Origin of the sequence: Streptomyces sp. WZ-12 (genome assembly GCF_028898845.1) — a bacterium.
Classification (GTDB): domain Bacteria; phylum Actinomycetota; class Actinomycetes; order Streptomycetales; family Streptomycetaceae; genus Streptomyces.
Genome location: NZ_CP118574.1, coordinates 7,141,725 through 7,197,291, shown reverse-complemented (window position 1 = coordinate 7,197,291; position 55,567 = coordinate 7,141,725). Strand labels below are relative to the sequence as shown.

Annotated in this window: 62 protein-coding genes (2 of these 62 only partly in view); 2 read left to right on the top strand and 60 right to left on the bottom strand. The window is 62.8% G+C overall.

All coding sequences use genetic code 11. The features are described from left to right. From PV796_RS31355 to PV796_RS31080, 56 genes are all read right to left on the bottom strand, one after another. A protein-coding gene (locus PV796_RS31355) for a peptidoglycan-binding protein (RefSeq protein ID WP_274916949.1) crosses the window boundary here: on the bottom strand, nt 1–84 show its 5' end (the start). Its footprint begins 1,014 nt before the window's first position; the window shows 84 of its 1,098 coding nt (coding positions 1–84); its start codon is at nt 82–84; the stop codon falls past the left edge of the window. An 18-nt stretch (nt 85–102) separates the two neighbouring features. Continuing rightward, the gene (locus PV796_RS31350; RefSeq protein WP_274916948.1) at nt 103–315 is read right to left on the bottom strand and encodes a hypothetical protein; all 213 of its coding nucleotides are present in this window, start codon (nt 313–315) and stop codon (nt 103–105) included. Further along, entirely contained in the window at nt 316–513 is a 198-nt protein-coding gene (locus tag PV796_RS31345) for a hypothetical protein (protein ID WP_274916947.1), read from the bottom strand. It lies immediately after the preceding gene. After that, nucleotides 506–712, bottom strand: coding sequence for a hypothetical protein (locus tag PV796_RS31340; protein ID WP_274916946.1), 207 nt, complete (start codon nt 710–712; stop codon nt 506–508). Before PV796_RS31340 ends, PV796_RS31345 begins: the two co-directional genes overlap by 8 nt. Nucleotides 713–716: 4 nt before the next feature. Next, nucleotides 717–1,202: a hypothetical protein gene (locus PV796_RS31335; RefSeq protein WP_274916945.1), complete on the bottom strand. Its 486-nt coding sequence runs from the start codon at nt 1,200–1,202 to the stop codon at nt 717–719. 542 nt (nt 1,203–1,744) lie between these two features. Further along, on the bottom strand, nt 1,745–2,044 hold the full coding sequence (locus PV796_RS31330) for a hypothetical protein (protein ID WP_274916944.1): 300 nt from the start codon (nt 2,042–2,044) through the stop codon (nt 1,745–1,747). A 71-nt stretch (nt 2,045–2,115) separates the two neighbouring features. After that, the gene (locus PV796_RS31325; protein ID WP_274916942.1) at nt 2,116–2,439 is read right to left on the bottom strand and encodes a stage V sporulation protein S; all 324 of its coding nucleotides are present in this window, start codon (nt 2,437–2,439) and stop codon (nt 2,116–2,118) included. Between the two features lie 81 nt (nt 2,440–2,520). Next, nucleotides 2,521–3,105, bottom strand: a complete 585-nt coding sequence (locus tag PV796_RS31320; protein ID WP_274916941.1) for a hypothetical protein — start codon at nt 3,103–3,105, stop codon at nt 2,521–2,523. Further along, complete coding sequence (locus tag PV796_RS31315) at nt 3,102–3,548, bottom strand: hypothetical protein (protein ID WP_274916940.1); 447 nt, start codon at nt 3,546–3,548, stop codon at nt 3,102–3,104. Before PV796_RS31315 ends, PV796_RS31320 begins: the two co-directional genes overlap by 4 nt. Nucleotides 3,549–4,161: 613 nt before the next feature. Next, on the bottom strand, nt 4,162–5,301 hold the full coding sequence (locus PV796_RS31310) for a hypothetical protein (RefSeq protein WP_274916939.1): 1,140 nt from the start codon (nt 5,299–5,301) through the stop codon (nt 4,162–4,164). Further along, the gene (locus tag PV796_RS31305; RefSeq protein WP_274916937.1) at nt 5,234–5,641 is read right to left on the bottom strand and encodes a WhiB family transcriptional regulator; all 408 of its coding nucleotides are present in this window, start codon (nt 5,639–5,641) and stop codon (nt 5,234–5,236) included. Before PV796_RS31305 ends, PV796_RS31310 begins: the two co-directional genes overlap by 68 nt. Further along, nucleotides 5,641–5,946: a hypothetical protein gene (locus PV796_RS31300; protein ID WP_274916935.1), complete on the bottom strand. Its 306-nt coding sequence runs from the start codon at nt 5,944–5,946 to the stop codon at nt 5,641–5,643. Before PV796_RS31300 ends, PV796_RS31305 begins: the two co-directional genes overlap by 1 nt. Then, the gene (locus PV796_RS31295; protein ID WP_274916933.1) at nt 5,943–6,101 is read right to left on the bottom strand and encodes a hypothetical protein; all 159 of its coding nucleotides are present in this window, start codon (nt 6,099–6,101) and stop codon (nt 5,943–5,945) included. Before PV796_RS31295 ends, PV796_RS31300 begins: the two co-directional genes overlap by 4 nt. Beyond that, on the bottom strand, nt 6,098–7,156 hold the full coding sequence (locus PV796_RS31290) for an ATPase domain-containing protein (RefSeq protein ID WP_274916932.1): 1,059 nt from the start codon (nt 7,154–7,156) through the stop codon (nt 6,098–6,100). The genes PV796_RS31295 and PV796_RS31290 overlap by 4 nt, the downstream gene beginning before the upstream one ends. A 183-nt stretch (nt 7,157–7,339) precedes the next feature. Beyond that, entirely contained in the window at nt 7,340–7,516 is a 177-nt protein-coding gene (locus tag PV796_RS31285) for a hypothetical protein (RefSeq protein WP_274916931.1), read from the bottom strand. Nucleotides 7,517–7,527: 11 nt separating this feature from the next. Further along, nucleotides 7,528–9,489, bottom strand: a complete 1,962-nt coding sequence (locus tag PV796_RS31280; protein ID WP_274916930.1) for a hypothetical protein — start codon at nt 9,487–9,489, stop codon at nt 7,528–7,530. A gap of 349 nt (nt 9,490–9,838) precedes the next feature. After that, nucleotides 9,839–10,240, bottom strand: coding sequence for a hypothetical protein (locus PV796_RS31275; protein ID WP_274916929.1), 402 nt, complete (start codon nt 10,238–10,240; stop codon nt 9,839–9,841). Beyond that, the gene (locus tag PV796_RS31270) at nt 10,237–12,186 is read right to left on the bottom strand and encodes a DNA polymerase (RefSeq protein ID WP_274916928.1); all 1,950 of its coding nucleotides are present in this window, start codon (nt 12,184–12,186) and stop codon (nt 10,237–10,239) included. Before PV796_RS31270 ends, PV796_RS31275 begins: the two co-directional genes overlap by 4 nt. A gap of 81 nt (nt 12,187–12,267) precedes the next feature. Continuing rightward, nucleotides 12,268–13,125, bottom strand: a complete 858-nt coding sequence (locus PV796_RS31265; RefSeq protein ID WP_274916926.1) for a hypothetical protein — start codon at nt 13,123–13,125, stop codon at nt 12,268–12,270. Nucleotide 13,126: 1 nt separating this feature from the next. Continuing rightward, entirely contained in the window at nt 13,127–13,378 is a 252-nt protein-coding gene (locus tag PV796_RS31260) for a hypothetical protein (protein ID WP_274916925.1), read from the bottom strand. Further along, nucleotides 13,375–13,872: a MerR family transcriptional regulator gene (locus PV796_RS31255; protein WP_274916924.1), complete on the bottom strand. Its 498-nt coding sequence runs from the start codon at nt 13,870–13,872 to the stop codon at nt 13,375–13,377. The genes PV796_RS31260 and PV796_RS31255 overlap by 4 nt, the downstream gene beginning before the upstream one ends. Next, nucleotides 13,873–14,337 (bottom strand): hypothetical protein, encoded by a 465-nt coding sequence (locus PV796_RS31250; protein WP_274916922.1) that lies wholly within the window; start codon nt 14,335–14,337, stop codon nt 13,873–13,875. Nucleotides 14,338–14,597: 260 nt separating this feature from the next. Continuing rightward, entirely contained in the window at nt 14,598–16,208 is a 1,611-nt protein-coding gene (locus PV796_RS31245; RefSeq protein WP_274916920.1) for a DEAD/DEAH box helicase, read from the bottom strand. 33 nt (nt 16,209–16,241) lie between these two features. Further along, complete coding sequence (locus tag PV796_RS31240) at nt 16,242–16,952, bottom strand: toprim domain-containing protein (protein WP_274916919.1); 711 nt, start codon at nt 16,950–16,952, stop codon at nt 16,242–16,244. A gap of 214 nt (nt 16,953–17,166) precedes the next feature. Continuing rightward, nucleotides 17,167–18,444, bottom strand: a complete 1,278-nt coding sequence (locus PV796_RS31235; protein WP_274916917.1) for a DnaB-like helicase C-terminal domain-containing protein — start codon at nt 18,442–18,444, stop codon at nt 17,167–17,169. Beyond that, nucleotides 18,431–19,102, bottom strand: coding sequence for a hypothetical protein (locus tag PV796_RS31230; RefSeq protein WP_274916915.1), 672 nt, complete (start codon nt 19,100–19,102; stop codon nt 18,431–18,433). Before PV796_RS31230 ends, PV796_RS31235 begins: the two co-directional genes overlap by 14 nt. Beyond that, nucleotides 19,099–19,614 carry a hypothetical protein gene (locus tag PV796_RS31225; protein ID WP_274916914.1) on the bottom strand — a complete coding sequence of 172 codons (516 nt, stop codon included), beginning with the start codon at nt 19,612–19,614 and terminating at the stop codon, nt 19,099–19,101. Before PV796_RS31225 ends, PV796_RS31230 begins: the two co-directional genes overlap by 4 nt. Nucleotides 19,615–20,154: 540 nt before the next feature. Then, nucleotides 20,155–21,096 carry a hypothetical protein gene (locus PV796_RS31220; protein WP_274916912.1) on the bottom strand — a complete coding sequence of 314 codons (942 nt, stop codon included), beginning with the start codon at nt 21,094–21,096 and terminating at the stop codon, nt 20,155–20,157. A gap of 67 nt (nt 21,097–21,163) precedes the next feature. After that, a complete protein-coding gene (locus PV796_RS31215; RefSeq protein WP_274916910.1) occupies nt 21,164–25,570 on the bottom strand; it encodes a fibronectin type III domain-containing protein in 4,407 nt (1,468 codons plus the stop codon). After that, nucleotides 25,567–28,308, bottom strand: a complete 2,742-nt coding sequence (locus PV796_RS31210; protein ID WP_274916909.1) for a carbohydrate-binding protein — start codon at nt 28,306–28,308, stop codon at nt 25,567–25,569. The genes PV796_RS31215 and PV796_RS31210 overlap by 4 nt, the downstream gene beginning before the upstream one ends. A 24-nt stretch (nt 28,309–28,332) precedes the next feature. After that, complete coding sequence (locus PV796_RS31205; protein WP_274916907.1) at nt 28,333–29,151, bottom strand: hypothetical protein; 819 nt, start codon at nt 29,149–29,151, stop codon at nt 28,333–28,335. Further along, nucleotides 29,151–30,659 (bottom strand): baseplate J/gp47 family protein, encoded by a 1,509-nt coding sequence (locus PV796_RS31200; protein WP_274916906.1) that lies wholly within the window; start codon nt 30,657–30,659, stop codon nt 29,151–29,153. Before PV796_RS31200 ends, PV796_RS31205 begins: the two co-directional genes overlap by 1 nt. Nucleotides 30,660–30,720: 61 nt before the next feature. Then, nucleotides 30,721–31,125, bottom strand: a complete 405-nt coding sequence (locus PV796_RS31195; RefSeq protein WP_274916905.1) for a GPW/gp25 family protein — start codon at nt 31,123–31,125, stop codon at nt 30,721–30,723. A gap of 14 nt (nt 31,126–31,139) precedes the next feature. Beyond that, on the bottom strand, nt 31,140–31,361 hold the full coding sequence (locus PV796_RS31190) for a phage baseplate assembly protein V (RefSeq protein WP_274916904.1): 222 nt from the start codon (nt 31,359–31,361) through the stop codon (nt 31,140–31,142). Continuing rightward, nucleotides 31,361–32,530: a hypothetical protein gene (locus PV796_RS31185; protein ID WP_274916903.1), complete on the bottom strand. Its 1,170-nt coding sequence runs from the start codon at nt 32,528–32,530 to the stop codon at nt 31,361–31,363. Before PV796_RS31185 ends, PV796_RS31190 begins: the two co-directional genes overlap by 1 nt. Before the next feature lies 1 nt (nt 32,531). After that, nucleotides 32,532–32,708, bottom strand: coding sequence for a tail protein X (locus tag PV796_RS31180; protein ID WP_274919314.1), 177 nt, complete (start codon nt 32,706–32,708; stop codon nt 32,532–32,534). 114 nt (nt 32,709–32,822) lie between these two features. After that, complete coding sequence (locus PV796_RS31175; RefSeq protein WP_274916902.1) at nt 32,823–33,545, bottom strand: hypothetical protein; 723 nt, start codon at nt 33,543–33,545, stop codon at nt 32,823–32,825. A 2-nt stretch (nt 33,546–33,547) separates the two neighbouring features. Next, nucleotides 33,548–36,610: an NlpC/P60 family protein gene (locus tag PV796_RS31170; RefSeq protein ID WP_274916901.1), complete on the bottom strand. Its 3,063-nt coding sequence runs from the start codon at nt 36,608–36,610 to the stop codon at nt 33,548–33,550. A gap of 146 nt (nt 36,611–36,756) precedes the next feature. After that, nucleotides 36,757–37,608 carry a T4 family baseplate hub assembly chaperone gene (locus PV796_RS31165; RefSeq protein WP_274916900.1) on the bottom strand — a complete coding sequence of 284 codons (852 nt, stop codon included), beginning with the start codon at nt 37,606–37,608 and terminating at the stop codon, nt 36,757–36,759. Between the two features lie 33 nt (nt 37,609–37,641). Next, nucleotides 37,642–38,223, bottom strand: a complete 582-nt coding sequence (locus PV796_RS31160) for a phage tail protein (protein ID WP_274916898.1) — start codon at nt 38,221–38,223, stop codon at nt 37,642–37,644. Between the two features lie 14 nt (nt 38,224–38,237). Further along, a complete protein-coding gene (locus PV796_RS31155; protein ID WP_274916895.1) occupies nt 38,238–39,833 on the bottom strand; it encodes a phage tail sheath subtilisin-like domain-containing protein in 1,596 nt (531 codons plus the stop codon). Between the two features lie 10 nt (nt 39,834–39,843). Next, complete coding sequence (locus PV796_RS31150; protein ID WP_274916894.1) at nt 39,844–40,455, bottom strand: hypothetical protein; 612 nt, start codon at nt 40,453–40,455, stop codon at nt 39,844–39,846. 66 nt (nt 40,456–40,521) lie between these two features. Next, on the bottom strand, nt 40,522–41,061 hold the full coding sequence (locus PV796_RS31145; protein WP_274916893.1) for a hypothetical protein: 540 nt from the start codon (nt 41,059–41,061) through the stop codon (nt 40,522–40,524). Continuing rightward, nucleotides 41,058–41,876 carry a hypothetical protein gene (locus tag PV796_RS31140; RefSeq protein ID WP_274916892.1) on the bottom strand — a complete coding sequence of 273 codons (819 nt, stop codon included), beginning with the start codon at nt 41,874–41,876 and terminating at the stop codon, nt 41,058–41,060. The genes PV796_RS31145 and PV796_RS31140 overlap by 4 nt, the downstream gene beginning before the upstream one ends. Continuing rightward, the gene (locus tag PV796_RS31135) at nt 41,876–43,084 is read right to left on the bottom strand and encodes a hypothetical protein (RefSeq protein ID WP_274916891.1); all 1,209 of its coding nucleotides are present in this window, start codon (nt 43,082–43,084) and stop codon (nt 41,876–41,878) included. The genes PV796_RS31140 and PV796_RS31135 overlap by 1 nt, the downstream gene beginning before the upstream one ends. Next, a complete protein-coding gene (locus PV796_RS31130) occupies nt 43,084–43,683 on the bottom strand; it encodes a phage tail fiber protein (protein ID WP_274916890.1) in 600 nt (199 codons plus the stop codon). The genes PV796_RS31135 and PV796_RS31130 overlap by 1 nt, the downstream gene beginning before the upstream one ends. Then, nucleotides 43,683–44,015, bottom strand: coding sequence for a hypothetical protein (locus PV796_RS31125; RefSeq protein ID WP_274916889.1), 333 nt, complete (start codon nt 44,013–44,015; stop codon nt 43,683–43,685). Before PV796_RS31125 ends, PV796_RS31130 begins: the two co-directional genes overlap by 1 nt. Continuing rightward, nucleotides 44,015–44,368: a hypothetical protein gene (locus PV796_RS31120; RefSeq protein WP_274916888.1), complete on the bottom strand. Its 354-nt coding sequence runs from the start codon at nt 44,366–44,368 to the stop codon at nt 44,015–44,017. Before PV796_RS31120 ends, PV796_RS31125 begins: the two co-directional genes overlap by 1 nt. Before the next feature lie 213 nt (nt 44,369–44,581). Next, a complete protein-coding gene (locus tag PV796_RS31115; protein ID WP_274916887.1) occupies nt 44,582–44,761 on the bottom strand; it encodes a hypothetical protein in 180 nt (59 codons plus the stop codon). Next, complete coding sequence (galE, locus tag PV796_RS31110; RefSeq protein WP_274916886.1) at nt 44,758–45,765, bottom strand: UDP-glucose 4-epimerase GalE; 1,008 nt, start codon at nt 45,763–45,765, stop codon at nt 44,758–44,760. The genes PV796_RS31115 and galE overlap by 4 nt, the downstream gene beginning before the upstream one ends. A gap of 20 nt (nt 45,766–45,785) precedes the next feature. Next, nucleotides 45,786–46,643 carry a formylglycine-generating enzyme family protein gene (locus tag PV796_RS31105; RefSeq protein WP_274916885.1) on the bottom strand — a complete coding sequence of 286 codons (858 nt, stop codon included), beginning with the start codon at nt 46,641–46,643 and terminating at the stop codon, nt 45,786–45,788. 17 nt (nt 46,644–46,660) lie between these two features. Continuing rightward, nucleotides 46,661–46,930, bottom strand: coding sequence for a MoaD/ThiS family protein (locus tag PV796_RS31100; protein ID WP_274916884.1), 270 nt, complete (start codon nt 46,928–46,930; stop codon nt 46,661–46,663). A 190-nt stretch (nt 46,931–47,120) separates the two neighbouring features. Next, entirely contained in the window at nt 47,121–47,993 is an 873-nt protein-coding gene (locus tag PV796_RS31095) for an STM4013/SEN3800 family hydrolase (protein ID WP_274916883.1), read from the bottom strand. Nucleotides 47,994–48,036: 43 nt separating this feature from the next. Next, nucleotides 48,037–48,786, bottom strand: coding sequence for a nucleotidyltransferase family protein (locus PV796_RS31090; RefSeq protein WP_274916882.1), 750 nt, complete (start codon nt 48,784–48,786; stop codon nt 48,037–48,039). 738 nt (nt 48,787–49,524) lie between these two features. Further along, the gene (locus PV796_RS31085; protein ID WP_274916881.1) at nt 49,525–49,890 is read right to left on the bottom strand and encodes a hypothetical protein; all 366 of its coding nucleotides are present in this window, start codon (nt 49,888–49,890) and stop codon (nt 49,525–49,527) included. Next, on the bottom strand, nt 49,887–50,327 hold the full coding sequence (locus PV796_RS31080; protein ID WP_274916880.1) for an ATP-binding protein: 441 nt from the start codon (nt 50,325–50,327) through the stop codon (nt 49,887–49,889). Before PV796_RS31080 ends, PV796_RS31085 begins: the two co-directional genes overlap by 4 nt. A 209-nt stretch (nt 50,328–50,536) precedes the next feature. Between PV796_RS31080 and PV796_RS31075 the strand changes: the two genes are divergently transcribed. Both PV796_RS31075 and PV796_RS31070 read left to right on the top strand, forming a co-directional pair. Beyond that, nucleotides 50,537–51,427, top strand: a complete 891-nt coding sequence (locus PV796_RS31075) for a helix-turn-helix domain-containing protein (protein WP_274916879.1) — start codon at nt 50,537–50,539, stop codon at nt 51,425–51,427. After that, nucleotides 51,424–51,648: a DUF397 domain-containing protein gene (locus PV796_RS31070; protein ID WP_274916878.1), complete on the top strand. Its 225-nt coding sequence runs from the start codon at nt 51,424–51,426 to the stop codon at nt 51,646–51,648. The genes PV796_RS31075 and PV796_RS31070 overlap by 4 nt, the downstream gene beginning before the upstream one ends. Before the next feature lie 71 nt (nt 51,649–51,719). Here PV796_RS31070 and PV796_RS31065 read toward each other — a convergent pair whose 3' ends face one another. The 4 genes from PV796_RS31065 to PV796_RS31050 form a co-directional block, all read right to left on the bottom strand. Then, the gene (locus tag PV796_RS31065; RefSeq protein ID WP_274916877.1) at nt 51,720–52,940 is read right to left on the bottom strand and encodes an IS30 family transposase; all 1,221 of its coding nucleotides are present in this window, start codon (nt 52,938–52,940) and stop codon (nt 51,720–51,722) included. 76 nt (nt 52,941–53,016) lie between these two features. After that, nucleotides 53,017–54,009, bottom strand: coding sequence for a N4-gp56 family major capsid protein (locus tag PV796_RS31060; RefSeq protein WP_274916876.1), 993 nt, complete (start codon nt 54,007–54,009; stop codon nt 53,017–53,019). A 187-nt stretch (nt 54,010–54,196) separates the two neighbouring features. Further along, the gene (locus PV796_RS31055; protein ID WP_274916875.1) at nt 54,197–54,976 is read right to left on the bottom strand and encodes a hypothetical protein; all 780 of its coding nucleotides are present in this window, start codon (nt 54,974–54,976) and stop codon (nt 54,197–54,199) included. 15 nt (nt 54,977–54,991) lie between these two features. Further along, nucleotides 54,992–55,567 carry the 3' portion of a phage portal protein gene (locus tag PV796_RS31050; RefSeq protein WP_274916874.1) on the bottom strand. The gene runs 1,140 nt beyond the window's last position, so 576 of the gene's 1,716 nt are visible here — the last part of the coding sequence; the start codon falls outside the window, past its right edge — the gene reads right to left on this strand; its stop codon occupies nt 54,992–54,994.

The following is a 55,567-nucleotide window of genomic DNA, read 5'->3' as shown; positions in this document are numbered from 1 at the left end:
GGCAGGCCGCCCAGGCGAGTCCATGTCGCCGCCGATACGGCCGTTTCCCAGGTCCTCGGCCTCGGGTATCCAACGTGTGCTCATGTGCGCGTTTCCTCAATGTCAGGGTGGGGGCTTGTCGGGGCTGTACAGGGCGGTGGCGGCGGTGTCGGAGATACCGGGGGAGCCGAAGTGCGTGTAGTCGAGAGAGGCGCGTGACTGAGACGTGGTGTCTTCGACGTAGCCGCCTCGATGGGGGTTGGTCTTGCGCACAGTGCCGTCCGTCAGCCCGTAGTTGAGTTCGTCCACCAGCGGGCCGCGTGGGATGTAAGTCATCTACTTCTCCGTCTTCGGCATCCGGGGGGTCGGCGTGGTGCGCTTCTGGTTGCCGAGCTTGGACTTCGAGCGGTCGTTGAAGACGGTGTCCAGTCGGCCTCTGGCCAGGAGAGCGAGATCGTCAGAGACGGTCCACTTCACGTTGTCGCCCCGGCCGGATCTGCGCCGGTCAAACATCGACATGGGCTTATCAGCCATGGCGTGACTCCTTCTCGGCGAGGGGATAGGCCGCGTCGGGGTTGAATGCGTCGTCGATCGTGGGGCTTGCCTTGGAGGGCATGCGGCTAGGGCGCGGGGCGGCCCACGGTCCGGGCGACAGGGTGGTGGTGTAGGCGTTGAGCAGGTCGCTCAGCTGGTGCTCGCGCAGCGCTTCCCAGGGGCGGGGGGTGTATGTCACGACGTCACTTCCATGAGGGCAGCAGCTTTCGCAACGCCTGGTGCCTGAGAGGGTCGATATCCTCGGTATCTGCCGGGGCGGTGGGCTTGGCCGGGTTGTGCAGCGGCTGCCCCTCGGGATTGCCTTGTGCCGTCCAACGGCGGCCCTGCTGTTGGTACTTGATGCCGGTCGTCGGATTGAAATCCGCAGGCCACTGGTAGTCGCTTGGCACCAGGCGGCTTCCTTTGTGCACACCGCGCTGGTAGGGCCTGGTGTTGTTTCGCTCGACGGTGCGTACTGACTCGTTGCTGAGGCGGTCCGCGCGGCGGGTGTTGCTCGCTTGGATGTAGCCGTCGGGGTATTCGGCTTCTGGGAGACGGCCTGTCTTCATGCCGGAGCGGGCGATGGCGATGTCTCTGGCTCCGGTGATGCTGGTGCTGCCGCCTCCGCCGTAAACGGGGGTGCCGCTGCTGGGAAGTTGGTAGGGCGTTGAGTACAGGATGTCGGTCACGGTCGGCCGCCCTGTCGGGCTTGGGCGTTGGTGACTGGGTTGCTACCGGTGTAGGTCGTCTGGCCGCCATGGGTTCTCTGTGTGGGGCCGGTAGTTGCTGAGGCTGTGGGCTGGGGGGTTGTGGCTTGGCCAGGTTGGCTACCGAGGACTCCGCCAATGATGTTGCCTGCCGGGGATGTTCGACCCATTGGCTGTGCATCGCCGTTCACGATGTTGCCGACTTCGGTTGTGATCTTTCCGAATTGCGTGTGGTTGAGCAGGCCGGCTCTGTATGACGTCGTGTTGAGCATGTGGCTCCTCGTCAGCGGTTGTACACGGGGTTGGAGTCGTCGCCGCCAAGTGCTGACTGGGGGCCGCCAGTGCTCGCGTTGGAGTTCCCTGCGGTGTTGGCGCCCATGACCATCCCCGAGGTGAATTGGGCTGGCTGGAGGAGTCGCGCGGCAGTTCCACTGGCAGCTGCTCCAGCTGCTCGGCCAGCTGCGGCACGTCCGATGGCGGGCGCAGCAATACGCGTGGCGGCGCCGAGGAGAAGGGGAAGCATCTCACCGCCCAGAGGTGTCGAATCGGAACTTCGACGGGATGGTGTGGACACCCCGGGCGGTCTCCTCGGCCACGGGGGTATTGCGCACAGCTCGGTACACCTTGATGCCTCCGATGCCGTTGCGATCGATCTTGGGAGTGCGATGGCCGGCGGCGTGCTCGGGGTAGGGGGAGCCACCCTTCGCATTGCCGGTTCGGGGGACTCGAATGCCTGCCTGGGGCTGGACGAAGGTCGTGTGGGAGTGGGCCATGGACTTGCCCACGGTCGGGAACTGCCCGGACGAGATGATGTGCTCACTCATGTGGCCTCCTGGCCGTGGACGCGGTCGCTCCTGGATGGGGTTGTGCCGCTTCTTGGTGTGTGACTGGTGGTTCACCGGGCGATGTCGGTGATGCGGAACTGGAGTCCGGTCTTCTTCTGTCCTTGGATGTCGCTGTCGAAGAAGGAAATGCTCACTGCAAGGTGGTGTCCCTTGGGGGCTGCGTGTCCTTGAGCGATGGGAACTGCCTTCGCTGCTTGGTTGACGGCGGAGGCCCCAATTGCTCTGAGGGTTACGCGCTTTCCTTCGTAGATGCAGCGTGCCAGCATGGAGCCGAGGCTCGTGGCTGATGTGGAGGACTTCACCAGGAGGGTGAGCTCTTCGGGCTCATGGTTTTTCATCTTGACCGCTTCTGTGGGTATGTCTATCAAGGACATTTCCGAGGGTAGGAGGCGGCTTGGACTTAGTGGTAATAGAAGAGTCCTCCCGCTGGCCAGCGGGAGGACTCTGTCTCTTCGTTAAGCGGTCTTGCCGAGCGGGCCATTGGTGGACTGTGGCTTCATGTGCTGCAAGGCGTTGAGCTGTTCTTCGGTTCCCTGGCCTGTATGCCAGACGGCGGCGGCTCGGGCTAGGGCGTAGGCGTCAGCAAGGTTGTCGTCGTAGACGGATGCGCCCCAGCGCTTGCGTACGGCGTCCATCATCTCCTGCTTGGTGGCTGTTCCCTTTCCTGTGGTGAACTTCTTGAGGGTGGGTGGCGAGATAATCAGCGGGTGGCGCCAGGGTCGTTGGCCAGCGATCTCAGATATGGTCAGTTTGACAATGCCGCCAAGCTCTCCTAGGGCTTCGCGTTGGAACTTCGCCCCGTGGGCGTAGCCCTCCATCGCGATGAGGGATATGCCTCCGTGTGCGCAGTAGACCTCGGACAGGAGGAGTTGGAGGTCCTGGTAAATGTGGGCCAGTCTGTCTGATTGGGAGGTGTATCGTTTCGCCTCCCATTTACGGGACTTGGGCACGTAGATCTCGCTGGGGTGGCAGTAGATCACGAGGGCGAATCCGGAGTATGACTGGTCGATGCCCACGTAGGGGTAGTTGGCACTGCTCATGCGGCGAAGTCGCCGGAGACGACGGCTGCGTTGGCCAGGTAGGGCGATACCCGCTGGGTGTGGCCGTAGCATTTCGTACAGACCAGTCGGACGATCGATGGCCGCCCTTGTACCCCGAGTATCTGGATGGGGAGCCACTTGTGGGTGCCGTAGTCCGTACATGTCTGGGGCAACCGGACCACGGTGTCGCCGGGAGTGTTCTGAGGCGCGTGGGCAACGAGTCGGTAGCAATCGGCGGCGAAGCGGCGCCGCAAGATGGTGGTGTGCTGGCCGCGCCGGTCGAGGTCAGTGCGGCCGGCATCAACGAGCGCCTGGACGTCCTGGCGATTGGTGACCACAACTGCGTGTACGTTCTCATCGTCGAAAGCCGCGACGCGTAGGGTGCGTCCAGCTCGGCGCAGGTCCTTGCAGGTCCAGAGCTGTCCGATGGCAAGCGAGGTCATAGTGAGTGGCTCCTTAGGCCAGGGCAACCGGGTTGCAGGCGAGGCAGTAGGTTTCCCCGTCGCAGTACGTGCGGGCTTCGTCTTCACCGATCTCGTAGAGACAGGAGTCACACGTGGTACAGGAGGAGTTGCCGGCTTCCGCGCGGTCGTTCATTAGTTGCTCATCTTTCGGTAATGCCGCGTAAGGGTGGACAGTCGCAGTCGGAATCCGCGTCGAGTAGAGGCTGCGAGGTTGTAGCTGTAGGCGTGTACGAGGTCCTCGTCGAGGTGCTTCACAACGGCTATCCGATTCCCGTTGCTGCGCGTATCGAGGTACATCTGGCCGGGTCGCGGCTCCACAGGGAGCTCCTTTCAGGCTGTCCATCGCTGTGCACGGTTCTCTCGATCTCCTCGGCCGACTCTGCGAGTTAGCTCTCGTGATACGACAGCCGCTTTGGCATTGAGCCCGTTGTAGAGCGATTCAAGGATCTTGCGAGTGGCGTAGGCAGTGTTGTAGGTGTCGGTGGCGGCGAGGACGGATTCGTCAGCTGCGGCTGCGGCCTTCTGCGCCGTAACGCTCTTTTCTCCCCTGGCTCTTACTGCGGCAAGAGCCTTTTGTCTGTCGAGGCTGGTCTCAGCTTCGCGCTCGTCGACTGCTGCACACGCCAGCCGTGTTCCGGCGAACTCGGACCAGTTCGTCAGCTGAACGAAGAGACTCATCAGGCTGTCGTCGGTGAGTTCGGTCAGCACGGCTGGCAGTTCGGGGGGTTCCGCCTCCGGTCGCAGAGGAGGTTTCAGTCCCTTCCGCCGGAGCTTCCTCGTCGTGCTTTGAGCCAGCGTCCGTACTTCCTCGTCCAGAGGGGGCGTCACGGGTCTCCTCATACGCGTTGCAGTCGGCACAGCCACCCTTGGGGCAGGCAGGCGGATTGTTGCTGCCGAGGCGTTGCTTGATGTCCTTGGCCATCTCGATACGGTCGGCGATGAGATCAGCGTTGGCCTTGACGGTGAAGCTCTTCACGTCCTGGTTGAACTTGGACTCGTAGATGAACTCCATGCCGTCGATGTCGATCCCGGCTTGCTGGGCGAGCCACATGTAGATCTGGCCTTGACGAATGTGGGACGGGAAGGGGGTGCGGGTGTCCGCCCATACGGCCTTGAGATTGACGAGTTCGGAGCCGTCTGGCAGCTGGACGGTGTGCTTGGCGAGCAGCTTGGGGTGCTCGAACCGGTAGGTGCCCTCCCCTACCGTCTTGATTTCGAGCAGCTTGCGGATGGGTTTGAGGAGTCCGTCGGAGTGTCCGGCGATCTGGTAGTCGGCGATGTTCTTGACGGGGACCTCGGCGTATTCGAGTGCCTTGCTGGAGCATCGGTCGCAGGTATCAGGGCTGGTGGCCCACCAGAGTTGAGCGCAGTTCAGGCACCTGAAGTTTCCTTCCAGCCACCCGATGTCCCACGCTCGGTGTTGCCATTTGCGATGGGCCTCATGGCCGGTGTCGAAGACGTTCAGGCTCTGGAAGCCGAAAGTCTTCTTGTGGTGGATTCCGGTTTCGATTCGTAGGTATGTGGCGCGAGGACACCAGTCCGCCTTGGCCATCTCCGAGGGGTGGATGATGTCCTGGCGCCGCGAATCATCGGCATGGTGCTTGGCTACGACGTGTGCGCGGGCCTCGGAGAGGAACGTGTCCTTGCTACGTGACGCGAAGAGGTCATTCAGGCTGGCTGGGGCCAGCTGCTTCTTGCGTCGAGTCTTGGGAGCCTTCACAGGCAGCGGCATCGGTAAGTGCCTCCTGGTGAGTTGGGGCGTTGTCGACGAGCCACATCTCGGGCTTGCGCCGGTACCTCTTGCGCATCCAGGCGAGTTGCTCTTCGCTGAGGCCGGCCCAGACACCGTGCCGTTCGCAGTTGACCATGGCTTGTACGAGGCACTGCTGGCGCATCGGACAGATGATTCCGTCAACATCGCCGTTGCATACGGCTCGTGCCTCGTCCGGGTCGTCAAACCACGGGTCGGACGTCAGGCTGTGTGGGGTGGGGAACTGCCGGCACTTGGCTTCGAGAGCGGGGTCTTCATTGGCGCTCCAGTCAGGTGCCTTCTTCCGGGAGTAGAGCGCCATTACTCCTCTATGAGGGAGTCGAAGGCGTGCTCGGACATCAGGTACCAGTTACGGCCGCCGAGTTCGATGACGAAGACCATCTCTCGTCCGGACACCAGGGCGTGCTTCTCTGCCTTGATCAGGTCGGCGTACTTGATGCTGTACGACTGCTTCGTGGTGGTCTTGGCTTCGAAGGAGAAGCGCGCAGTGCGTACGTCGTTCTTGTGCACCCAGCCGTTACCACTCCCGGAGTTGACGGTGCCGTGGTACCGCTCAGCGATGCGCTTCTCCTGGCGCTGAGAGCGCTTGAGGTTGGAGAGGGTCACTTCTGGTCCTCCTTAGTCAGGAGGGCTTCGAGCTCGTCGAATCTCTCGTCCAGGTGGAGCAGGTCTGCGCGTCCGGTGATTGCGCACACGGTTGAGGCAATGGCGTTTGCGAGCAGAGACCCAATCAGAATCCAAAGGTAGATCTCGATGCTCATGCTGCCTCCTGGTGCTGTCGAGGGTCGGCGGCTCTCATGACTTCCTCAGTCAGGCTGTGCATGAGGTCTACGTCCTCACGGATGGCGGCTAGAGCCTCGTCCTTGCCCTTCCAGCGTGTTTCTCCGAAGTTGTAGTAGGCGCCTCGGCGTTCGATGACGTCGTAGTGGATTGCCCAGAGGAAGACGTCCTTGAAGGCGTCGAACTCGCCGGCACGAAAACCCAAGTTCGGAGCGTCTTCAAAGTAGTAGTCGGACTGGGAGGACTTCTGTCCAGCGATCTGCTTGTTCTTGAGGGTCTTGAACTTCATGACCTGTCCGACGCGGGCCTTGCCCTTACCGGGGCGCGCCTCGTCGAGCCATTCAGCTCGTGCGACTTCCAGACGACAGTAGTAGGCGAAGTTCTTGGCCAGGCCGCCCGGCGTCGTCTTGGGAGTCCCGGCCGGGGAGAAACCACCGACCTTCTCACGCCACTGATTGATAATGATTCCAGTGACCGGCCGGTCGTTGGCCGCCATGGAGCGACCGGTTTCCTTGCCAATCTTGCGGAAGAATTTTCCGAAGAGGCGGGCGCCGAGCGTCATGCTGGCTTCGTCCATGTCCTTTTCGGCTTCGCCGTCCGGAACGAGCGCCGGATAGCTGTCCAGGATGATGAGGTCGACGGTTCGGGCTTCGGCCGCGTCGATGGCGACCTGGAACGCCTCTTCCATGCGGTTCGTTGCGTGGACGATGACGCGGTCTACGTCTACGCCGAGCATCGCTGCCTGTTCGACGTCGTATGCCTCCGCTGCTATCCAGAGGGTGGTGAAGTCTGGGCTCTGGTTTTGGTTGTGGGCGACCGTCTTATGGCAGACGGTTGTCTTTCCAGAGCCTTCCATGCCGATCACCTCGGACCACTGATTGCGGGGGAATCCGCCGCCGAGGATGAGGTCAAGTGAGGTAATACTGCTGGGGAGTTGACCAGCGGATCGGATGTCGCTGGCCACCATGACGGAGCCGGGCCCGAATTGCTTGTTGATCTTGTTCATGAGCGCAATGGCGTCTTCGCTCAGTGCCACGAATCCTCCCCGTCTTTAAGTCCAGCAGATGTCGCGTTGATCAACTGCTGAAGACTCTACGAAGAGACGTGGGTCGATGTCTCAGGCAGGAGTTAATCCCCTGCGTCACGGAAGGGTAAAGAATCCCTCTGCGGGTCAGACAGCAAAAGGCCCCGGAGGTGCACAACCTCCGGGGCCAATGGGTCAGGAAACCTGATCCGACGCCACGCCTCTGAGTATCTCTGCGAGTTCCGATAGCCAGCGAGCAGCAGCAGTCTCGTCTCCGAGCGCGTACGTGGAGTGAAGATGCTCCGCGCGCTCCTCACAGCCAACTGCCACGGCTTCAAGTGCTTCCGCCAGTCTCTGACCGGTCTCGCTCATCTCATGGACTCCTAATACACGTCGCATCCCCCCGCGCTGCACGCCAGTTCCTGCGAGCCCGTGGTCTGATCGGCCGCTTCGTAGAACACCAAGTCTGACCACAGGACGGTGGGCATTCCTTCCTTAGCAGCAAGGTAAGTTGCCTCGGTGCATTCCTGGTAAGGAGCCTGTTGATAGGTGTGCTCCGTGTATGGGAGGAATGAAACCCCGCTCAGCTCATCGATATGCTCCCAAACCCATTCCTTGACTGCTGCCCACTCCTGCGGCCGAACAGAGATCGTGACCGAGGGCTTGTGCTCACACCAGTGGCGCTGCCAGGTCAACCACAGCTCCAGATGGTCAACAGCGGAGAGATCCTCACGGGTTACCGCACCCTGTGGAGCCTTTACAGGGAAGGCGAACACCGTGTTCTGGTCGTTCATCACGTCCGTCTCGGCAGGAACCCCGGCCTGCTGGAGGAGCTGAGTGACCGGGTCCTTGATGTCACTGCGGATCGTTCGGATGTAGTGCTTGCTGTGCCACGGGTGAAGACCACTAGAGACTCCAGCGAGTTGGGAAGTGGTCCCCTCAGGCTTCACACAAGTGATCGCGGCGGACTCGTTGATGCCGAGGCTTCGCGCCACGCCGTGGTTCACGCTACGTGCGACTTCACGCAGCACATCGAGATCAGTTGTTCCTCCCTGCTCGCAGACTGTGTCCATGCACCTCCCGCTACCTATGGCATCGTTGAGTCGGTCGTTCCCGAAAATTCCGGTCATTGACACACCCAACAGCCGTTCTTCCCGGGCGTTCTTCTTCCACTCCTCCCGGAGAAATGGGAAGTCAGACAGCGTGGACTGCCAGGTGCCCAAAACGGTGGCGAGCGACACCTTGCGACAAAGCGACCCGAGGGTGTCGTCCGGCCGGACAACGACCGTACTCAGGTTGCAGAAGGAATACGGGCGCAACACAATCTCGCTGCACGGATTGGTGCCGTAGGCAATGCTCGGATCCCGGCGACCCCACTTGGCAGCAAGGCGTCGCGAGGCATCACGATGGAAGATCGCGCGCTCGCCGCTGCCGCTGCCGACGAGCTGCTCCCACTCCTCGTCGAACTGGTCCCGGTCGACGCCGTCGTGGTAGACAGCCGAGTTGTTGGCGAGGGCTCGGTAGGGGTAATTGACCCACCACTCCCCCGACTTAGCCTTGGCCATCTCCTCATCGTCGAGATCGCTCAGGCTGATCATCGCCGACCGGCGCACACCGCCAACCACAACCACCTGCGCAATCTTGCACGCCAGATCGTGAGCTTCGATCGGGCGCAACTTTCGGCCCTGAGCGACACCTAGCAGCTCCACAGCGAATTCGAACAGATCGCGCAACGGATCGGGCCCTGATGCGCGGCCACCGAAGGTCTTCAAACGGGCTCCAGCAGGCCGAATGCGATCGTAGTTGACGGTCGGGATGCGTCCTTGAACCCACACCAGGTCCAGCAGAGAGGCAAACGCCTCCGCCCAGCCCTGCTTACTGTCCCCTACCCACAGCACCGTTCCCAGGTCCATTCGAGAACGTGCGACAGGCGGGAGCTGGTCGACGTAGCTTCGCTCGACAGAGAACCCAACTCCGGTGCCGTTGAGCAGGATAAAGAGGATTTCCGAGAACGCCCTGATGTCGGCAATCGGAGTGTAAGCGCAGTTGTACCCAGCGATGTTAGAAAGCTCTAGCGCCTCACCGGCCGTCATCAACGCCCGCATCGAGGGCAGCACTTCGTGGTCGAGAACCGCTTGGCGTAGCGAGTAGGCGAGGTCCTTGTCGGGGGTGTAGTTGTGCTGCGTCTTGAGGTGCTCGGTCATGAACGTGAAATACCGGTCGACGGTTTCGGTCCAAGTTTCCCGGCGGCCCAGGTCGTCGCGGAATCGAGAGTAGCGGCTCTTAGCGATGTATGACTGGAACGGGTCGGCAAGGTCACCATGGGGATCCAGGAGGTTGCTCATGCTATGTCCTTGGTCAGTTAGCCGATGCGGTTGACGATGTTGTTGATGCTGGGGCTGCTTTGGGACTGAACGCGTGCGGGTTTCGCGGGCCCGTCGGAGGAAGAGGCGATGAGCCCACTGGTCGAGTGCAGCTTCGGGTATCCGCACTCAAAGCATCTCGGGTGTTCTGGTGCAGTGGGGGGTGCCATGAAGTTGCCTGATCCACACGAAGGGCAGTGGGCTGCACTCCTTGCGGATTGGGCCTTGGTGGCCTGGCTCTCGCCCTGATCAAGTTTCCCTGGAGGAGGCTGCGGGACGGGGGTTGCTGGCGCTGATGCGGGTACGCCGACAACGCGCTCCCAGAATCCACTCATCGCCTTTCCTCCTGTGGTACGAAGCGAACGATCTGCTTGTCGACGAGGTTCGCGAGGATCGAGATGTTGGTGGCGAAGAGAACGTTCCCGTACTCGGCAATCAGCTGTTGCTGTTCTTCCTTGCTGTGGCCGGAAAATGAGGGGTGTTTGAGCATAGCCCTGAACATTCCATCGGTGATGAGGCGGCTGTAAAGCTCGATGAGGGGCATAAGCTGCGCGACGTTCTCAACGCGTGCTCGTGAGGCACGCACTTCCATCGCGAGCACTTCTTCGCTGCGCCCGGCTTGACCCAGCTGCTCAAGTTGATGGACCAGTTGGTCGTCGATCTTCTCGCACATGTCCATGAGCAGTTCCGTCTGGAGAGCTTCTGCCGTGATGGACAGGGGTTGTTCGGTCACTTGGCCTCACTCCATCGATCGCACACCTTGACGTCCGCCGTGATGGGAACGCTGAGCACACCTTGGATTCCCTCACCGATCATCGCTTGCTGCAAGAGCTTTGACCCCTCCTCAATTTTGTCCTCGCGGCAGTGCACCACCAGTTCGTCGTGAACCGTGAGCGAGAGATTGAGCCAGTCCGGGTTCTGTCGGCACAGGTGCCCCATCCGGACAACTGCCATCTTGTTGAGGTCTCCAGCGCTGCCCTGGATCAGCGAATTGAGGCACTGTCTCTCGGCCTTCTCTCGAATCCAACTCGTTCCGTGAACCAGATCCGGTAGCCGGCGTTTACGCCCGAGGATCGTCCGTATGTGAGGGACCTCTTGCTTGCGCGCCCTGGCGATCAGCCAATCCCGAAACTCGTACACCTCAGGCATGGTCCGTCGATGCACATCCAGGAACGCTTCTGCCTCCGCGACGGTTGACTTCATCGACTTGGCTACCGTTTCGGCCTGCGCCCCGTACAACGTCGCAAACGCGAGGGTCTTCGAGTTGTTCCGCTGCTCCTTGGTGACTTCCTCCGGCGAGACGCCGTACACGGCTGATGCAGTGGCGGTGTGCGCATCGGTTCCAGCGAAGAAGCCCTCGTACCACGCCCCTCGCCCCAAATAGTGGGCCATGACGCGGAGTTCGATCTGCCCGTAGTCGGCCACGAGCAGCTTGTAGCCTTGGGGCGCTACAAAGAGCCCACGTACCTTGGTGCCCAGCTCCGTGTTGGGTGCTGGCACATTCTGGAGGTTGGGCTTGGCGCAGCTGAAGCGCCCGGTGACGGTGCCGTACTGCTGGAAGCTCGGATGGATGCGGCCGTTGAAGATGATGCTGGGCTTGTTGCCCTCGCTTGCCACTCCGAGGTAGCCGTGCACGTAGGTGCTGAGCAGCTTGTTGACTTCCTGGTAGTCCAGGAGGGCGTCGACTACCGGGTTGCCGTTGAATTTCTTGAGGGCTTCGGCGTCGGTGCTGTAGTCGTAGATGGTGGGCTTTGCGCGTTCGCGCTTCTTCTTCCGGCCGCCCGGCGTGAGATTTACAGGTGCGAGGCCCTGGCCCCCGGATGCCTGGTCGCCCCAGAGAACTTCGGACTTCTGCTTGGTCGAGTTGACATTGAAGATACGGCCTGCTGCCTGATAGACGCGGCTGGTGATGTCCTCCAGCTCGTTGGTCAGATCCCCATCGAGCTGGTGCAGGGCCTCCATGTCCAGCGGTGCACCTGTCCGGGCCATGTCCAGCAAGGTTTCGAGGACCTGAAGCTCAAGACTCATCACTCTGGATAGGCCCTCGGACTTGAGCTGCGGTACAGCTCGATTCCACAGCAACCATGGGTATTTGGCATCGAGGATGGCGTATCTGGCTGCCTTCGAGAAGGGGTGGATCTCGACTTTCTTGCCGACGTTCTCGTTGTCGTACTTGTGGCCGTAGGTTGCCACGATCAAAGGCTTGAGACCGTTGAGCCTGTTCTCGTCCAACAGCCAGCTGGCGACGAGCGAGCAGCCGTAGGGGCGAGTTGGGACGTGGTTGTCGTAGTACTTGGCGACGCTGACTAGGTCGAAGACCACATTGTGTCCGATCTTTCGCCGCTCGCTGAACATCAAGGGCTGGAGCGCTTCGAAGACCTGTGAGGGGCGCAGCTGTGCGGGAGGTGCGTCCCAGACGGCGGGGATGGCATCGAACTTCCCTGTCTCTTTGTTCTTCTTCCGAGTTGCCTTCGACAGGAGTACGTTGCCATTTGGATGCCCCATGGGGATGGCTATCGCTGCTCCGTGGGTGGCCATGGATATCCAGGTCACCTGATTCTGTGTGGGGACTCCTCGGTGGTCGCCAACGGTTTCCACGTCGAACACGAAGCTGTCGTGCTTCTTGAAGTACTCGATGGCTTCGGCGAGTTCTTCCTTGGTCAGGATTACGTTGCGCATGCGAGTTCCGTGAAAGGAGGGCCCCCTCCTGATGGGCAGTGCAGTGCAGTGTGATCAGGAGGGGGCCGTTAGGACTGTGGGTCAGTCGTCGTACTCGTCGTCGGTATCCTCGTCGAGGAGGCGAGATACGACACGGCGAAGTTCCGCTTCCTTGCTGAAGCGCTCCCACGGTTCCGTGTAGCGGGACGCGCTCAGCCGCTGGTAGGTCTTCTCGTCGATGGGGTCGATGTCCCAGTCGTCCTCAAGGTCTCGCGCCTTGACCAGGTCCAGGTGGTATTCGGTAGAGGTCTTGACTCCGGTCTTGGAGATCGAGAAGTAGAGATTGGGGTTATTGATGGGACCGCGCTTTTCGTCCTCGCCGATCTTCCGGAGCTTGCGGCCTAGCTTGACGCCCACCTCCCAGACGCGATTCTCCCAATCGCCGGACTTCTCATCGAGGAGGGCGACGTTGAGATAGGCAAGCTTGCGCGCGTAGTGGTCAAGATCTTCGCAAAGTGGGCAGTTGTCGCCGAGGCAGCGGAAGGACCTCTTGCCAGACTTGATCTCCTGCACCCAGTGCTGGCCCATGGAGTCGAACGGCGCGGGGTCGAGGACCTTAATCAGCTGTGGGTCATTGGTGACCTTCAACCGGAGGTTGTTCTTGGCCTCGAAGTCAGCCTTGTCGGAAGACCCGGTGTTCTTCTCGAATTCGTCCCAGCCGGCGGCTGCCGTGTGACGACGCGACGCATCGATCCGGCTCGGCTTATCCTCCTTGGCACCATCGCGTTGACGCTTGTGTCCTACGCCTTCGTCCAGTTCGTCGGAATCATCACCGAAGGAGCTCCTGGCGGACTCGCGAGGGCGCTGGGGGCCTTCGTCTTCGTCGTCGAAAGCGCGGTGGCGCCTCGGACGCGTCTCGATGTCCTCGTCGTCATCAAAGGCTGCGCGGGTTCGGGGCATGTCAACTCCTCTTGCTGTGCGGCTTGGTCAGTCCCGGATGGACGTGGACGAAGGAGTTCTCCTCTGTCGTGAACTTCCGCGCGAGCAGTCGCTCACGGACGAGGAGATGGTCGATGGTTTCCTCAATGTCGGCGAGGTCGTGCCGGTCCGGGCTGTATTCGACGTCGACGGAAGCCTCGACAAACTCGTAACTTCCCATGTTGAAGCGCTCGGTGACGCGCTTTCGGAAGAGGGGCGGGTTGGTGTCGCTCACGCTGCCTGCTTGTCGTCGGTAGCGGTGTTGGCAAGGGATTTAAAGAGTGCGATGACGCGCTCTGAGAATCGCGTGTCTGAGATATGGATTGCCTCGCCTGCGTGGTGGAGGATTCCTTCCTCTTCGGCGATGCGAATCATCCCCTCAACTTGCTCTCTGGTGTAGAGCCTCCGGTTTCCTCGCTCCGTCTGTCCCTTGATGACGAAGGTAGGGGACGGGATGGTCCCATTGCGCTCCCACTTCCGGATAGTCACTGGGGAGCGGTTAAGTGCCTGGGACAAGGGGCCGATGCTGAAGAATTCGTGGTACTGGCGCCCAACTCTCAGCACTCGCGGCCTGGCGTCCCAGGCGGGCCCGGTGGGCTGGGGCTCAACGAGCCGCATCGTGCTGGTGTCGACTGATCGTATTCGCCGAGAGGAGCCTGGGTAGTAGGCACCATCACTGCCCCGGCCTTCGCCCGCGATTACCTTGAAGTTGCGCATGTGCGTGGTCATTTACTTCCCCACTCGGACGAGTCGGAAGGACTCGTGCTCGGGGAATATGGCGTCGACTTCGTCTTCGGTGAGCAGGTCTTCCTGTAGGAGGACGTAAACCTCGTCGGGGTCGAACATGCGCTGGCGGGGAAAGAGGCGATCGAGCAGTCCCTTCTTCTGCGCAAGCTCTTCGGCAACGTTCTCGTCAGCTGCGCGTCTGACCGAACGTTCATACTTCATCGCCGAGAAGGACTTACCAGCCACCTCATAGGAAGTCCCGAGGTCGATGACAAAGGAACCCTTGTCGTCCTTGACCCCATGGTTTTTCAGGTCAGTGACCATCGCGTCCTTGAGACCGTCAAGAACGCGATTCTGAGCCTCGACTCGGTCCCGGATGAGAGCCCACTGAGCCGCCTTGCGATTGAAGTCACTCTCGGGAGTGCTTGCCGTCAGCGCACTGGATGCAGGGGCGTCGGAGAATTGCATTGGATTCCCTCCCGAGGGCACGTCAGATGGACTGTCGGAAGGTTGGGCCGGCCTGGCTGGAGGCGTTCCCGCGGACCCTCTCGACATCCAGAACACTACAACAGCACTGTTGTTGCACTGCTAATGCACTGCTCTCACTCAAACGAACAGCGGGCGGACCAAACGGGTTTGGAGGCACAGAAGGGCAGGTCGAGAAGACGCCTTTCATAGAAGGCGTTTGGGCTTCACGGCCGACAAGCCAGACCCCACATCAGCGTGATTCAGGCCACACTCCCAAGAGTGCGTTCCAAGTGCTGACGCAGCGATTCGACGTCGTTCACCACTCGCCCATCCCGATCGGCGCCGCGTCCGTCGAGGATGGCGTCGACTGTGCGCCGCTTGATTTCAAGGCGCTCCAGGCGGCGTTCTTCGATCGTGCCTTGCACCACGACGTTGACGACTTCGACCTCGGGGAAATGCGAACTCGCCCGTACATGGCGGGTGTTGCGCTGATCCATGGCTCCGCTGGAATCCCGTTGGTCTACGTTGACCAGCACCCTCGCCTGTGGCAGGTCCACGCCGTACCCGCCTGCGTCGCTCGCAAGAAAGAGGCGAACTCTGGGATCGGTCTGGAAGAGCACCTTCGCCTCAGCTTTGGCCTTGGCTGACATGTCGCCGGTAAAGCAGACAGAGGGCCACGCGGCAAGCCGGTCAGCCAGTACAGGCAGCACGCCCTTGTGAAAGGCGAAGGCGACGACTTTCAGCTCCGGGTCCTTCAGCAGCTCCTTCTGGAGGTACCGAACGACGGCGTCCACTTTCGGGGAACCGTCGACTCCATCAAGTACGCCTTCCTTCATGAGGGTGGCCGCATACTCGCTGCCACCGTCTCCGGAGGCGTAGTCAGCAGCCGAGGCTTCGAGAAGGAACGGATAGTTGAGGAGCATCTGAAGCGCAGACAGCCTTGCCATCACCCGGCCCTGTGCACTGCTGCCTGTGCCGGCCCTGCCCGCGTAGAGCGCCGCTAGGTCCAGTGAGCCAGTTCCTCCCCCGACCTTGTCCAGCTCGGTGAGCACGTCCTGGGCGATGTGCTCGTAGGCACGGCGCGTCCCAATGGTGAGCTGTACAGGGAGAACCGACTCTCGAACCTTCGGCATGTAGGGGGCGACATCGGCGTCTCGGTAGGTTCGTCGAATCATCGCCGTGCTGAGCTTCTGGTGGAGGAGCGGCAAGTTCTTGTACGCGATGGGGAATCCTGCGCGACTGCGCTCGATGAAGGAGGCGTCGAAGAGGTCCCATCGCCCCAGCAGCACGGGGTCAACCCACTCGAAGAGGCTGAAAAGTTCCTCTGGTTGCCCGTTGTCGATGACGGTCCCGCTCAAGGCGAGCCGGTATCGGGCTGTCAGACGCTTCAGCTTTTTGGTCCGCTGCGCCCGGAAGCTCTTGATGAAGCTCGCCTCGTCGAGGACGACGGCATCCGGTTTGATGCGCAGGACCTGGGGCCAGTCGTGGATGACCTGTTCGTATCCGAGGACGATGTACTCGGGACGCTGTGCAAGGACGGCCTCGTATTGCTTGGCCTTCTGTGCCTTGCTTCCGTCGATGACAGCGCACACCGTGCTGTCCGGCACGGTCATCGTGGCCCGGCCTACCCGCCGCTGCACGGTGGGAACGTCAGTGAACTCGGCTATCGACTGGGCCCATTGCCACTTCAGCGATGCGGGCACCACAATCATGCACGTGCTGACATCGTCCTGTGCCAGCCATTCCTCCGTCACGGCAAGGGACAGGACTGTCTTGCCCAAACCCATGGTGTAGGCGCAGAGTACGGCTCCGCGCTGGGTTATGTGCCCGACGTCCTGTTCCTGATAGGGGTGGAGCTTGCCAACGAACACCCCATCAGCTTTTCACCGAGGCTGACTCGGGTGTTACTGCCGCAATGTGAGGCGCCGTGTGAGAGGCGAGTAGGCGGCGTCGTAGGCATCGTAGAGTTCGAAGGCGTTCATTTCACCAGGGTCTTTCGCTGTGCACTCTGAATAGTCCCAGTACAGGAGCCGTGTTCCGCGACATCGGTATGTGCGGTAGAGCTTGGCTCGCGCCTTCCGACCTGGCCGATCGTTATCTTGCGCGAGGATGATGCAGGAGCTGGTGTTCATGGCCTGGCGTATCTGCTCGGGCGTGACGTGCACTCCGTATGTGGCTCGCCCACCCTCAATGCCGACTGAGTCCATGCGAACGGTGTCGAGGGGTGATTCCACCATGACCAGCGTCGGTGTCGTTCCGATGTGCCCCCCGAACAGGGTGGTGCCCTTGGCAACGCCGTCCGGGAAGTTGCGGAAGTGGCGCCTGGACTTCTCCTGCCAGCCGAGCAGTTGGCCATCACCGTCCCGGATGGGGAGAATCCAGCATTCCCTGTGCTGGTCCCACAGCACGCCGTACTTCTGACAAGACGCCAGGGTGAGTCCCCGCTGTCGACGAGCTGTCTCCGGCGGGTCAGTGAATAGAGCCAGGTGTGCTTCGGTGACCTCTGGTGAATCCGATTCTTCCTCCTCGCTACCGCGCAGGAGGCGCAGCGCGCGTCCAATGGTGCCCTTGGAGGCGATCCACGCGGTGGCGCTGGCCCGGTCGGTGCCGTGCATCCAAGCGACGAGCCGGGAGAAGGGTCCAGCCCACTCGCAGCTGAAGCAGATGAAGACGCCGGATTCCGAGTGGACGTAGCAGCTGGGGTGGGCATCGGTTTTTCCGACGCGCTCTTGGTGGGCGGGGCACTGGATTTTGAAGTTGTCGCCGTCGTCACCGAGGACGGCGATGCCTAGCTCAGCGAGTGCAGAAGGGACATCACCAGGGATCAGCTCACGCTGCGCGGTGGCCGAACCAGTCCTCCGCATCGTCTTCCCCCTCGCTATATGCACTGAAGTCGATCTTGGCTTCCTCGAAGGTGGACGTCTCGAAGTCCCATACGAGGAGGAATTCGTCTGTCGGGCAGTTGCGGCTGGCCAGAATCTTGAGCTTGGTCTCTGCCTTGTTGTCGGTCGTCTCTACTCCGAGCAGTACGTCTGCGTACTGCTCGAAGGCGCTGGTGTATCCGACCGAGCCTGCCGACAAGCCATTGGCGCCCATTTTTGAGCGGAGGGACTGTGTGGTGATGACGATGGGGATGTTGCTGGTTCGAGCCAGTCTCTTGCAGCCCTGAGCGATATTGGTCAAGGCCGTATTCGTCATGCGCTCGCCCGAGATCTCGTCGACCAGGAAGTAGATGCCATCGATCAAGCAGACGTCGGGCTTGACTTCGTCGATCTTCGCCTGCACCGCGCCGAGCGAAGTGTTCGCCTTGATGTCCTCGCTGATGACGAACGGCGTCTTGCCTTCCATGGCTCGGACGGATTTCTCCAGCCTCTTGTACTCAAGGGGTGTCAACTCACCGGAGCGCAGCCTGGACAGCGAGACCTTCGCGTTGAGGGCGTCGAGGCGTTCGCCCAGTTCGGCCGCGACCATCTCGAAGGTGAAGACGAGCATGGTCTTGCCCTGGTCGTGAATGTGTTTCGAGACGTTGAGGGAAAGCTGCGTCTTGCCGCTCTTGGCCAGTCCGGTGAAGACAATGAGCTGTCCCTGGACAAGGCCGCCTGTGGCCTTGTCCAGGGACTCGAATCCGGTGGGCAGGCCGACGAGTTCGCCGTCGAGGTCCTTGTAGGCGGCGTAGCGCTCCAGTCGTTCGTCGCCGTTCTGGGTCAGGTCATAGTCGACTCCAGTGGGAACGTCGTCAGCGATGACTTGGAGCATCTCGCGGACGACGCGCAGAGAGGCTTCGGTATCGCCTTCCTCCCAGGACTCTGCTGCGAGGGTCAGGCCGCGCTCTGCAAGGGCGCGCTTCTTGGTGTCTCGCAGGACGTCGATGAGGTACTCAAGCGGCTCGTCAACCACGGTCTTGGTGTCGAACGTGGGGAAGTCTCGGGCGAGGACGTCGGCCGTCGGGCAGACGCCGTACTCCTGCTGATGGGCCAAGACAGCGGCAAAGACGCTGCGTCGGTCGAGGTCGTGGAAGTGCCGAGGCTTGATGCCCATCCGCATGACGAGGCTGAGGTCGCCAGTCTGGACGATCTTGGCAATCAGTTTGTGCTCAACGTGCAGCACGGAGGTCCTTCCCTGCCATCGGGACGATGTCGAAAGCCTGCTGGGCGAAGCTCGATTCGGAGACCTCGTAAGTGGCCTCCCACTGCTTGCCATTGAGGTTGGTCGTCACGATCGTCGGCAGCGCATTGTCGAACCGGCTGCGCAGCAGAGTGGCGAACTGCTGTTGGGCGAAGCCGGACGATGTCTGGTGCTCCTTCCCGACGTCGTCCAGGACCAGGAGCGGCACCGTGTAGAGCGTGTTCTCCATGCTCTTGAACCGCTCGACCTCCCAGATGGCATCCTCACCGCCGAATCCCTTGTCGAGCTTGCTGCTGGTGGCGAAGTGGCTGGTCTTGGCCTGGATGTAGTCGGAGAACCGCACGAAGTATCCGGCCAACTGGTAGTGGGTGCACACGCTGACGAGCGTGGCGCAGGCTGCTCGGGTCTTCCCGCGTCCCGGTGCGCCAGTCAGCATGACGCCGCGCCCGATGAGGTACCGCTGCTTGGGGAAGTCGGCGAGGGATGCGGTCTTAGGGATGTACCGCACGTGGAACTGCCGGGCGAACTCCTTGAGTTGCTCTGGCGGAGCGGGCTCCGGGAGGTCGCTGAGACGTTCCCCCCAGGCGTGGACGGGCAGGTTCATCTGGCGCCAGCGGTAAGAGGAGTCGACCTGCTTCATGCTGCCCGCCAGGTGTCGATGGAGTAGTCCGTCTGGACATCGGCGGCGGTCCAGGTGTCCGTACTGTGGTCCTGGGTGGCCGGCTGCTGGGTGCACTGCTTGATCAGGGTGTTGATGATCGAGCGGTAGTACGCCCAAGGTCGGTCGGTGTTGCGGTACTTGGGGTTGTCGAAGAAGGCGTCGATGGTGGCTTTCAGAAGCGCGGGGCCGTGTCCGGCCTGCTGCGCCTCTCGGAACGTCTTTCCCAGGGCGGCGCGGTTGGTGTGGCCGACGAGGTGCGCTGCCCAGGTGGCGCGGGATATGCGCTGGCCCCAGTAGGCGATGAGGGTGTGGGTGGTCCACTCATCGAGCGGCTTGTCGGTGTTCTTCACCCGCAGGCTCTGGACAGGGGTCTCCTCTGTCCAGAGGGTTTCCTGGATGACTGCCAGGGGGTTGAGGTCGGCGTCGGGGTCTTCGCGCCGTCTGCGGGGCTTGGGCTCAAGCCGCCGTGGGGTCCAGGAATGCTTTGTCATGCTGATGTCCTCTCCCAATCCGGTTTCTTGGAGCGCCGGATGATGGGGAGCTTAATCAGCTGATCGTCGTCGCTTCAACTGGGGAACAGGTAATTCGCGGTAGTTGATACTCGCTTATGTCCCACCCGAGCGGAGCGAGGGTTAGGGATCGAAGTCCGGAGGACGGAGATTCCGCGTCAGCTACCTTGCTGTGCACGTCGGTTCAGGTAGGGAGTGCGCCCTTCGGGCTAACCCTCGCTCCGCTCGGGTGGGACTGTTTAACCAGGTCAGAGGCTTGTCCTTGCAAGCATGGGTCGGCTCTCCGTGATGGCCCTACAGGTCAAAGAAACAAACCGTGCTGGGCGTGTCATTCCGCGAGTCTTTATGAGGTGGCCCACACCAACAATTGCCTTGGAGTTGATACGCAAGGGGCGTTGGGAGCTTTCCCTTGGAATTGGAGGATGGCTCGGTTACTCTCTTCATAGCCGCCTACATGGCGCACGAGAAGACCCCCAGGACTAGCCTCTCCCGGCCTTGGGGGTCTTCTCGTTTCACGGTGTTTCAGCCGGCGGCCTTCCAGGTGTTGGTGTTTTCGTCGAGGTAGACGTCGACTACTTTCACGTTGGAGCGCGGCCGGCCGCGCAGCGGTACGTATTCGCGCAGCTCTTCCTTCCACCAGCCCTTGCAGGTCTTAGCCCCCTTGGGCGGCTGGGGCCCGGGGGCACTGGCCTCGTCCGCCATAGCAGGCTCCTTTTCCTCTTCTGCGTCCTCAAGCGCTTCGCGGATGCTGTTGAGGGCCTGGCGCTCGGCGTAGAAGTCGACGACGATGCGTCCGTCGAGGGCCTTGATGACGATGTCAACAACCTCTGCGAGTCGGCGTACTTGCTGCTTGAGGCTGCGGTCAGTCGGCGTGCTCACGCTTTCCTTGTCGCCCACTGGCTCAGCGTCCGGTATCGGCGCCGGTTCGTCGTACGCCTCCTCTGGGACATCGTCAGTCTGTGCCGGGGGTTCAGGGAGTGCCAGCTTCTCTGCGGGAGGGGAGTCCAGCCGGTCGACGGCCTTTTGCACGGGGTAGTCCATGAGGGCGCTGCCGAGATCGAGAACGCGGATGCCCGCTTCGTGTGCGTCGATGATGAGCTGGTCAACTCCGGCGTCCGCTCCACCATCGGAGTCCATGTCGGCGAGGACCAGGAGGTAGGTCTGTCCGGTGGAGTCCTTGAGGTAGTCGACCGCCTCGCGGAAGACACCGTCGACGGCGTCGTGCTCGCCGACTGGGATGCGGTCGATGCGGGCCTTCTTTGCCCAGCCGTAGACCCTCTTGACGGTCTGGGTGACGAGGTCGGGGTGGTCTAGAAAGACGAATCGCACTTCTTCGGCACGTTCGGTTGCTGAGTAGCTTGTGGCGTCCGCGTCGTCCGGTTGGTAGCCGAGCCAGTCGGCCAGCAGTTCTTCGGCTGCTGTCTTGCTGATGGTGCCGGTGCCAGCGACGGCGACGGTGCGCATAGGTCTCCTTGTGGGTTGAGGTCGCCTCGATCATACAAAGCAGTGCTCATGCAGTGCTCATGCAGTACTAGGAGATAGTTGCCCCCGGCCAACCCTTGTATCTGCCAAGGCCGCCGGGGCGTCCGTCGATCCACTCCCAGTCCTCGGTGTCGCCGGATGCGTACGGGTAAACCGTCGAGCCCTGGGTGATCACGACTTGGTCGAGGTAGTAGACCTCCCCCTTCTTTGTGACGTCGTCTGCCGCTCCAAAGCGGAACATCACGTAGCCCTGGACAGCACCAGCAGGAGCGGTGTCGGTGACAGACAGGCGCGTCCACTGGGGCGTCACGACCTGGGGCGTCATGGTGTAGTGCGGCAGTTCCTTGCCGTCCTTGTCCCACCAGGTGAAGATGACCGAGCACTTCTTGCCGACGCGCAGGCTGCGGAAGTACGCACTGGCTGTCCAGGTCTGGCCAGGCGAGGCCGGGAATCGCTGCCTGTTGTGTGCGACGGCGTCGTAGCTACCATCGCGTGCGGTGTACTGGAGGCAGCGCGCATCGCCTGTGGTCGTGATGCTCAACTCAGTAATCCTGGCGTCCCGATTCAACGTCCACACACCGCCGATCAACCCGTTGGCATCGCGCTTGAGGTAGTCAAAGCCCGGGTCAGGTGCGTAGTTGATGAGGCCGACAGGCCACAGCGCGGCGTTGGTGGTGACCGTGAGGACAGTCTTGGGGGACTGCTTGTCCCGGTCCGGGTCGTAGAAGGCAACCTCAACGGTGTAGGTGGTGCTGGGTTGCAGGCCGGTGACGCGGATGCTGCGTGTGGTCGCATCTCCCTCCCACAGTTTCTTGCTGTCGAGCCAGACCCGCGCGGTGAGGGTACGGTCGGAGGCTGGCTGCCCCCAGGAGAGGGAGAGGTCCTTCTCGCTCTTGCGCAATTCCTGGACGCCGAAGGGTGCGGCGGGGGTGCCGTCATCGACGTAGGTGCTTGTGCTGGCCTCGCCAGGCTCGGTGGTGTTCCACCGCCAGCCGGTGGTGTCGCCGTCGGCGTACTCCACAGCGGCCGGCGTCTTGGTGAGCATGACGGCATCCAGGAAGTAGCTCTCGCCTTCGCTCTGGTCCTCGAAGTAGAACATCGCGTACAGCTGCGTCGCCGTCGTTGGGGCCTTGCCCGTCACGGTGACCCGTTGCCACTCCCCTGCACCCAACGGAATGTTCCGGCCGTGCTGGATGAGGACATCGGTTCCGGTGGCGTCAAGCCACCGCAACGTGGCGTGAGTAGAAGCAGCGGTGCTGCTGCGCACCCATCCTGACGCCGTCCACGTTTCTGCTTCCGTCGTGGCCGCGCGGGCTCTGTCATGGTGCAGCGCACTGGTTTTGCCTGACTGGCCTCGCACCACCAGGCTTTTGCCGCCGCTGAAGGCCGTGGTGGCGAGTTCGACTGTTGCACCCGAACTGGTGCAACCCCACGGCCCCAGACGCACATTGGCCAACTGCCCATATTCGAAGCCGGGGTTGGGTGCATAGTTGATCAACCCCTTGGTCCAGGTGTCCCGTTGTGTGGTGACTACCAGACTCTGCGGTCCGGATTCTTGTCCGTCGTCGTATCGCTGCGTGACGCTGTAGGCATAGCCAGTCTTCGGTTTCAGGCCAGTGAGCCGCTTGTACCCGATGCTCCTGGGTACTTCAGCAATGACCCGATCTCCCTGACGAATGATGACGTCGCGGCGAGTGTTGGTGGGGTTCGCGGGGTTCCACTTGATCACTGCGGAGTACGCACCGATGTCGGTGATCGTGAGCCCGCTCGGGGCGACGCGTTCACCGGGCAGGCCGATGTAGTGGGCGGTGCGGTCAGCGCCTTGACCAATCCACTCCCAGCCCGCCGTATCGCCGGATGCGTACTCCACGGCCGAGGGTGTGGGCGTGAAGCAGGCGCCATCGATCCAATAGGTCTCACCGGCAGCCTGCTTAGGGAAGTGCACGTGCCCGAAGGCGGTCGTGGCTCCGTCGGGGACGGTACCGGTAACGGTGAGATAGGTCCACGTGTTGGCGGGCAGGTTGGCGGTGACGGTCGAGAGGGCGATGTTGGTCGTGCCACCCTCAGCCCACCAACGAATCCATATCTCCACCGAGCGTGCGGTGGACGTGCGTGCCCACACGCTGAAGGTGTACTGCTGGCCGGGGACGACGGGGCGGCGGTGGGGCCACGTGGTGATGCCGTAGCCCTGGCCGTCGCCCCGGGAGTCGAGCCGGAGGCTCTTCGATCCGAGCAGTGCGATCTGGGTGTCCAGCGTCAGCCCCGTGGGGTTGGTCTCCCGGTTTACCGTCCACTGGCCAACTTGGCCGCTGGGCTGGGGAGCGGAGACCTCGAAGGATGGATCGGCTGCCCAGTTGGTCAATCCTTCCGACCAGGCCGTGCGTCTGGTGCGCAGGGTCACCGTGGTTGGGGTGGATTCCGCTCCCGTGGCATCGTCACGACGCAGCACGGCGATGTCGTGCAGGGTCTCGGGCTCTAGCTCTGCGAGATAGACACCGCCCACGGCAGTCCGGCGTACGATCTCAGCGCGGCCGGGGACACGTATGACGACGCTTCGCCCCGTGTCGGTATGAGCCTTCCACATCACAACAGCCGAGCGTGACCCAACCTGTGTAGCGCGTACGCCAGGCACGGCCGGCACGGAGGCCCCTGGCCGCCCGACCAGTTGGGGCAACGCCTCTCCTTGGTCGATCTTGGGTGCGGTGGCGTAGCGGAGGTCGTAGGGGGTGCCATGTTGGATGTGGGCATCGAGGTTTTCCGCGAGCCGGCGTTGCAAGGACCGGCGCTCTCGGTAGAGGTGACTGCGGGTGTACTCCCCCAAGTCACCTGCGGCTGGACCGGTGTCTTCCCACAGGTAATCAGGGTGGTGAGCTGCGCCATCGAAGTAGGGACGGAGGGTGCCACCTTCGCTCTCTTCAAAAAGGACGTCGTCCAGTTGGAAGGCGGACACAGCACTGCCTGTGAAATCCTCCGTTGGCGGCCCGAACCAGGCATCCACCCAACGTGGACTGCCTGGGGGCGGAGTGAACGTCAGCCAGACGCGTACCCAGTCGCCGTCGATGTGCTCGGGGTGCTGCTCGCGGACCTCAGCGGTGGAGATGCCTCGATGGACGGTCGTGAGGGTGCCCTTGCCTGGGATCTCCTGAGCGACGCGCACGTGGGCATGGACAGGGAGGGTGTTACCGGGGCTCTCACGGATGTAGCCGGAGAGGACATGTTGACGGCCAACGTGGAGGATTTCCAACGTTGTTGCCCCTGAATGATGACTGACATTGCTGGCGACGCCAATGCGGATGCCATTGGGGTGAACTGCCTCTGGGCTGGTGGGGACAGCGCGGAAGTCTCCTGCACCCGGTCTGGTACGGCCCACTGCCTGAGTGATGACAGCCGGGCCCTCTTCGTCGGGGGTACACCTGCGCCAGATCGCTGGCACGTTGCTCGTCAGCGAGGGGTTCTTGGCGAGGTTGATTCTGTCGGCCAGCAGATCGATGTGCATGTGGCGTGCAGGCTGGTATCCGTTAGGACCGGGTCGAGGGGCTGTAAGTGCCTGGTAGCGCACGCCGTGTGCGGCTGTGTAAATGTTCTCGCCGACCTGCAAGGTGGGCGAGGCACTCACGGCTGGGACGACGCTGGCGTAGACAGCTCCGGGCGGCGGGGTCACCTTGAGAGTGGCGTGGGCCCATTCGTAGCTGCCTGGGGTGGTGAATGTCGTGTCGCCGTCAGTGCTGGACATCGTGTTGCCCAGTGCGTCGTAGAAGGTGCCGACGAGGGTGAAGGTTTCGGTGAAGGAGGTGGCTACGGACGCGGACAGGGTCAGAGGTGGCGGGTTGTCCGGCAGCTTGGCGAGCGCAGCGAACGTGGGTGCGGGGCCGATGGAGGGGCCTGTGGGGGTGGTGACGGTGCAGCGCAGGGATCGGGTGCCGACGAGGACGAGGTCGGCGGAGAGCGTGACGTCGCAATGGGTGCCGGTGTAGCAGACGGCGCGCAGGTGATAGGCGGCGTCGTGATTGAGGAGGTTGCCGGCGGTGTGCCGTTCGACCATGACGGCGCTGAGCTGTGGGGAAGAGCCCTTGGGAAGGTCGAGTAGGCGAACGGAGAGTGCGGCGTAAGCGGCGCCCTTGTAGGAGCTGTTGGGCACGCCGATGTTGCGGCCTTGGGGAATGGTGGCCGTCAGGAAGGTTCGTCGCCAGCCGTCGGAGGCGTCGACGATGCCCTGCCCGGTGGTCATGGCGGAGATGGGGTCGACCCAGGGGATACGCCTGACGGCGGACGTGTTGGGGTACGGGGCGAGACCGAAGTCAGTGATTCCGCCGAAGGCTGACGCGCCGGAGACCCGTGCGCTTCCTTTGAACCCGGACGTGACCTCGGCGGTCATGGCCGGGATCTTCACTCTGAGGGCGGGTGTGGTGCCGAATGTGTTGGCGGTTGCTGCGTCAGCGATGCCGAGGTCTGTCACGGGGTCTGCACCTTGATTTCTGCGAAGCCAACGTGGTGGCCGGTGATTTCGGGATTTCTGATGGCCAGCAGGTCCTGCATCTGATAGCCCACGCCGCTGGACTTTTTGATCACGATGGCTTCTTTGTGGAAGCAGGCCGTGATGCGCTCGCCGTCCTTGAATGCTGGGTAGGTACCAAGACTGGTGGCGGTGTACCGGCCGTTGGTGAGGACGTAGCGGTAGACGCCGTCCCGTCCAGCCAACGTGAACGCTGCCATGTCGTCTTTGGTGCACAGCACGAGTCCTTGGCGGGCCAAGGGGTCGGGGGGCGCACTCATGACGGTGGCGGAGATGTTGAAAGGGACGCTGCCGAGAGCGGCTCCGGCCAGTGCCTGCGGCTCGAAGATGCTGTACGTGCAGTAGGTCCCGTCATCGGCCTTGCTGGGAGTGGCGCGGGCAATTCCATCGACCGCTTCCCATGTCCCCCCACCTGTACGCCACTTGGTGGGTGCGGTGCCGGTGGGTGTGGCGTCGAGAGTCGGCTGATCAGTGTCGAATCGGTCGAGCACGCAGGCGTCAATGGTCCAGTGGCTGTTCCACGTCATGTAAGCGGCGTCTTGGTCGTACCACCACAGGTCTACCGCGATGCTGGACAGTGGCTTTCCATCGGCGTTGCGCAGATAGGCACTGGCGGTGACGGTCTCGATGTTGGTCCCGGCGTAGGACCAACATCGGTTGTCGCGCGGGCCTCCGCTGGGCCGTTCACCGGCGCTGGGGAGTACGGCTTCGTACCGGTAGCGGCCGTAGATGACTGTGTCACCAGGCGCGTAGGGGGTGTTGGGACTCCAGTCGTACAGGCGCGGGAGAGGGACACCGTAGCTGGCCACGAGTGAGGAGTCGGCGTTGCTGCGGTCTGCTGTCATCAGTGAGGGGCGCCAGTGTGACTGGCTGCGCCCTGGTTCTTGTCCTTCTCCGACGGTGGCGGTGGCTTCCCAGGTTGATCCGTTCCAGCTGACGAGGTTGCCGATCACGTAGTCAGTGCGGGGGTTCCAGGAGCGGATCTGCGCGCTGGCGACGGATGCGATGCTGTAGGACTGCTGGTCCTCGGGTGCAGTGAATGTCAGGGCCGTGTTTGCGTATCCGGTGGTCACGGCGGGGGGCATGCCGGTTTGGATGCCGAGGCCGCCGGTGGGGAGCCGTGCCATGGTGGAGTCCTTGAGTACCCACCATGTTGACGGGTCGAGTGTTACGGGGTTGCGCTCCAACGCCCAGTCGCGCGGGGGCATTTCCTGACTCCAGAAGAGGCTGGAGTCGACATGGCCTTGGGGTGGTACGTCGGCGGCACGCAGGGTTCCTACGGGGACGATGGTCCAGCTGTTGACGCCCATTTGGTATCCACCGGACGCTGCGTCCTTTCCGGTGGAGACGAAGCGCAGTTGGTGCGTTCCGGCTGTGAGGGTCCACCGCCCCAGACTGACGCCGGCCGGCATGATGTAGGCGCTGTAGCCGCCGAACCCGGTGTGGACTTTGACGCCGTCGAGTTCGGTGTCCCAGGTGGCGTAGTCGGTCGCGGTTGTGTAGATGGCGGATGCGTCGTATTCGCCCGCGGTGGCGACATCGAATTCCAGCGTAAACGCGTCGCCCTTCTGGAAACCCTGAGCGAACGCCCGCTCGCCTTGGGAGACTTGGCGGCGGACGGTCCCCTTCGATGAGACAGCGGCAGGCGGGAGCAGTTGGGCTGCCTGATAGGTTCTGCTGGAGCCCTTCGCCTTGTAGGTGGCGTTTCCGTAGCGGACGTATTCGCCTTCCGCGTAGCGGATGCCGGGTTTCCATTCCTGGTGGGTGGGGTGCCAGATGCCGCTCTGGTCTTGGTCCACCATCAGGTTCGGGGTGGGTTCGATGCGACAGTCCCATCCAGTCATGTCCCGGATCACCTGGCGCAGGCCAGGCATAGAGCCCTTAGCACGGTTGGCCTTTGTTGCGTTGCGTACCCGGTTGCGCCGCAGGGCCGGACGCTCGGAGAGAGCCGGCTCAACACCCAGGGTGGCGGCAGCGCGTTCGGTCTGGGTGATCTCGGTGTGGCGCTGGTCGTGGATACGCATCCGGTTGTCCAACTCGGTTTTGATCACGTCGAGTTGGAGTCCGAGGATTTGGAAGAAGGTGAAGAGTTCTCTGTTGGTAATGCCATCTTCGTAGCCAGTGATCTCCTCCAGGGCTGTGCGGTAGGAGCGCGGGGTCAGCCGGTAGAGGCGCTCTGCGTAGTGGTGGTCCCCAACAGCGATGGTGGCGGCGCTGCCTGCCCGCACCCACGTACCGGTACCAGTCGTCGCGGACCAGGCGGTGCTCTGACCGGGAGTGGCGTTGTTTGCCTGCTGGCAGACGTAGTTCTGCCCCTGGTAGCTGACGCCGTCGCCGGGCTGGTAGGCGGTGTCTGGGTTCCAGTCCGGGTAGGGGGCGGCGACGAAGACGCTGTAGTAGTAGGGGCGCCCCTGGGTCAGGCCGGTATCGAGGTGGCTGGCGACGAGGCCCTCGTGACCGGTTTCGAGCAGTGTGTCGCCGTCGTCGGCGTCGCCCGGCAGGCCGAGGGGGTTGCGTACCAGGCGCAGCGTGGTCCAGGTGTCTTCCTTGGAGGGGGACCACTGGAGGTGGACTGCGCCGGGTGCTGTGGGCACGGCGGTGAAGGGCTCCACGGTGTAGTCGACGGGGATGTCCATGCCGTACTTGGACATCGAGTAGAAGTCGAGTCCGTAGACCGCCATTGTGGTCCTCCTTCCTGTGGTTGGTCAGATGCCGATGGGGTCGACGTCCCAGTCCGGGCGCTTGTCGCCCTGGCCAGGCAGAGCGCGGATGTAGGTCAGACCGAGCCAGGCGTAGGCCGTCTGCGTGCCAACGGGATCGGGATAGCTCGGCCTGTTGTTGACTCGCATGCTGTCCATGTGTCGGATACGGACGCCGATTTTCTCGCCCTGGTACCAGGGTCCGGAGTAGCTGGGGTTGGTGCGCAGATAGCCTGGCGATTGCCGGTTGATGGAGTCCCCGTCGCTGCCGAGGATCGACCCGTCTCCTAGCAGGTTGATCTCACAGAACATGGAGTGTTCGAGGGTGGCGGGGCCGTAGGAGCGCCACATGAAGGCGCGGGCGGTCACGATCCACCACCCGGTCTTGGGGCAGGTGAGCCAGTACGTGGGCTTGGGCGCAAGTTCGAGGGGATCGACGACAGCCTGGTCCCATTTCACGGGGTACCAGTCGCTGTTCGGGGTATTGGGGTTGACCTGGTTGACCGTCGCCGGAATCGGCGTGCCTGAAGCCCGGTACGCGCTGACCGGCAGGTTCCATCCTGTCTTGGAGGCGTCGAGCAGCTGGTCCTGGTAGAACCGCAACTTCTCGATGTCCCGCTGGATGTTGTCCAGGCGGGAGTCGACACTGGTGTAGCGGGTGGTCGTGCCTTTGGAGTCCTGGTACTCGTTGGGCATGACGCCGAGGGTGGTGCTGATGCCCTGGATTTCGTCCTGGATTTCGTTGACGTCCTCCGCCATCACGTAATCGAGTTGGTTGGCGTGCTTGGGCCAGCGGCGGACAGCCTGGGGGTAGTGAGAAGGCATTACAGACCCCCGTCGGTGGCGATGTAGAGGTTGCCGGGGATGGGTATCTCCCAGTCACGGCACACAATGTCCTGGGCTCCGGTTTGTACTGCCCCGTCGCGGGTGAGGAAGGGTATCTTCACGTACTCCACTCCTGGGATGGCGTCGAGAATTCCGTAGACACGGGAGACGGGGATGGTCATGCCGAAGTCGGTGTCGACGTCTGACAGCAGTCCTTGCAGGGCCTGCGACGCGGCGAGGAGAACGTCTTCACGGCGGTGGTTGGGGTACAACCCCAGGAGGATCGGGGTGTCCTTGGTGCCCATGTGCACGCGCACCAGGACGCCGGGCGAGACGATGACGCTCACTCCGGCAACCGCCCGATTCTGGAGGTAACGCTCGGTCTTGTCGAGCAACTCGGCCGACGGGATGGAGTTGTGGGCACCGACGACGCGTACCTGTACGGAAGTGGTCTGGCGAGCGAGCGCTCGGGCCTTGCTGATGCCAGACACGGACAGAGCCAGATCGGCGTAGTCCCGCAGGGAGACTGCCCGGTCCTGAGTGCGGTGGGCCTTTGGCGCACTGGCGCGGATGGACTCCAGGCTCTCGAGGTCACGGCCGCCAGTCATAGCGGAAGAGGAGACCACGTACACGCCGGCAAGTCCGTCGGCAATGTCGACCAGGGCTCCGGCGGCGATGTTGCCCCGGCTGCCGCCTCCGGTTCGGTAAGCCGCGTACATCGGCTGTCCCAGAGCGGGGGTGGCACCGGTGATGCCGTCGCCCAAGACGAGCGCAGTCCTCCCGTCCAGAGAGGTCGACACTTCGAAGACGGTGTCGGAGGGGCCGTACTCCATGAGGGAGTCCACGCGCCGCCACTCGATGGCATCCTCTCCGCCGTCTCCCCACAGGCGGATGCTGTCGAGGATGACTGGGGATTCCGCCAGGGTGATGCGCTGGTCACGCTGCCCATTGGAGATGCCCAGGGCCTCGACCAGGACCTCGTGCTCCTGGCCGGTGCGCCGCCGGACAGTCAGCGGGACGGTCCCTGCGGTGGTTCCCTCAACGACCCCAATGGCGGCACTGCCGCCCTTGGCGGTCAGCGTGGTGTCCGCGATGGTCTCGTACACCAGCGGGCCGTCGAGTTCCGGCAGGTAAGCGGTGGTGACCTTCGTGCCCTGGGGTACCAAGACGTCGGTAGCCTGCGCCTCTTCGGTCGCCAGCACAACGGTTCCGGCAGCGGGGGCGGCAACGTCAGGTGTGTAACCGAGCATGCGCGCCAGCTCGATGATGGATTCCCGGCGGGTAGCGGTGCTCAGGAAAGCCTCGCGAGCGGCGGCTTCCTGGTAGTAGGAGAGGATGTCGCCCATGTAGGCCATCAACTCCACGAGGACGACACCGAAATCGGCGGCGTTCCTCCCCGTCCACTCAGGGAAGATCTGGGCAGCATGGTCGAGCATGGCGTCTCGGAATCCGTCGAAGTCCCGCGACGTATAGTCAATGGCGGGCTTGACGGACGCTCCCTTAACCATGCGCACTCCACGATCGGTGAAACAGTTCCCTTAGATCGTGGAGCCGGTGAGGGGAAAACTATTAATAGATGTCTACCCGACCACCAGGGCGGACGACGATCTCATCCTCCATGTCATCTGTGGCTTCGGGGTCCGTGTTAGCTCGGCCGATGTCCACGTAGACGTCGGCTACGCCCTGCTCTTCGTCTTTCACCAAAGGCTCGATGCCCTTGATGATGGCGTTCGGCTCCCAACGGTCCAGGGATTCCTGCACTGCGTGCCGAATCGCCTGACGCGTCACCGAGTCGTTCACCTCGAAGAGAAAGGGCCCCAAGTCGGTGCCGAAGTCTGGGCGCATGACTCGCTCGTTGAGGCCGGTGGCGACAACGGCTCGAACTCGCTGGGAAGTTTGTCGGTCGCGGTTTTCAATCGCGGCGATCTTCCCGGTCTTGTCCAACGCGAAAGGGACTGCGAGCTGTTGGGACACCAGGACCTCCGATTTCACGGGCTGGAGACGTAGACGGGGCTGTGCGGGTCACCTCCGGCGAAGAAAATCCACACCTCTTCACCAATGGCGGGCACACGTGATCCGGGGAAGGCCGGGAGAGCCCAGGGCTGCGGGCTGTCGCCCGACAGCTGTGGAACTTTCGCCCGGACCCGCTGACGTTGCTCGGGGTCCTTGGTGTGGGAGACCACGCCGAAGTAGATGCCCAGCTGGTTCATCAGGCGGCTCCGGTGTGTTCGGCACGCCAGCGCCCCTGCGCCAGCACCGTGCGTACCGGAGGCGGCAGGACCTGTGAGCGGGGCTGTGCGTCCAGGCCCTCGGGACGGGTGCGCCCCAGTCCCAAGTGCAGCTCATAGACCGACTTCCGGGCGTCGTTGTGGTGCAGTTGGAGGTGGTGCACCGACGTCATCACCATCCACTGGCCGACGTTGCGCGGACCCATGCCCGCGCCCTGCATCCATACCTCTGTCCCTGGCCGTACCCGGGCGTCCCCGCGCACGCGGGCGGTGGCCTGCACCCAAAGCTGCGCGTTGGCGGCCTGGCTGACGGCCCGGCGGGTGGCAATGGTCTGGGACGCGCTGGGTAGCTGAGTAGCGAAGGTCGTGGTGCCCGCCCCGGCGGTGGCCTTGTCGACGACCCGGAACAGGTGGCGGGTCGAGCGGTTGTAGCCGTGGGCTTCCGATCGGGTGCGGCGACCACTGGTGGGGTCCAACTCCCCACTGGTGACACGGAAGTCGAAGACCGTGTCCCGGATGCCGGGAAGCTTGGTCAGGAAGAAGGCGGGAACCTCCTGCCCCTCGCGGAGCGATACCAAGGGGTCGGTGACGTAGAGGTCGGTGTTGTCCACGATCACCCGCAGGCCGCACTCGTCGACCAGGTCCCGTAGAAATCCCCAGTCACTGCGGGCGTTTTGCGCACGCGCGCCCAGACGTCCCAGGTCACGCTGGATCATCGGCGCGAGCAGGTGTCGGCGGCAGATGGTGCGGGCGATGTAGGAGGGAGACGAGGCCAGCCAGGTCCGGTTGGCCTGTGTCTGAAGTGGATCGGCTGCCCCGACAAGGGTGTAGACGACGGTCACCTCAGAATTCCGGGTGAAGCGGGTGTCATCCCCACTGGTGACAATCGAATACGACTGTACGTAGCCGAAGAAGTCGGCTTTCTGGTGCGGGCCCGAGCCGTACACCAGGTGCACCGGGGCCTTCTCCGGTATCAGGCGCCCGGTCGCCAGCAGCCACCCCTGGATATCAGCTCGGAGCGGGGCGGAGAATGCGACACTGACCTCGGCCACCGGCAGCAAGTTCTCGCCCAGGTGGAGGGTCACTTGCGTGACGAACTGTCTGGTCGAGGTGACCTGCGGGTACACGATCGCGGCGTGCGGAGCGTGCATCCTAAGAGACATTGGGAATCCTGATCACTGTTCCGGATTCGGGCTCGGTCCAATCCAAAATGTGCGGGTTAACATTGGCGATCCGCCACCACTGGGTGGCATCGCCGTAGTGCCGGTGGGCCAGGAGGTCAACTCTGTCGCCCTCCTTCCATCGGTAGCGCCGCGCGCGTGTGCGCACCGTCTTCTGAGCGCTTGGTGAAATCACCTTACGAGTCACGCCGTCAGGGCTGGTAACCAGCTCGGTTCCGTTCTGCGCGTACCGGGATCTGCTCGATATCACGAAAGTTCCCCTTTACTTGGGCAGGCCGGTGACAGTGAGGCTGACGGCACACCGGGTCGGGATCATTTCCTGCACCCAGTGTGAGTAGTTGATCGAGATGTTGCTGATGAATCCGTAGAAGTACAGGTTGCGATGGCCGCCGAAGTATATGTCGACCGGGTTCATTTGCATGGGGCCGGTGATGGTCTGAGGTACCTCGCCGGCGTCGGATGACGGCTTGCCCTTGCCGTCCCCCCAGTCGCCGTCGTCCTCAAAGCCGTCGATTTTGGGTTTCACCTTCTGGTTGATGCCGCACAGGTTGTAGAGCATGTTGACGTCGTACATCACCCCGAACTTTGCGGAGGGCTTGTTCCTCGGGCCGAGGACATCGAAGGTCCGATCAAAAAGCAAGGAGAAGCTGCACGAGTTGTTGACCGGCAGAAGTGCCGTTCCTGTCATGTTCTCTGATCGTTGCCACTGGGCAAGTTGCATGTTCTGGCCATCAAGCCCGTGCGTGACGGCCACGGTGGACGGGTTGTACAAGAAGCGCAGCGTCTTCGTCTCTGCCACCGTGACGCCGCTGGACTTCGCGGTCTGGATGAACCCGCGGCGGCTGTACAGCTCGTTGTGGTAACCGTCAGCTCCTTCACCAATCGCGCCATTTCCGGCCCACACACCAGCTGTTGCTGTCTGACGCCTGTCCCAGGGCTCGTTCGACCGCTGGTCGGCGCTCAGTTCCTTCGTGTTTTCGAACATTCCTAGACCCCGGCTCCGATCTGCTTGATGCGCTCGTCAGCGGCGATGTGGTCCACAATCTGACGGGCTATCTGGTGGGCTGCCGGACCGGTGGAACCTCCTGCGACGGTGATGCGAATTGCTCCGTCGGTGAAGTGCAGCGCGACTCCCCCACCACCTGCTGGCGTACCAGCTGCGCTCGTGCGAGCGGCCTCGGCAGCTGGTGACTTAACTGGAACTGCGTCCTGGAGCAGTGCCTGGCGAATCGTCCGTGCCTGCTGGGCGGGAATGATCATCTCGCCCTTGTGGACCTGGGCGACCTCGTCGGCGGGCAACTCCCAGGCGCCCACCGCGTAGCCGCGTGGCTCGGCCATGCGCTCAGCCCAGCCACTGCCGTATCTGTTTCGGGCGTAGTGCACGGCGGAGTAGATGTTGGCTGCCGGGTTGGTGGAGACGCCATAGGAGAAGGGGCCCGTATGCAGATACGGTCCCGCGTTCTCCTTGAAAGTGGGACCGATGACCTGCATGAGGCCCACGCTCGGTGTGCCCGCCGCCCAGTTCGAGTCCCACTTATTGACTGCGGTGGGACTGCCACCGGACTCCTTGTCCATCGCTTTGAGGACGAGCCCGGTTTTGTTGAGAGGCTCCCGCAGTTGCTTCAGGACGGTCTGGACGACTCCCTTCCACCTCTGGACTCCAGATCCGCTGGAACCGTCCATCGAGGCAGCTGAAGTGTCTGCTGAGTCTCTGCCATCGTCTCGGGACTTCTCCTTCGGCGAGCTTCCGGCGCCTGCCGCAGAGCCAGCGGACGTGACGAGGGCTGCCCTGAGGACGTCGACCTCGTTGGCGCTGCCGTACGCGTCACCGACGGCGTTGACTGACGACTCTCCGGTCTTCGCGCTATTGTCGTTGCCTGCCCCGCCTTCGGAGGACTTGCTGCCGTCGCCTCCGTCGTATGTATCTCCGCCGCCGGCAACAAGTCGTCGAACGGCGATGTACTTGCCGAAATGTGATTCCGGGTCGATTCTGATCTTCTGTCCGCTGCGCGGCGCGTGGACGATCTTGCCATTCCCCAGATACATCACTACGTGCCCGGAATTCGGGAACATGAGGTCGCCAGGACGCCGTTCCTTGTAGTCGACGCCCTTGCCCTGGGTTATCTGCTCGTACGTGGTGCGTCCAAGACGAATACCGGCCTTGGCGTAGGCGAATTGCATCAGCGACGAACAGTCGAAGCCGACCGTCCCTGCGCCTTGTGCAAACCCCTCGCTGGGGCCACCTGGGCCTCCACCGCCCCAGGAGTAGTCCAGCCCAATCTGGCTCAGCGCGGCGTGTATCGCCGAGTTCGCGTTGCCCTGCATGAGGTTGGACCGCGTCGTGTTGGTGGGCTTCCTCTCGCTGCCGCTGGCGCCTCCTCCGCTGTCGGCGCCACCGCCGATGAGACCTCCAATGCCTCCGGCCAGGCCGCCCACGACAGCGCCGACTCCCGTGCCGAGCCCGGGGACGACCGACCCGATACCGGCACCCATCAACGCGCCTGACGCCGCGCCGCCCAACGTGCTGGTGAGACGTCTACCTGATCCAGCGTCGATTCCCTGCGCACCGCCGCTGACCTGCTTCAGTCCAGGCAGCTCTAGGACTGCGTTGAGTGCCTCCCTGAACTGGATGACGACGTCGGTGGTCGCCTGCATTGCGGGGGCGAAGGCGTCCATCATCTGACTGTCGTGACGGCGCTCCTCCCCCTCCTTTCGCTTGCGCTGGTTGATCAGGTTGTCGGTGTCAAGGCCGCCCTCATCCAGCTTCTTTCGGGCCTTCGTCGCCTTGTTCCCCGTGCCGCCAGCGTCCTGGAGGAGTCTGTCGAACTCCTCGGCGCTGCCGCCGGTGTGTTCCTGCCACTTGGCCTGTGCCTGGAGCTGGTTGAGACGGCCTTCCACCCAGTCCTGGGGTTGCCCCTGCATGCGGGCCATGGACTCAAGAGTGGTACGCAGGGCACCGCCCTGCTCGCTATCGGCTTGTACGTTCTTGAGGGTGTAACCGCCGCCCCGGTAGACCCGGTTGAGGAGGTTTTCGTTGAGCTCAGCCTGGGACATGCGCTCGCCGCCCGCGCCGATGGTCGGCCCAACTCCCAGGACCTGGTACATCATGCTGGCCTGGGGGGTGTACATCGAGGTCATCATCTGCGCGGAATCAGCGACGCCCATGCTGGGGTCGAGGACCGCGTATCCAGACGCTCGCTTGTGGAGGATGCGCCGTTGTGCGTCCGAGCGCCCGGCACCCAGCCTGCGATCGACCTCGAAGAGCCCGGTATTCAGATCCTCGGTCGAGGTCGCCGTGCTGCTGTGCATGGCGTCATTGCGTAGGCGGTTCTTCTCCGTCCACTGCCCCTTATTCGGGTCTCCCCACTGGGTGTAGGCATAGGTGGCGTACCGATCCATCTCGTACGCCTGCGAGGTCATGTGGTCTACACGGCGCCGAAACTTGCCGGCGCCCCATGACACCGCCCGGTGCGTGGCCTGTCCGAGCCCGAAGCTGAACCGTTCGCTGTCTCCGCGACCCCAACCACCGTCGTCGCCTCCCCCTCTCCCTCCCCCTACAAGGGTCAGTGGGCGCCACGGCGGTTCCGAGGGACGCGTGACTGTGGTGATGCGCGGGGTTGACTGGTCACGCACGGCGGGAAGGCGATCGAGCCGCGTTACCTCGACGCGGGGCAGGTCCTGAGGGCGCGTCGTGGTGTAGATCCGGGGCGCGAACTGCTGCCGGAGCACGGGGAGTCGGTTGCTGTCCGAATGCCGTGTCGCCACCGCCGCACCCGGCGGGATGATGCCTGAGCCACCGGCTTGTGTGGGGGCTTGCGCCAGGCCCGCGCTTGTCGGCCTGTTCGCCCGAGGGAACTGCCCCGCGCTGCGCCCGGTGCCTTGGATTTTCCCTGTCAGTGCGTCGATGGCCCGGTTCATTCGGCCCAGCGAGTTCCCGAGGTTCTTGATCTGCTTCTCGGTGTCTTCGACGCCCTTGACAAAGTTGTTCGTGCCGAGGAGGCGGCCGGCGATATTCGGTTCGTTGAGCGGCGATGCGTCACTGGATGCCATTGCTGGCCGCCTCCTTCCGTTCCTTGTTCCACAGGGCCAGGTCGCGCCAGAACTCGCGTTCTCGCACGGTGAGTTGCTTGACTTCTGAGGGTGTCCACCCGTAGGCGAGGACGAGGGACGAGTAGTCGATCAGAGTTGATTCGATGTCAGAGGCTGAGAAAGCAGTCCGTCAGCGTGAGCGGCAGCGGGATCTCCTTCCCGCAGCCCGCGTGCTCCACGGAGATGCCTGCTAGTTCCGGGCCGGGTGCGTTGTCAGCCAGGTAGAGGAGAATCGTGCGCCGGTCGGCAATGCCCATCCGTCGGGCGACATTGAGACTGCCCTGGGTGACCGTCCCATCGGGTGCCTCAACACGGTCGAGGCACCGTTCCAAGAGCAGGGTGTTCCTGTGCGCGTCGCTGGAATCGGGGTCGGCCAGGATGTATGCCTGGTCTGCTCGCTTAGGGAACTTCACGTAGGCCGTGCTGCCCGTGCGCAGGTCGACCTTGTGTGGCTGCGGCGGAAGGCCGCGCTGTGGGACCGTGGCGAGGTCGATGGTGACGTCGATGCGCTCGTCGCAGTTCGGGCAGCGCACGTTGGTCATCTCCAACTTGTTGCCGAAGGTAGCGACACGAATTGCGAGCAGCAGCGCGTCTGCGTCGCCGATGTAGAGCTGGTCAAGCAGTTCGGGCGTCGGCGCGTTCGTGCCGATTCGCGTGACTCCTCGGTTGAGGAGGACGTTGAAGAACTCGCGGCTGTTGGTCGCTACCTTGGCGATGGCCTCCTCGTCCTCGCCAGTCAGCTCCCGGATTTCGGCATCTCGTACAAGCTGCCCATCGATGTCTGTGCCGACGGGCAGGGTTACGACGCTGTCATTTGGGATCGGTGGAGCAGGGGCAGGGCCGACAGACTCGGTGAGAGCCTGCTGGGCTGCTGCGTTCGCGCCAGCAGGTTCGGTCACCGGGTTGATGGCCTGCTGAGTATTGCCGCTATCGAAGGTCCAGTCGTAGCTCACGGTCATGCAACTCTCCTGAATGTAGCTTGGGTTGGGGCGTCAGAGGGAGATCCCGGTGGGCCCTGCCTTGGGAGCCACCTTGACGTCGAATCCCTCGTGCGCGAAGGTCATTTGGTGGACGGCGTACATGTTCTGTCCGGCATCTAGGTCGCCAAAAGAAATGGCCGTGGGCCACGCGTTGTAGACACGCCAGATTGCCTTGACCGCTGCAGTGGATGTAGTGACCGGGTGATCGATGAGCATAATGTCGATCGTCGCTCGGAAATCGGTCTTTGTGTCGTAGGTCTCGCCTACTCCCTGCATGACCGAGAACATCTGATACATCCAGTTGAGCAGTTGCTGATCGCCTGGGCAAAACCCCTTGGATAGGGTGATCGGGCTGAAGTCCGACTGCCCCGGGAGCTTTTGCGTCGTCACATTGTTGCCACCAGTTCGGTAGGCAATCACGTCAGTCGTCATGCTGAGGCCACTTACCGCCATGAACCCCAGCTTGGGATAGGCGTTCTGGAGAGATTGAGGCCCGCTAATTTGCACGTGGAACTTAAACGATCGTAGAGGGTCCGTCGAGATGGAAGCCAACGACGACTTTTGGGCGACGGTGGTCCTGGTTTTTCCTGCCATGATGCGCTCCCGCCTTAGAGAGAATCTGTCGAGGTCGATCCGCCCTCGAACTGGCCGATGTGGACTCCGATGAACTCGGCGGGGCGTGCCAAGGCGAGTCCGATATCGATGTGCACTTCGCCATTGGACACCGTGGTTGAGGTGTTGTTGGTAGCGTCGCAGATCACGCGGAATGCCTGATCGGGTGTCGATCCCTTGAGCATCTGGGTTTGCGTCATCTCGGTGAGCCGCTGTGTGACGATGGCGGACAACGATGCCCATAGGTCAGGTGTGTTCGGCTGGAAGATGGCGAACTGGGTTGATTCGACGAGGACCTTGCGTACGTGAACGAGGAATCGCCGCACCGCGATGTACCGGTCCGGGTATCCAGCCCGCACGGTCCGTCCGCCCATGATGCAAAATCCTGCGTTTGGCACCTGGCGGATGACGTTGATACCTGCCTGGTTGAGGGCATCAAGTTGCGCGTCAGTGAAGCGGTACTGTGCGGAGTAGACCGCTTTGAGGGATGCCTCGGGCCCGGCCGGGGTCCTGTGCGGGCCGTATTGGACGTCGAGGTCTGCGAATTTGCCCATCACCGCGCCGCCAGGCGGCAGGAGCCGTGTTGCGCCGATGGCTGCAACTGCCGGGTCGGCCGTACTGATCCAGGGGCCGTAGATCGCGACGTAGGAAGAGGAACGCAGCGGGGCCGGAGTTGTTCCTCGGTTGCTCAAAGGGGAGAGCGAGAGGTACTTGTCGACGGCCTGGTCCACGCTGGCGCCGCTGTCGAGATGCGGCGCATCGACAACGAGGAAGGCATAGCCGTAGCTCTCGCACCAATCGATGATCGGGTTGAGCGTGCTGGCGTCGGATACTCCCGGGAGGTTGATGTTCAGCGCCTGGCCGGTCTCTTCCAGCTGCATGGTGGCGGCGACGAGGTCTGGCGCTGTGGCTCCGTCATCGCCGCCGGTCAGCGAGGCGTCCTGTACGGGAGCAGGGGTGAAGTCGGCCTGCCACACGGGCTGGTTGAGGTACTCGACGGTGAGGACCTTGGAGCCAGTGGTCGGCGCGTTGACGATGGCGACGATGTTTCGCGAGTCGGCAGGGTCCGTGGTGATGTCGTTGAAACGCTCGACGACGTTTGCGGTGGAATCACCGCCGACCTTGATCCAGAGGTTGAAGCGTCCCGGACCGGTGTTGGAGTCGGTGATGCTCGCCGAGATGGCGTTGCCATAGCTGCCTGCCGCCTTGGCGGTGATCCGGAGGGTGTCTGCCGGGCTGCCCGTTGCCTTCTGCTTGGGTGTGTCGCCGTCGGCGCTGGCGGGGGCCTGACGGTCCTTCAGTGTCAGCTGGGCCGTCTTTGCGTCCTTGGCTACTCCGCGCACGATGTAGGCGGCGCGGCCTCCGTTGCTGAAGTACTGGTGGACAGCGAATGGCAGGAGATGGGTGCCGGTGCCGAAGCCACCGAAGACCGTGACGAAGTCAGCCCAACTGCGCACCAGAGTTGGGGTACTCGGCCCGTAGGTGTGCTCGCCGACGAAGCACGAAACAAAGTCCCCTGCGGGGGCGTCGTTGACGAGGATGGGCGTGAGAGTCTCGTCGACGAAAATCCCGGGGCGCCGATAGTTGGCCATGCGGTCTCCTTTAGGACGGCCAAGCGGGTTGAGTGTCATGGAAGGTCTGGACGACCTTCTCAACGGAGTGCGCCTTCTTGACCTCACCGAGCACTTCGCTGGTGACTCGGACGAGATAGACGGCCTGGAAGAGGCGTTTGCGGTGTTCGTCCCAGCCGGCGGGGAACTCGGGACCGCCGATGAGGTCGAGGCTGCGGACCGTGCCGTCCTCGGGGACCTCTAGGAAACCAAATCTGGCCGGTAGGTATTCGAAGGCCGACAGCAGGGCCGCGAGTTCCGCGATGTGCTGCTGTTTTCTGGCCAGTACGGTGACTTGGTAGTCGATGAGATATGGGATCGGGTCGCGCGTGAAGTACGGAGATGCCGAAGGATCAGCCATGTCAGGCCAGGGTTCATAGCCTTCGGGTGCGTACTTGAGCTGAACATCTCCTCGCCATTCCCTACTGGGGTCCCGGGATGCGCGTGTCCGTTCAATGATGATCAGCGGGAAGGCTTGGTCGGCCAGTTCGTTTTCGGGCAGTGAGAAGCGCACACCGACGGGCAGTCCCGCATCCCCGTCTTTGACGGACAGGCCATGGAGTTTGCGCCTGATGGCGGCATCTTCATTTCTCAGCCACGGCATGATTTGACCTCTGCTCAATGATCGCTGGCAGATCAAGAGTCACACCGGCTGAATGTAGGTAGTTAACTACCTGGGCTCATTCAGGAGTCGCCTGTGGAATTCACGGTAGGTAGCGAATAGAGGGTCGGCGCTCAGTTCGTCTTGCTTGATCTCCGAGCACGTCATCGCGACGACGGTGTCCCGGCGACGCAGCCGACCGAGTACCTGCATCTCCTCGATCCTGTACAGCCGTCCCTCATAGCCGATCCAGTCGCGCAGGTACTTGTAGTGGTAGAGCACTGGGTCGGTGATACCGACGCGCTCCAGCTGGCGCAGCGACGCGGTGATCTGAAGAGGGACGACCTGGTAGAGGCCCTGCTCGGTGCGATCGGCCGGGCCCTGGTCGCGGTAGGCGTTCAGGACAGGCACGGTGATCGGTCCCCAGTAGGAGCGGCCGTCGCCACTGCCTTCGTCGTAGACGTCATCGAGCTGCGAGGCGCCAGGGTTGTACCGGTACCAGGCCAGGACATCGCCGGTCCGCGTAGCCCACGCGCGCAGGCCCCGGTCGATGGCGGCTGATGCCTGTGCTCGTGACCAGAGCCCTCGCTTGCGGTCGGCGCGGCTCATCCGGTCAGGCCCGGAAGGATCGGTGACGGGATTCCGGACGGGTCTTCGGCATGGCGGTCGATCTGCGGAAGCTGCCGGGTCGGGTACGCCGCATCGTCGAACTCGCGGGGGGTAAAGATGGGGATGAAGCGGTTGGTGGTTGGGGAGACGCGGCGCAAGGTGGAGACTTCGATCCGGTACATGCCGACGTTGAGCTGCTCGCACAGCTCCTTGTAACGGTTGGTGAGCGCCGTGATCTGGTCCATGGTCTGCTCGTAGACTTGGCCACGGCTGATGTGCGTGCCCTCTGCTGTCTGGACGTCGGGTTCGGGTGCGGTGGAGGTGGCGATCTGCCACAACGCGTTGACAGCAGCGAGGGTGGCCAGTGGCAGTTCCTCGATTTCCGGCAGGTTGTCCAGCGTCAACGGCTCGTCTGCGTAGCGGATGAATCCTTCCTTCGAGCGGTACCGAGTGGTGATTACACGATTGCCGCAGTGCCAGAGCTGAGCGTCTCGGATGTGCTGTGTCAGGTCCTCGTCCGTGAACATGCCTTGAGCCCGGCCTTCGACGATGACCGTTGTACCGAGCGGAAGTGCTCCTGTGCTGCCAAGGAAGATGATGCGGCCTTGGCGCTGGTCGAGGGCGTAGTCCTGCTCGGCCTTGAGATCAAGGATGGTGCTACCGGAGATCTGAGAGACGCGGTCGACGGTCACATTGGCTTCGGACAGGTCGAATTCGTCGAGGTCGCCTGTTCCGGTGAGGACGTCGCGGTATGGCGTGCCGTAGTCGTCGACCTGCGCACGGACACGGCCGATGATTTTGACGAGGTCTGCCATCAGGTGGCCTCCAGTTGCAACGTCCCTTCCGGCAGGACGAGGTCTTCGAACTGTCGGGCCCGGACGGGGGTGTTGAGGGGCCAGACGGCGACGACATGGCCCGTGGCGGAGTTTGAGGTGAGGGCAACGTGGGTGGCGGGGGTCCTGGAGCCGTCGACATCGGAGAAGGTCCCGAAGACCACGCGCTGGGGATTGCTCAGGCTGTGTCCGGACGAGGTGCCGGCCAGGGCAACCGTTTGTGCCGTGTATCCGGGGGCGAGAAGCTCGGCAGCGAGGATGTCGTCCATCGTGGGTTCTACGCCCGGGTTATCGGCAAGTAGCCGTACCCATAGGTCTGGTGTGAAGTCGAAGTCCTGCGGGCTGTGGGAACGATCGGCCAACAGCGCGGTGATGGACTGGCTGTTCGCGCTGAGGGTTGCGCTGAGCCAGTGCAGAACGTCGTCGTGCACCGCGTACAGCAATGCGTCGACCCCAGACTGACTCAAGTGCGCGCTCATGTGCCGCATCAGCGGCGTAAGCGCGCCGGCGCCCCCAGCAACACTCAACGTCGCCTGGAGCAACGCCTGGTAGGCAGAGCGAACGACAGGCCCGGCGCCACCGATGCGCAAAGTGAGGCCGCCTTTAGGGATGACTAAAGTGCCTCCCTGGGAGGCAACCACGGCAGTGTCGAGTTCGGCGTACGCGATAGGGATGGTGTCTCCGCGTAGCGGATCAGGGAGCACCGCAAGGTGCGCGATGACGCCTCCGGAGCCGGAGGCGCCAGTGAAGGGTCCGAAGACCAATGTGTTGCTGTTGGTGATCGTGACCGATCCATCAGCGGCGGCCTGAACACCATCGGCGAAGTCGACACACTGGGGCGTGCAACCTTCCGCGATGACCTCATGCTCACGGGCTAATGCCTCTCCAGTAGCCCACACATCACGAGGCGAGCCGTTGAGCAGCATGACCCAGCAGGTGTTGCTGCGCGAGTCGGTCAGGAATGCATCCAATCCGTCAGGCGCCAGCGCGAAGCGGTCGTGGAGCTGAGCCAGTACCTGGCTGCTAAGGCTCGACAGCCAGGCGCTGCCGTCACCACCCGCCGACGCCAGCAAGCCCGCGGTGGCAGTTTCGTACCACTGCCGGACACGGCTGCCTTGTACATCGCCCTTGGGATGGAGCAATGCCTGCATCCAGAGGTCTCGTATACCAGGGGTGATCATCTGCGCCATCAGGCGACTCCGAGTTGCGCCGAGCCTGTCTTGACTGCGACGGTTTCGCCGCTATGCACCTGGAAGGGGACCGCCAACTCCCATACGGCCAACACCCGGGAAGTAGCGGCGTCGGACGACTCCAGGACAGCTGCCACGTGGGTCACGGTCCCCGCTCCATCGCCTCCGGTAAGGACCAGCGGGCCGAACAGGATCTCGCTGTTAACGTACAAGAGACGGCCCTGGTCGTCTCTGCTCTCCTTGAGTTGGAGGTTCTGCCGCTGATAGCCGGCGGCGGTGATCTCCCGCGCGTCGATGGCGTCCGGCGTCGCTCCCGACCCTGGATCGGACGAGAGCAGGGCAAGGCGCCGGCGCCTGGGACACTCCTTCACCTGCTCGATGTCCTTACGAAATCCCGCCTCTCCCCCGGCACTTACGACGGTGGCCACCGCAGCCAGGAAGTCGGATGGCAGCAACCGGTACATCAACTGGCGGTCGCCCTTCGCCTCACCCCACAGGCTCTGAAGGTATGCGGCGACGAGGGCGTTGTCCGGTTCGGGTGCGGCCACCAGGAGCCGGGTGATGTCAGCGGCTACCTGCTTCGGGATCAACGCGCTCATCAGTCGGCGTCCTGGTGCTGGCCATCTGACGGCCGGCCGGCCGTCGCGGTGCTGTCGTCGACCAGGTCGAAGGTCTGGCGAAACACCGATTCGGCGCACGCGATACGCCGCTCCAGCAGCTCTCCCGGCTGCATCCGGCCGTCGAAAAAGAGGAACCCGACATATGCCTGGTCCCGGATCGGGTTCCTCATCGCCCCCTGTGGGACGATCTCCTCGACCTGTACCTGATCACCGGGTTCCAGCTTGCCGAAACCGATGCCCATGCCTTCTGGCGCCCGCAGCTTGTAGTGACGGCCGATCCCAATGGGCGAAGTGTTCTCGGGGGAAGACACTAGGCCCCCCACACGTACTTCTTCTCAGCAAGGTGCTTGTAAACGTGTGCAGGTACGCGGTACTTGCGCCCGGCTTCGAAATCAAATGTCTGCCGATAGCCGATGGTGACGTCCTTGATATCCTCCACGACCATCATCTCACGCACGGGGTCTCCCACTTCGACCGGCTGCGTTTCCACAACGGCCTCCGGCTGCGTCAGGTCCACGACCTGACTGCGCACCTCTTCGGCGAGCTGAGCCTCTGCCAACTCCCGCTTGGCAGCCTCCTTCTCGGCCATTTCGCGGTTCTCCACGATCTCGGCATTGACCATCGCCGAGTGATCTCGGGGCGAAACCTTCTTCCTGGGCGGCATCGTGCACTCCTCGCGTAAATATTGAAGATCCCTGCGGAAAAAATCTTCGCAGGGATCTCTAAGAGGAGTTAGCCGAGCTGCGTCATCGGATGCGCTTATTCCGTGACGGCGCGGGGTCAAGCCTGGGCGCCTTGTTCGGCGAGTACTTGTACTTCGCTGTGCTCGCCGAACAAGGCTACTTGTTGCGTTTGCTTCTTACCCCAGTAATCGGGGTCAGTTGGCGTGAGACAGGAGCATCATTGCAGCGCCCCACAGCCCAAACAGGATCAGGCAGGCGACGAGGACACGTTTGTCGCGCTGCTGGTTCTCGCGTACTTTCAGGGCCTCCTGGTGCGCTTTGGTGTCGCACTCAGGGAATCCGGTGATTCCGTGCTCTAAGTCGTCTTTGCTCATGCGACCTGGCCAAGGATGTCAGCGCGTTTGGCGTGCCAAGCTAGCGAGTCCTGCACGGCCTGCTCGACAGTCAGCATCGGCCGCCAACCCAGGAGCTTGGCGGCCTTGTTGCTCCCGCTGTATGCCCCAGCCTGGTCTCCGGGGCGACGCGGCACTTCGGCGTGCGTGAGGGGCTGTCCAGTCACCTTCTCGAAGATTCGGACGAGATCCTTGACCGTGGTCCCCTTGCCGCTGCCGAGGATGATGACGCTGCTGTTTGCGGCCTCGGTCTCAAGGACAGAGTCGAATTGCCGCAATGCCGCGATGTGTGCCTGGGCGATGTCCCAGACGTGGACGTAGTCACGGATGCCGGAACCGTCCTTCGTCGGGAAGTCCGTGCCGGTCACGGTGAAAGTGCTGTTGCTGTGGTGGCACTCGATCATCGCGCCGAGGGCGTGCGTCGGCTTGAGGACCTGTAGACCGGTGCGGAGTCGCGGGTCGGCGCCAATCGGATTGAAATAGCGGAGCGAGACGCTGCGCAGCTGGCCCGCAGCGCTCACATCGGCGATGACCTTCTCCAGCATCGCCTTCGTCTGCGCGTACGGACTTCCAGGGGCGAGCGGCGAGTCCTCATCGACGGTAAGGCGCTCACCGTCGGCCTGGAAGATCGCGGCTGAGGAGGAGAACAGGAGCCTCTGGCAGTCGTTGCGGGCCAGGTGCTCGAAGAACAGAATGCCCTTCGCCACATTCTCGCGGTAGTAACGCAACGGGTCGGTCATCGACTCAGGCACCACGATCAACGACGCGCAGTGGATCACGCCGTAGATGTCGGGGTGGTCGCTGAAGACCTTGTCGACCAGGCCGGCGTCGGCGACGTCGCCCTCATAGAAGGCACGGTCCTTGGTGAACTCACGGCGTCCGGTGGAGAGGTTGTCGAGGATGACGGGGGTGATTCCGACATCAAGACAAGCGGAGGCGATGGTGCTGCCGATGAATCCGGCGCCACCGGTGATCAAAATTTTCACGGTATTCCTCTCTTGTGTGGTCAGGCGTCCGCCGCGCAGCGGAAGCCAATCGCAAACGTCGTGTACTGCTCGTCGGCAGCCATGCGTTCGCGAGTCCTGGTTTGGAACCTGTAGTTCATCCAGCCCCCTCCTCTCAGAGCGCGATAACCAGCGCGCTGCACCCGCTCATAGAAGGGGCCGTAGGAACGGTGTGCGTCGTACGGCTGATAGCGGCTCTCCGTCCACTCCATGACCTGGCCGGCGAGATCTGCCACTCCATATGCCGAGTTGCTTGTAGGAAGCGAGCCAACCGGTGTGGTGCCAGGGAGTTCCGTGCTTGAGCGGCACCGCGACCACCACGTCGTCCAGCTCTGCATGTCCGTGATTGGCCCCTCGTTGGTGCGCTCAGCGGTGTTCGCAGCCGTGGGCCTCCAGTCGTTTCCCCAGGGCCAGATCGTTCCGTCTGGCCCTGTTGCTGCGTACTCCCATTCCGCCTCGGTCGGCAAGCGCAGCCCTGCCCACTGTGCGTAGGTACGGGCGTCCTGCCACGTGACCTGCACTACTGGGTGGTCGGGTCGGTCTCGAACGGCACAGAGTCCAGCGATACCTGCCGGAGACCGCCAATCCGCGCCGGGCACCTCTTCCCAAAACCTCTCCCCGTAGACGAGGCCGACGCCTCGCTCCTCTGCGACGGTGCGGTAACCAGTCGCCTGGGTAAACGCCTGGAACTGGCGATTGGTCACCGGGTGTCGGTCGATGCGGAACGCGCCTACAGCTACGGCGTGTTGTGGTGCCTCATCCTCGAACCAGCCCCTGGGGTAGTGCTGGGACGCCGCGATATCGTCGAGTTCAGGCTCGCTGGAGCCCATGGCGAACACCCCGGCAGGGATCTCGATCAAGTCGTGGTTTAACACAGTCACCCACCCGCTACTGCGTTGAGCAGCATCACGGTGTCGCTTGCATCCAGCGTGGTGTCCAGACCGTTGAGGTGGCGGATGTTGTCGTCACCCACGTACACGTTGATCCAGCTGGCCAGCCTGTCGCCGATGAAGATTCTCCGGCGCAAGTCCGGGTAGATTTCTACGAGTTGGTTCAGTACGTCTCGGATGGTGGAGCCGGCGAGGTCTACCTCCGACCTGCCGGCGGTCAACGTAGTGAACGCTGCGGGAACGATCAGAGTCGCCATAATCTCTGGATTCCTTCTACTTGGGTTGAAGTCGGAAGGTGACCCCGGCACGGTGCGGTTGCCATCCCACGCAGGGAGAATGAGTTGGAGCGCAGGCGCCTGGCCGCGCCGTGCGGGGGCTTCGGAGCCGCCCCCGAGCCTGAGCCCCATGACGGGCATCTGGCCCAGGCATCTGGCTCGGCGGCGGAACTTAGGGATGCGCCCGCGAGGGCGTCGACGGCGTCGTAAGGCCAGAAGCTTTGGCTTCCTTCGGCGCAAGAGTGGCAGCAGGCATGACTACTTCCGCGTACGGAACTGTCCAGACGCTTGGGTGTGCGATGCCGTGGCCGTAGTAGCCGTCTTCTCCGAATGCATCACCGTGGTCGGCGCACAGCAGTACCAGCCACGGGCCAAGGCTTCGCGCGGCGTCGAACAACCGGCCAAGCTGAGTGTCGGCGTAGGCGAGTGCGGCACATTGGCTCTCCCACGAGTCCACCGATTCACCCGGTAGATAGACATGGTGGGGTATGTGGGTGGCCGCGATGTTGACGAACAGGAAGAGCCGCTTGCCCACCTTCTGCTCATCGAACACCCTGAGCGCACGGTTGACTTGGTGTCGCGTGGACTCAGGGCAGTCCGTTCCGGTCTCTGGGCTCCAATGGCTTTCTTGGAAGAGGCTCGGCAGGACACAGCCGAGCTTCGTCTGATTGGAGAAGAAGCCGACTCCGCCTATGCACACGGTGCGGTACCCGAGTCCGGATAGTCCCGTGACGATGTCTGGAGCGTCGAAGGTGTACGTGCGCTGCTGGATGGTGGTTCCCCGCACCGCGTAGCAGGCGAGCAGCCGCCCCGGGCGGGCGGGTCCGGAGACGACTGGGAGGAAGCCCGAGAAGAACGCCATGTGCGCGGGGAGCGTGAAGCTGCCCATCGTGCGACGTTCTTCCCATAGCCCCTCGGGTAATACCCTCTCCAGGTTTGGTGTGCGGCCAGCGTGGACCATTGCCCGCGCCACGTCGTAGCGCAGCGAGTCGAACGTAATGAAGAGAACGTTATGGCTGCCTATGACCTCGTTCGCGTTGATCACGGCGGCGCCCCCTTTGACTCATCGGGCCCGTACTGGCCCTGGTTCAGATCAGGTTGGGGTTGGTCGTGTGGAACTCGCGGGGCAGGACGCTCCCGCTTGTCCGGATTTCCTTGGACGCCTCCAGGACGTCCTTCACGGTGTCCACTCCGCGCCAATAGCCAGACAGTCGGTAGCCGATCAGGCGACCGTCCACGGCGAGCTGCGGAAAGGTGCTGTCTTCGTGGTCGCCCTTGTCTGGAAGGAGAGCGACCACGTCAGGGTTGAAGACGTAGATTCCAGCGTTGATCCAGTAGGGCAGCTGGGGGGACTGGGCGAAGCCCTGGATGTGGTTGCCCTCAAGCTCGGCAACTCCCCAGTTGGAGCGGTACGGGGAGAGAGCGACAGTGACGGCTCCGCCTTGCTCGTTGTGGTACTGCGCGAAGTCGCGAAGTGAAAACGTAGTGATCACGTCCCCGTTGAGGACGAAGAACGGGGCCTGGGAGTCGCGCAACCGGTGGGCGGCGTACTTGAGTCCGCCGCCTCGACCCAGCGGCTCGTCCTCGATGGTGTACTTGATCTCTACGCCGAAGCGGGAGCCGTCTCCTGCGTAGTCCGTGATCATCTCGTGCTTGTAGCCGCCGCTGATGATGACGGACTTGACGCCGTGGCGTGCCAGCCACGCGAGTTGGTAGCCCACGATGGGGGCCCCGGCCACCGGGACCATGGCCTTGGGGGCGTCATCGGTGTAGGGCCGCATACGGGTCGCCTGGCCGCCAGCCAGGATCAGCGCCTGGGTTACCTGAGATGTTGGCATGTCGTGCATTCCTCCGTCGTCGGGCGCCTCCAGTGGCGCCTGTCGGGCGGCATCATGTCAGTGTGTGTTCGTCCGATCACGGACGTCGCTGCGGCACGGAGTTCCGGGACCCGCCCGAGTGCCGCTGTCCTTCTGCCGCAGTCGGGCGGGAACTTGACGGGCGGCGTCTCTTAGCGCAGACGCGGCATGGGCGGAACCCCGGGGCCGCGAACGACTGCCGCAGCAGACCTGTCTCGTCGGGGCTCGCCCCACTCATCGAAGCGAGCAGCGAGCCAGTCGGCATTGACCTGGTACTCACGAGCCAGCAAAGCCATGGAATCGCCGAGCCGGTAGCGTGCGATCACTGTGCCCTTTGCTTCGAGTACGGCATTTCGCGACGCCTGAACCTCTTCTCTAGAACGCACGGAATACTCAACTCCTCTTAGAAATAGATGATTTCAACGCAGATAGCCACTAGCGGCCACGATTGGGATCGCGACGCTCAGCGCAATCACGATGAAAACGAACACGATCCAGAAGATGCGACCGAGAAACCTTTTCACCACCTGAACGGCTCTCCTTTGCCATCGGCGCACCAGGGGCACGCGACCCGGCCCTTGAAGTCACACTCCTTGCATCCACCGAATCCACAGCATTCGGAGCACCAGGTTGTGAGGTGTCCGTAGCAACCCGAGCAGTAAGTCACCAGTGCAGGACTGAGCTTGGGCCGCCTCTTAGGGTGATCGGCCACGTCACACATCACCGCGCCACATCCAGCAAGAGGCACGGCGAGTGAACCGGGATGCAGCGCACCTGGCTCACACGACCAACGACCCAGAAATCCTTGGTCTTGACAGTCGTCTCGTAGGGCCGACAGGTCTTTCCGTCGAGCCACCGCGCGCGGCTGGCGAGATCCCTCCGCAAACTCCGCAGTATGGCGCGCTTCGAAGCGTCCGACAGCGGAACGACCAGGTCACTCATGATGACGTCCAACCACGCAAGGGCTTCACGTGCCGAGACGAGAATCTGCTGTTGTACCGCCGAGCAACTGCTCTTGTTTGAACGGCTGGTGACTGTCACCCGGTACTGCACCCTCACCAGGTCAGCTACGAGCGTCGTGGTCACGCCGTGCACCTCACCCGGCTCGCCACTACCGTTCCGGCGGCAGGTGGGTGGCAGACCAGCGTGACCTCGACGTCCTTGCCGTCAGCCGTCGGCACGACACGGAGTTCAGACGCAAGGCTCGCCACCAGCGCCATGCCTCGCCCGGACTCGGTCATCCAGTCCGGGCACTGGATGACCGGCAGTTCGTGCGACCGGTCGCTGACCGTGATGCGCAGCAGCCCAGACGACATCTGAAGGAACAGCACCGCTCGCCCACCGGCATGCCGGTACGCGTTCGTCAGAAGCTCAGTAGCGATCTTCAAGCTGTCGTCGACCAGCTCTACGAGGCCCCATGACGCCAACCGATCAGCGAGGTCATGGCGGACACCGTGGAGCTTCTTCGGTTCCACGACGAGCGCCAGGCGGAACTCACCTTGCCGGTCCTGCATACGAGACATGAACGGACGCCCTCCTTGGCCAACTGGCCCATCGCACCCGGACGTTCTGGCACGAAGTGGCCTTCATCAGCCCCCGTGAGTCCCTCCATGTTGCTCGCGAGCAATATTTCTCGCAAGCTATCTCACTGAAAAGAGTGCTCGTGAGCAAGATTGGCATATGCCAAGAACGTTGAGCCCGGTACGCTGCGTGGTCGAGGGAGGTAGACGGCATGACTGACGCTCAACCGAACGTCCATCGACGCCGACTGGGGCTGGCGCTGAGGGCGCTACGCAAAGCTGTACCTCGCCCGGACAAGGAGGACGGCGTCCTCAATCTCGCCGACGCGGCCGCATTGATCGGGTTGCCGGGCCAGTCGGCGCTATCCAAGATCGAGAATGGCAAGCAACGCGTCCCTCTCAGCACCCTCCAGAGCTACTTCGAGGCGTACGGGGTCGAAGATCCGGCGATCAAGCAAGAGTTGCGAACGCTGGCCACCCTTGCGTCGTCGGGGAAGCGCTCAAATCTACTGAACCAATACCGTGGATCAATCCGCGATCCCTTCGCCGAGTACTTGCATCTGGAGGAGTTGGCGCACAAGAGCGAGACGTACACGCTGATCATCCCTGGCTTGCTCCAACACAGGGCGTACGCCGAGGTCATCGTCCGGCGCAGCCGCCAGTGGCAGACGAATCGCGAGATCCAAAATTTCGTCAATCTGCGCATAGAGCGGCAGCGTGCGCTGACCAGGTCGAAGCCGCTCCAGCTTTGGTGCATCCTCGACGAGGCTGCCCTTCATCGGAACGTTGGAGGGAGAAAGGTGATGAAGGCACAACTTCAGCACCTGGTGGACCTATCAGACGAACACCCCAACGTCACCATCCAGGTCTTGCCGTTCGAGGCTGGGGCTCACGCTGGGATCGATGGCGCCTTCGCCCTCCTGCAATTCCCCGCAGGACCACCTGTTGTAGTGGTAGAGCCGATGACAACCGCCCTCTATCTGGAGGACGATAGCGACATCGGTCGCTACGAGACTTGTCTTGACCACATGAAGTCTGAAGCCCTTAACTCAGAAGCCAGTCGTCAGTTCATCACCGATACGATCAAGGAACGTTATACATGAACAAGCAGGTCGACCTCGCTAACGCCGCGTGGGTGAAGAGCGAGTACAGCAACGGCGGGGCCAACTGCCTTGAGGTCGCCTTCGTCGACGGAGTCGTGGCAATCCGTGACTCGAACGACGCTGATGACCCCAACATCAAGCCGACCATCGTCTCGGAGCAGGACTACCGTCTCTTCACTCGGAGCATCCACGAGGGGCAGAAGAACCTGCTGCTCCCCTGAGCCTCCCAAGCGAAAGCCCCTCCTGTTGTTGGGTGAATTCGAGGGGTCGTTGCAACACTGTGGTCGGTTGATCAGGCCGCGAGCAGTTTAGACAGGTGCTCGGCTGGGGTTTCCCAGCCGAGCGTCTTGCGTGGGCGGCTGTTGAGTTCGGCGGCGACGGCGTCGAGGTCCTCGCGGCTGTGGACGGACAGGTCGGTGCCTTTGGGGAAGTACTGCCGGAGCAGGCCGTTCGTGTTCTCGTTGGAGCCGCGCTGCCAGGGGCTGGCGGGGTCGCAGAAGTAGACCGGGACGTCCGTGGCGATGGTGAACGCCCGGTGGGCGGCCATCTCCGATCCCTGGTCCCAGGTCAGCGAGCGTCGCAGATACGCCGGAAGTGTCCTGACTGTCTCGACCAGGGCGTCCCTGGTTTTCGGCGCGGTGTGGTCGATGGGGAGGTGGACCAGCATCACGTAGCGCGTGGTGCGTTCGACGAGCGTGCCGATCGCGGATTTGTTTTCCGTGCCGACGATGAGGTCGCCCTCCCAGTGGCCGGGGACGGCCCGGTCTGCGGCCTCGGCCGGGCGCTCGCTGATCATCACCATGTCCCTGACCGCGCGGGGCTGGCGCTTGCTGGACTGGCGGTGCGGTCGGCGTCGGGCGCGTCCGGTCCGCAGAGCCTTGGTGAGTTCGCGGCGGAGTTCGCCCCGGCCCTGGACGTAGAGGGCCTGGTAGACCGTCTCGTGCGTCACGTGCATCTCCGGCCGGTTGGGGAACTGTCTGCGCAGAGCCTGACAGATCTGCTCGGGGCTCCACCGCCGGGTCAGATGCTCCTGGATGAAGTCCCGCAGTTCGGGGTTCTGGCCGATCTTTGCGGGCTTGGGCCGGGGCCGGCGGGCATCGGCGCGGGCCTGGGCCGCATGCGGCCGGTAGTGCCACTGGCTGCGCGTCCCGATGGTGCGGTTGCGGCGGATCTCCCGGCTGACGGTGGAGGGGCTGCGGCCCAGTTCGGCCGCGATGGCCCGGATGGTGGCCTTCTCCCGCAGCCGGTCGGCGATGTGGATGCGCTCGTCCTCGCGCAGGTACCGCGACGCAGCGGACCGCGGCGTCCGCGGAGCAAGCGCGGGCGCCACGGTCCGGTTGGGACTCATCCTGCCGTTCCGCCATTCACGGCCGGTTCTCAGGTTGATCCCGACGACCTGGCAGGCTTCCTTGTTCGAGTACCCCAGCTGCATGAGGCGGAAGTATTCCTCCCGCTCCCGACGCAGCTTCTTGGGCCCCTGAGCCTTCCGCACCTTGCGGATTTCGAAGTCCATCGCATCCCCTGAGCTGGGGTGTTGCGACGACCACTAGAACTCAAGGTTGCACAGGAGGGGCTTTCGCTTGGGAGGCTCAGTTGGTCTCGACAGTCACGATGCTCTGGTCGGTGATGACTCCCATGCCAAGGATGCTGTACCAGCCGAGACGGTGCTCGCGGCCCATGTCGATCACGCCACCGTCCCGCAGTTCCACCGGAAGGCTGATGGCGTGAGCGAAGGCATTGTCGCCGATCATGCTGCTCTGGTAGACCGTCTTGCCCTCAGAGTTCTGAACCTGCTTTACCTGGGTGGTCTCGACGAAAATGACGTCATCGATCCGCCCAATCTCACCGATTGAGAAATTTCCCGGCTGCGCATAAGAGGTCGCGTTGATCCAGGCCGGGTCTTCTCGCAGCCAGCGGGACTGGTGTGGGTGGACGAACATTACGTATGTGTCGCCCAGGCGTGGGATGTTCTTGCTGGCGAGAGTCTCGACCCCGTCCTTGACCGTGCTGGCGGTCAGGTAGTGGCTGGTCAGCCCGTCACGCCCCGCAGCAGCGTCTCCCTTGTCGAACGGCGAAAGGCGGGTACGCGTCCCCTTCGATCCACTGAGGTCGAACTTGTCCCGGCCATAAAGCACCGACGTAGCGCCCAAAAGCACGTCGCGTGCCATGCCATCGAGGTACATCGCCATGTTCCGGCCGAGCAGCCGGCTGGCAGACGCCATGACGTCATCAAAGCTCGCGTTGAGGAGCAGCTCGGAGACTGCCACTGCGGCGCCGTGCTCATGGACGGTCACAGAGAACTGACTGGCAGTCAGCGTCTGCGTCTCCATGTGGATACCCTCGGTGAGCTGCTTGGCCTCCTTCAAGTTGTCGTACCTCATGAACTGGATGGTGAGTCCCGGAGAGACGCCCAACTCGGTCTTCTTTACTGCGAATTGTTCGTACCTAAGGATCGGCATCGACTGGAAAAGGATCTCCTTCGACCAGATTTGCTGGATCGCCGGAGTGAGCTGAGAGTTGGAGCCGGTGTAGCTCGTAGGATTGGGCGCAAGGAAGCCCGTACCAGTAATCGCAGATGCCATATCGTGATCCTTCTGTGTTGGCGATATGAACCGGTCTCGCGCTGTTACTGGCACCCCTTCCTCTCGGAGTCACCAGGGCGCACTAAAGCCGTTCGTCATCAGTGTCATTCACCGGCATTTCAATGTGTTAAGGCAACAAGAAGTCCCCACCGAGCTCGGTGGGGACTTCTTCCGGAAGTTTCATCGACTAACCGAACAGGCCCTGACCGCTGGCCCTTACGGACCCAGGCCAACTGGCCTGGGTCCGACGCTTCACGTACTCGGACATCGGCATGTTCCGAATCTGATCTGGTGTCAACTCCACTGTCTCGCCGACCGTTGCGCCAGGGCCGAGGCCGTAGCCCGTCGGCGCGGTCCCGCGCATGGCCGCCCGAGCCTGGGTCTGCGCCTGCTGCACGCTGGTCGCAATCTGGGCGCTCTTCTCCTTCATCGCCGCGATCGAGGCATCGATGGCCGGCTTGTCATCACCACTCACGAGGTCGATCAGCTCAGGCGCGATGTCGTTCTGCGCGGCAGCGAGGGCCTCCGCCTTGTACTGCTGAACCTCCTGCCAGGCCCTCTCCTTTGCGAAGAGTTCGGCGTCCCGCTGGCGCTCTTCCTCCATGGCCGCCAGACGCGCTTCGAACTCCTGCCGCTGCTCCTCGACCAGGGCCTTCGTCGACAGCTCTGCCTTGCGCTTGGCCTCGGCTTCCTCTTCCGCCTGGCGCGCGGCCTCGGCCTTCGCCTGTTCCTCGGCGTCGCGGGCGGCACGCTGAGCGGCCAGCTCCTCCTGGAGCTTGTGGAGGGTCTCCTCCTGAGCGGCGAGGCGCCCGTACAGCTTCTCCTTCTCCTGAGCGCGCACCCGGTTGAGATCCTCATCGGTGTACGTCCGGGGCTGCGTATTCAGGTCAGCCTCAGCAGGGTTCGGGGGCGAAGTCGTCTCGGGAGACTCAGTTTCATTCGCGGGGGTAAGGGTGTTCGGGTTCATAAGGAATTCCTCGGCTTAGGCGGCAGTATCGGTCTCGTTGTACGTCTGCTGGCGCTGCGGGAGTTTGGTTCCGTGCGCCATGGTCACGACTGTGTCCATGATCTTCTTGGAGTCCATGCCGAAGTTCAGGCTGATGCCGGACTCGGCAGGTTTGGCGCTCTGCCCCGAAACCTTAGAGTCCGTGTTGCTCTGTGTGTTATTGGGTGTGGTTCCGTCTGGTGAGCCGTAGATGCCAGTAGCGATGGCGGCCTTGATGAATTCCAATGCCCCCTGCTCCAGGACGTCGCCCTTCTGCTCCTCGGTGATCTCGGCGAGCTTCTCGTCCGGGAACTCCTCCCCCAGCTCGTACAGAGCACTGCGCTTGCTTTCCAACCCGAGCGCCATCTTCAACTGGATCTCGTTGAGCTTCACCAGGTTGTCGACAGGCAGTGGTGTCGGCCAGACGATGTCGACCTTGTAGACCTCGGGGTCCTTCGGATCGAGTTCGAGGGGCTGTCCGTCCTTCTTGATTCCGCCGGTCTCGGGGTTGTAGTTGAGCGTCTCGGGCTCGTGAGTGAAGAGGGTCAGCAGGATCAGCTCGTTGAGCCTCTT

What these genes read in the sequence shown, in the direction of transcription:
- PV796_RS31350 (WP_274916948.1), bottom strand. Translation starts at nt 315, where the DNA reads ATGACTTACATCCCACGCGGCCCGCTGGTGGACGAACTCAACTACGGG.
- PV796_RS31345 (WP_274916947.1), bottom strand. Translation starts at nt 513, where the DNA reads ATGGCTGATAAGCCCATGTCGATGTTTGACCGGCGCAGATCCGGCCGG.
- PV796_RS31330 (WP_274916944.1), bottom strand. Translation starts at nt 2,044, where the DNA reads ATGAGTGAGCACATCATCTCGTCCGGGCAGTTCCCGACCGTGGGCAAG.
- PV796_RS31325 (WP_274916942.1), bottom strand. Translation starts at nt 2,439, where the DNA reads ATGTCCTTGATAGACATACCCACAGAAGCGGTCAAGATGAAAAACCAT.
- PV796_RS31320 (WP_274916941.1), bottom strand. Translation starts at nt 3,105, where the DNA reads ATGAGCAGTGCCAACTACCCCTACGTGGGCATCGACCAGTCATACTCC.
- PV796_RS31315 (WP_274916940.1), bottom strand. Translation starts at nt 3,548, where the DNA reads ATGACCTCGCTTGCCATCGGACAGCTCTGGACCTGCAAGGACCTGCGC.
- PV796_RS31310 (WP_274916939.1), bottom strand. Translation starts at nt 5,301, where the DNA reads ATGCCGCTGCCTGTGAAGGCTCCCAAGACTCGACGCAAGAAGCAGCTG.
- PV796_RS31305 (WP_274916937.1), bottom strand. Translation starts at nt 5,641, where the DNA reads ATGGCGCTCTACTCCCGGAAGAAGGCACCTGACTGGAGCGCCAATGAA.
- PV796_RS31295 (WP_274916933.1), bottom strand. Translation starts at nt 6,101, where the DNA reads ATGAGCATCGAGATCTACCTTTGGATTCTGATTGGGTCTCTGCTCGCA.
- PV796_RS31285 (WP_274916931.1), bottom strand. Translation starts at nt 7,516, where the DNA reads ATGAGCGAGACCGGTCAGAGACTGGCGGAAGCACTTGAAGCCGTGGCA.
- PV796_RS31280 (WP_274916930.1), bottom strand. Translation starts at nt 9,489, where the DNA reads ATGAGCAACCTCCTGGATCCCCATGGTGACCTTGCCGACCCGTTCCAG.
- PV796_RS31270 (WP_274916928.1), bottom strand. Translation starts at nt 12,186, where the DNA reads ATGCGCAACGTAATCCTGACCAAGGAAGAACTCGCCGAAGCCATCGAG.
- PV796_RS31265 (WP_274916926.1), bottom strand. Translation starts at nt 13,125, where the DNA reads ATGCCCCGAACCCGCGCAGCCTTTGATGACGACGAGGACATCGAGACG.
- PV796_RS31255 (WP_274916924.1), bottom strand. Translation starts at nt 13,872, where the DNA reads ATGACCACGCACATGCGCAACTTCAAGGTAATCGCGGGCGAAGGCCGG.
- PV796_RS31250 (WP_274916922.1), bottom strand. Translation starts at nt 14,337, where the DNA reads ATGCAATTCTCCGACGCCCCTGCATCCAGTGCGCTGACGGCAAGCACT.
- PV796_RS31240 (WP_274916919.1), bottom strand. Translation starts at nt 16,952, where the DNA reads ATGCACGGCACCGACCGGGCCAGCGCCACCGCGTGGATCGCCTCCAAG.
- PV796_RS31230 (WP_274916915.1), bottom strand. Translation starts at nt 19,102, where the DNA reads ATGAAGCAGGTCGACTCCTCTTACCGCTGGCGCCAGATGAACCTGCCC.
- PV796_RS31225 (WP_274916914.1), bottom strand. Translation starts at nt 19,614, where the DNA reads ATGACAAAGCATTCCTGGACCCCACGGCGGCTTGAGCCCAAGCCCCGC.
- PV796_RS31220 (WP_274916912.1), bottom strand. Translation starts at nt 21,096, where the DNA reads ATGCGCACCGTCGCCGTCGCTGGCACCGGCACCATCAGCAAGACAGCA.
- PV796_RS31210 (WP_274916909.1), bottom strand. Translation starts at nt 28,308, where the DNA reads ATGGCGGTCTACGGACTCGACTTCTACTCGATGTCCAAGTACGGCATG.
- PV796_RS31205 (WP_274916907.1), bottom strand. Translation starts at nt 29,151, where the DNA reads ATGCCTTCTCACTACCCCCAGGCTGTCCGCCGCTGGCCCAAGCACGCC.
- PV796_RS31200 (WP_274916906.1), bottom strand. Translation starts at nt 30,659, where the DNA reads ATGGTTAAGGGAGCGTCCGTCAAGCCCGCCATTGACTATACGTCGCGG.
- PV796_RS31190 (WP_274916904.1), bottom strand. Translation starts at nt 31,361, where the DNA reads ATGAACCAGCTGGGCATCTACTTCGGCGTGGTCTCCCACACCAAGGAC.
- PV796_RS31185 (WP_274916903.1), bottom strand. Translation starts at nt 32,530, where the DNA reads ATGCACGCTCCGCACGCCGCGATCGTGTACCCGCAGGTCACCTCGACC.
- PV796_RS31175 (WP_274916902.1), bottom strand. Translation starts at nt 33,545, where the DNA reads ATGTTCGAAAACACGAAGGAACTGAGCGCCGACCAGCGGTCGAACGAG.
- PV796_RS31170 (WP_274916901.1), bottom strand. Translation starts at nt 36,610, where the DNA reads ATGGCATCCAGTGACGCATCGCCGCTCAACGAACCGAATATCGCCGGC.
- PV796_RS31165 (WP_274916900.1), bottom strand. Translation starts at nt 37,608, where the DNA reads ATGACCGTGAGCTACGACTGGACCTTCGATAGCGGCAATACTCAGCAG.
- PV796_RS31160 (WP_274916898.1), bottom strand. Translation starts at nt 38,223, where the DNA reads ATGGCAGGAAAAACCAGGACCACCGTCGCCCAAAAGTCGTCGTTGGCT.
- PV796_RS31155 (WP_274916895.1), bottom strand. Translation starts at nt 39,833, where the DNA reads ATGGCCAACTATCGGCGCCCCGGGATTTTCGTCGACGAGACTCTCACG.
- PV796_RS31150 (WP_274916894.1), bottom strand. Translation starts at nt 40,455, where the DNA reads ATGCCGTGGCTGAGAAATGAAGATGCCGCCATCAGGCGCAAACTCCAT.
- PV796_RS31145 (WP_274916893.1), bottom strand. Translation starts at nt 41,061, where the DNA reads ATGAGCCGCGCCGACCGCAAGCGAGGGCTCTGGTCACGAGCACAGGCA.
- PV796_RS31140 (WP_274916892.1), bottom strand. Translation starts at nt 41,876, where the DNA reads ATGGCAGACCTCGTCAAAATCATCGGCCGTGTCCGTGCGCAGGTCGAC.
- PV796_RS31135 (WP_274916891.1), bottom strand. Translation starts at nt 43,084, where the DNA reads ATGGCGCAGATGATCACCCCTGGTATACGAGACCTCTGGATGCAGGCA.
- PV796_RS31130 (WP_274916890.1), bottom strand. Translation starts at nt 43,683, where the DNA reads ATGAGCGCGTTGATCCCGAAGCAGGTAGCCGCTGACATCACCCGGCTC.
- PV796_RS31120 (WP_274916888.1), bottom strand. Translation starts at nt 44,368, where the DNA reads ATGCCGCCCAGGAAGAAGGTTTCGCCCCGAGATCACTCGGCGATGGTC.
- PV796_RS31115 (WP_274916887.1), bottom strand. Translation starts at nt 44,761, where the DNA reads ATGAGCAAAGACGACTTAGAGCACGGAATCACCGGATTCCCTGAGTGC.
- PV796_RS31100 (WP_274916884.1), bottom strand. Translation starts at nt 46,930, where the DNA reads ATGGCGACTCTGATCGTTCCCGCAGCGTTCACTACGTTGACCGCCGGC.
- PV796_RS31090 (WP_274916882.1), bottom strand. Translation starts at nt 48,786, where the DNA reads ATGCCAACATCTCAGGTAACCCAGGCGCTGATCCTGGCTGGCGGCCAG.
- PV796_RS31080 (WP_274916880.1), bottom strand. Translation starts at nt 50,327, where the DNA reads ATGTCTCGTATGCAGGACCGGCAAGGTGAGTTCCGCCTGGCGCTCGTC.
- PV796_RS31075 (WP_274916879.1), top strand. Translation starts at nt 50,537, where the DNA reads ATGACTGACGCTCAACCGAACGTCCATCGACGCCGACTGGGGCTGGCG.
- PV796_RS31070 (WP_274916878.1), top strand. Translation starts at nt 51,424, where the DNA reads ATGAACAAGCAGGTCGACCTCGCTAACGCCGCGTGGGTGAAGAGCGAG.
- PV796_RS31065 (WP_274916877.1), bottom strand. Translation starts at nt 52,940, where the DNA reads ATGGACTTCGAAATCCGCAAGGTGCGGAAGGCTCAGGGGCCCAAGAAG.
- PV796_RS31060 (WP_274916876.1), bottom strand. Translation starts at nt 54,009, where the DNA reads ATGGCATCTGCGATTACTGGTACGGGCTTCCTTGCGCCCAATCCTACG.
- PV796_RS31055 (WP_274916875.1), bottom strand. Translation starts at nt 54,976, where the DNA reads ATGAACCCGAACACCCTTACCCCCGCGAATGAAACTGAGTCTCCCGAG.